Source organism: Corynebacterium sp. Marseille-P4321, from assembly GCF_903645305.1.
Lineage (GTDB): Bacteria > Actinomycetota > Actinomycetes > Mycobacteriales > Mycobacteriaceae > Corynebacterium.
On sequence record NZ_CAHJXO010000004.1, the window covers coordinates 1 to 56,953 of the forward strand.

Below are 56,953 nucleotides of genomic sequence, written 5' to 3' on the forward strand. Positions count from 1 at the left end.
CGGCACCACACCGAGGATTTACGGCTCAGAGGACAGATATAAGCCCAGCAAGCATATATTTCCAGCAACGCTAGAGGTCAGGACACATAAATCGCTGATTCTAGACACACATTTTGTCGTTTAACCCACTGACGGGCCTGGCGTTCGCAGACACACATTTTGTCGTTTAACTCGGGGGTTGTGCCAGCGTTAACCACTCGCAAGGGGTGTCTTGGGCGTTCGCACCCGGTGCGGTCAGCTTTGGCACAACAGCAAGCCGGCGAGGCGGGCCGGCAAGCGAGACAGGCGGGGGAAGGCGGCCACAAGGAGAGAGCCACCAAACCCCAAGGTCAAAGCCGAAAAAGGCAAAGCAAAGACCCGGCACCGTGTGTCCTCGGTGCCGGGCCGCTGCTTCGAATTTCTCCACCACCGAGCATAAACGAATCCTGATGAAATGCATAGTTGAACACCAAATTGTGACGCATTTCATCGGAAATGGTCGTGGAAAATAGGGGAGGTGGGGCACGGGGGCGTCGATAAGCAATTGCCCCGACGAGCCCGGTGCTAGTTTTATCCCCATGGCAACCGTGACCTTCGACAACGCGACCCGCATCTACCCCGGCGCGGACGCACCCAGCGTGAACCGGCTCAACCTGGAGATCGCCGACGGCGAGTTTCTCGTGCTGGTGGGGCCGTCCGGCTCCGGGAAATCCACCGCGCTGCGCATGCTCGCGGGGCTGGAGGAGACGAACGGGGGGCGCATCCTGATCGGGGATCGCGACGTGACAGGCGAGGACCCGAAGGAACGCGACATCGCCATGGTGTTCCAGAACTACGCGCTGTACCCGCACATGACCGTGCGTGAGAACATGGGCTTCGCGCTGAAGCTGGCGAAGAAGCCCAAAGCGGAGATCAACGAGCGCGTCGAGGAAGCTGCCGCCACCCTCGACCTCACGGAGTACCTCGACCGCAAGCCGAAGGCGCTCTCCGGCGGGCAGCGCCAGCGCGTGGCAATGGGGCGCGCGATTGTGCGCGAGCCGCAGGTGTTCCTCATGGACGAGCCGCTGTCGAACCTGGACGCCAAACTGCGCGTGCAAACCCGCACCCAGATCGCCAACCTGCAGCGTCGCATGGGCGTGACCACGCTTTACGTCACGCACGACCAGACTGAGGCGCTGACCATGGGCGACCGCATCGCCGTCCTGGATCGCGGCGTGTTGCAGCAGGTGGGCACCCCGCGCGAGCTGTACGAACGCCCCGAGAACGTGTTCGTCGCAGGGTTCATTGGCTCGCCCGCCATGAATATCGCCACGTTCGACGTGGACGGCCGCGTCGCGCGCCTCGGCCCCGTATCGGTCGAGCTGCCGAGCGCGGTGGTGCCTGACGGGCCGCAGGTCACGCTTGGTTTCCGCCCCGAGGGGCTTTCGCTTATCGACGGCTCCGCTGCCCACGCCATCCCCCTCACCGTCGAATTCGTTGAGGAGCTGGGCTCCGATTCCTACGTCTACGGCACAATCACCGGCCTGGAGGGCCAGCAGGTTGTGGTGCGCGTGCCACCCCTTTCCGGCCTGCACGAGGGCGACACCGTGCACGTGGCCGTCGACGACGGCGCGCTGCACGCGTTCTCCGCAGAGACGGGGGAGCGGTTGTAGTGCACGAACGAGGGGGTGGGATGTGAAGAAGCAGACTCGTGACACGGTAATTCAATACCTGGGGACAGCTCGGTTTGCACCCTATTTGAACGCGGCAGGCGGTAACCAGAAAACTGCTCTTCATCTCTATAGCTGGGGAGCTGATTTGGCTTCGGCCATTCAAACCACATTGTGGATGACCGAGGTCGTATTACGGAACGCAATGGACAGGCAACTGCAGGTCTGGAACGAGCGTGAAACCGGTAACGTGAGCTGGCTACTTGAACCTCCCGCTTCACCGCTACGGTCACTTACTGCAGGTAAGCGAACTCAAGCTATCGATCGTGCGGAGCGAGCGCTCGCAAAGCGCTCGCCGGCGCACCCTCGCTTTGAAGAGCCTCTAACGCACGATGACATTTTGTCTAATGCCACTTTCGCGATGTGGAAGGATCTTCTCCCTAATCACCTGCCAGAGGCAAACCCATCTAACCAGGACAATCAAAACAGGCTCCCAATGTGGGACGAGTGTTTGCACCTTGCATTTCCCGCGGTCGAGGACCCGGAAGGTGAGCGCACGTTTTGGAGGGTGTTTCACATCCACGGTCTGCGCAACCGCGTCTCGCACATGGACAGCTTGCTGAACGTCGACGTAGCGGACATTATCGGTGATGCTTTTGATCTTGTCGGCTCAATAGATCCTGCCTTGCGCAATTGGATCTCGGGAACAAGCCGTGTGTCATACGTACTCAGCCGAAGGCCAGAGATTTAAAAGAAGCGGGCCCTCAGGCGCATTCGTCCTGAGGACCCGCTTCGCTCATAGCAAGGGACCTTGTCCTTACCTTGTATCGCCTACCGTACACGACTTGGACAAATTCATCCCAAAGTAAGTGCTTAGAACGAGCTGGAGCCGCCCGAGCCGGAGAAGCCGGAGCTGAACGTCGTATCCACGCTCGACGACGAGGTGGCCTGCTGGTGCGCCTCGACGTTCGAGTCGTGCCACGAGCTCATGTAGATGTACGGCGTAAGCCCGGGGTAGTAGTAGACGGGGTCGGTGATGGTGGGCTCGCGCAGCGGCTCGTACTGCTTGACGTCGCTGAACTCGCGGCGGCGGACCTCGTCGAGGAGCTGGCGGTAGTCCTGCAGCACGCGGACGAACTCGTCGAGGAACCCGGGCGCGGTTGTGTTGTGGTCGAGCCACTCGATGCGCCCCTCAAGCTCCTCCAGGTCGCGCTTGAGCTCGGCGTCCCCGACTTGGCGGCGGGCCTCCTTCACGTCGCCGCGGATATCGGTCAGCAGGGCCCGGCGCGTCGCGGCGTCGCCCTGCTCCACGCGGAAAAGGCGGTTGATGTTGTCCTCGGCGTGGCCCGCGTCGTCAAGCGTCTGCGCCGCGGCGGCGAGCTCTTTGCCGTTCTTCAACGCCTGCCGGTCGGTGCCCACCTCGAGGCGCTGCGTCGCGTCGTGCAGCGCGAGGAAGCGGTCGCGCACCTCCTCCCACTGGCCGCGCAGCTCGGCGTTCGCGAAGGCCGAGGAGACGGAGTTGGCGCGGATATCCAGCTCGTCGAGGCGCTGGCTCAGCCCGGTGTACTCGCTGGCCAGCGCCGCGTGGTTCGCCCGGGCACGGGCAATTGCTTTGCGACGCTCCTGTCGGGTCGCGACCGCAATAGCACTACTTGCGCCGCCGACGAAGGTGCCGCCCAACGCCCCGAGGGCAGCGGTGCCCCGGCGGTCGGACTCCCAGTCGTCGTTGTAGTGCTCGGTGTCCTCGATGCTGGTAGCCGTGTTCGCGGCGGCGAACAGGCCGGCGGGGATGTTGTCGTTTTGCAGGCCCGGCTTCATCGCGTCGAGCGCCGGGGTCAGGCGCTCGCCCTCGCGCAGCAGGAGCTGGTCGGCGACGTCCTCGCCCGAGAAGATGAAGTTCTTGCGGGCCTCCATGTCGGCGCCGACAATGAGCACGCCGTCCGCGAACTTGTCGTTGCCGATCTCGTCCGGGTGGTTGTCGCGGAGGTAATTCTCCACAGTGTCGTTGACCTTCTCACGGCCGTCCGCAAGCACGATGAAGTGGATGCGGTTTACGGTGCTGGGGCGGTCGAGCCGGGCGACGTCGCGAAGCAATCGCTCCTCGTCCTCGGGTGTGAGCAAGTCGGCGGGATCCGAGATCTCCACCTCCGCCGCCTCCGCACGCTGCTCCACGACGATGGGCGCCGGCTCGTCCACCGCCGCGTACGCCGCCACACCGCCGCCGAGCGCGAGGAGTGCCGTGATGCCTGCCGCTGCCGCAATATCTTTACCCAGACTCATGGCCGCCATCGTAGAACCTAGAAGCTGGAGCTACCCCCGGCGGCGGAGAAGCCCGAGGAAGCTGAGGCTGAGGCGGCGCTGGCGGCCTCCACGTTCGCGGTGTGCCACGAGCTCACGTTGGCGTAGGTGTAGGTGTTCAGGTACCAGAAGTCCGCGTCGTACACCGCGGGCTCACGCCACTTCTCGCGCTCCTTCGTCTTGCCCAGCTTCTTGGAGCGGATGTGGTCGAGCACGCCGCGGTAGTCCTCGAGCAGACGCAGGAAGTCGTCCACGAACGCGGGGGAGGAGGGCTCGGCGCGCAGGGCGGCGGCGCGGGCGTCGAGCTGCTCGAGCTCTGCGCGGATGCCTTCGTTGCCTTTTTCGCGGGCTTCTTCGCTGGCGTCGGCGAGGTCTTCGCGCATCCGGTCGAGGTCGGCCCGGCGCGCTTCGACATCGCCCTGTTCCACGTGAAACATTCTGTCGATGTTGTCCTCCGCGTGAGAGACGTGACGCACCGATTCGGCGGCCTTCTCCAGGCGGATGCGGTTGTCGCGCATCACCTTTTCGTCCTCCGGGTCCAGCTCGCCGATGCCGCCGGGACCGTGCACCGCGTCGTTGAGCGCGAGGAAACGGTCGCGCACCTCGGCCCAGTCGCGGCGCAGCTGCGCGTCGGCGAAGTCGGAAGAGAGCGAGTGGGCGCGCACGTCCACCTCGTCTAGGCGCTGGGCCAGGCGGAGGTACTCGCCGGTGATCAGCGCGTGGTCCTCGCGGGCTTGCTCGAGTTTCTTCCGGCGGTCGTCGCGGGCGATAAGCACTCCGGCGCCGACGAGAACGCCGCCACCGAAGCCGATGCCGGCGCCCGCGACGCCCATGCCGATCTTCTCGGCCTTCATTTCGTCGTAGCGCCACTGCGCCACGCCCTCCGGGTCCAACGCCACCTGTGCCGACTTCAGCAGGCCCGCGGGGATGTCGCCGGCTTTCACGTCTTCTTTCATCGCGTCGAGGATCTTCTCCAGGCGGCCCTCGTTGGCGATGCCGAGCTGCTCGCCCACGTCGTCGCCGCCGTACGCGAACGCCTTGCGCGGGTCGAGGCCGACACCGATGATCACCACGCCGTCGCGGGGCTTGCCGTTTTCTCCCAACGCGTCGTCGATGAGCTCTGGGGCGTGGTCGCGCAGGTAGTTCTCGACGTCGTCGAGCGGTTCTTCGTGATTGTTCGCGAACACGAGGTACTGGATGTCGGTGACGGTGGAGGGGGTAGGGATGTCACCTGTGGCGTCGATAAGCAACTGCTCCTGCTCCGCCGTGAGCAACTCCTGCGGGTCGCCAACTGCGACCGGCGGGGCGGCCTGCGTGACCGAAACCTGCTCGTACACCGGCGCCGGCTGGGTGGCGTACCCGAGGCCGCCGCCACCGAGTGCGAGCAGCGCGCTGACACCCCAGACGGCGGCCCATTGCCTGTTCGTTGCCATCTGACCTCCTAAAACGGGCGGGTGATGAGGCGCGCGTAGATAGAGGCCGCGGCGTCCTCCGCGAGAGCGGATTGCAGCTGCGCCGGGCTGGCGGCGCTGAGCACGAAGCCGCGCCACGCGTCCATGTGTAGTGACGTGCATTCCTCGCAATGGCCGCCGCCCTGGGCCTCGGCGTTACGCACCCAGAGCGGGCCGACCTTTTCTGCGTCGTGCACCACGTCCACCGGAGTGAGGGCCGGGTCGTGCGCGACGGGCTCGGCGCCCGTGCGGAACTTGGCGTACAGAGCGCTTGCGTCGTCGAGCGTGTCCGGGTCCGAGAGGTAGATGGGCTCGGCGATGGTGAGCGCGCGGGCTTCGGGGATTGCTTGGGTTGGCAGCTCCGGGCCCACATCCAACACAGTGGGGTAGTGGCCGGGCTCGTTCGGCTCGTCGAGGTAGAAAGCGGCGGTGGCGGCTTCGTCGGTCGCGTTGCCGGGGCCGCCTTCGATCAGCGCGCGCACTACAAATAGTTGCAGTTCGCCGTGGCGCGGGATGCCTTCATAGGCAGCTTCACAGCGCAGCTGCCAGAGGTGGAAGTCGTCGCTCGCGGGGTGCGCCTGGGGCGAGGCGGCGAGGATCTCCACGGGAGCCGCTGCGATGCGCTCACTGTAGAGGCGGTACGCGGCATCCGCCTCCTCAGGCAGCGCGGCGAAGTAGGTGGTGAAGACGTGGGCCATGGGCCCCAAAATACTCCAGTCATCGCTACCGGGTTTGCGATGTTTCACGTGAAACACTCGGCGTCATTTCCAACTTCCCGGAGCCGGACTTCGCTTCGATGAGGTCATCATCGTTCCCCTGGCGATTCAAACGCTGCATGATTGCATCCATGCGCTCAGTCATGCGCTCAGTCTGCGTCACTTTCGTTCAGTGACACTCAAAATCCGTTCACTGACGTAGGTTCTTGACTCTCTCGTGTTGAGTGACGGCGATTTTCGGCTCACTTTCGTTCAGTGACGACGACTTTCCGTTCAGTGACGTTCACTGACGAAAGCGGCGTTTCACGTGAAACATCGTGTTTAGCGGGAGTTAGAACGGCTCACTGCTGAGACGGGAGAGCACCACCACGCCTCCGTCGATGCGCTCTACCGCCCTAGGATCATCGCACCTCGGATCACCGCACGTGAGAAAGTAGCCCGCCCAGGGTGTCTTGCCGGGGGAGAAGTAGCCGTCTCCGCGGTCGGTGACGTTGAGGGTGGCGTCGCGCACCCAAAGCTCGCCGACCAGATCAGCGTTCTGCACGGTGTCGAGCGGCTCCAGCGCGGGACTGTAGGCCACAACGTGAGACGACCCCAGAAGCGATTCGTAGAGTTCGTGCGCTACGTCCGCGTACTCGCCCTGCCCGAGGTACACCGCGGTGATGAAAGTGAGCGGCCCGGTGATGGGGTCGCGCGGAATGAGGCCGTCGATGCCATCGATGAACGCGGGGAAGCGAGTCGGGTCGTTCAGCCCCTCGAAGAAGAAATCATCCACAGCATCGTCGCGGTCACGGCCGCCGAAGTCCACCAGCGCGTTGAGTTCGTAGAGCTGCATCGCTTCAGGCTCGTGCAACCCCGCGTATGCGGCCTCGCAGCGTAGGTTCCACAACTGGAACGGATCGCAAAGCGGCTTCGGCTTTTCCGACAGCGCCAGGACCTCTGCAGCGGCGGCGCCCGCCCGTTTCCGATGCAACGCCTGCGCCTCGGCCAGATCGTCGGCGTGGGCGACAAACTGGGTGCTCACAATCTCGTAGGGCATGGCCACCAATGTAGTCCCGGGCATGCAAAAAGGCCGCCCCGCAAAAAGGGCGGCCTTTTGAAGCAGACGCAGCGAACTCTACGCGGTCACGGCGGGAGCTTCGTCGTCAAGCTTCTCGCCCTTGATCTTGCCCGCAGCGAACTTGTTCACGATGAGCGCGATCGCGCCGTCGCCGGTGACGTTGGCGGCGGTGCCGAACGAGTCGACCACGATGTAGGACGCGATCATGAGTGAAACCATGGACTCGTCGAAGCCGAGGTTCGCCTGCAGCAGGCCGACGGCCGCCATGATGGCCCCACCCGGCACGCCCGGCGCGGCGATCATCATGATGCCCAGCAGCAAGATGAAGCCGATGATCTGGCCGGAGGTAACGTCCAGGCTAGCCATGTACACGATGGAGAGCGCGTACAGGGTGATCTTCTGCATCGAGCCAGACAGGTGGATGGTGGCGCACAGCGGCACGACGAAGCCCGCGACGTCCTCGTCGACCTTGTTCTTCAGGGTGGAGCCGTAAGTGACCGGAATGGTCGCGGCGGACGACGAGGTACCCAGCGCGGTGAAGTACGCCGGCAGCATGTTCTTCAGCGCGGTGAACGGGTTCACGCCCGCCACCACACCAGCCACCAGGTACTGCAGCAGCACGATGATGATGGTCATCACGATCGAGAGCACGAGCACCACACCCATAGCGGCCATGGTGTCGCCGAAGTTCTCGTTCATGCCCAGGTTGAGGAAGGTGCCGAAGATGAACAGCGGCAGCAGCGGGATGACGAAGGTGGTGACCACCTTCAGCACCACGTCGTTCAGTTCCTCGAGCACGTTGTACAGGTTGTCCGATTTCACCGCGGTCATTGCCAGGCCCAGCACGAAAGCGAGCAGCAGCGCCGACATCACCTCAAACGGGGCAGGCATGTCCACCTCGAAGAAGGGGGCGAGGCCGCCTTCGGAGGGGTCGTCCACACCAGTGACCAAAGAGCGGCCCGCAAGCAGCGACGGGTACAGCGCGCTCGACACCGCCCAGGCGATCAGGCCGGAGATGACGGTGGAGCCGTACGCAATACCGGCGGTGATGCCCAGCCACTTGCCTGCGCCGCGGCCCAGGCCCGCGATCGCCGGGGCGATGAGCGAGAAGATGAGCACGGGCACGAAGAACCCGAGGAAGTTGGAGAACAGGCCGTTGAACGTGACAAACACGCGCGCCAGCCAGTCAGGGAAAAACATGCTGCAGACGAAGCCCAGGATGATCGCCACAACCACCCAGAAGAGCAATGACTTCAAAAGTTTCGATCTCATTGTTTGTGCACCTTGTGTGAAGCGTTGACACGGCAAGCTGGACGTTTGACCAGCTGTAGTTCTTAGGGTATCGCCCCGGTTACCCTGGGACGGAATCGTGACCTGCGTCGCCCTCGCCAACCACCCCCGGTTGGGTTTTGTGCCCTGTGCAGGGCTGCTTTAGGATTTTTGCGGTTGAATAAAATCCGCCGCGCCAGCGCGAGAAAGAGGGAGTCCCACCATGCGCGACCCAAACTCGTACCGGAAGCACTCCGGAAACACCGCATACCTGCGCACGCTGCCGGACTTCTCCGACCTGTCCGCCCGCGGGCTCGCGCTCGACCTGCTGGAGAAGATCCCGGCGGGCGAGGACCTCACGCTGCTCGCAGTGGGGCGCGTGCAGTCGCTGCCCGCCGTCATGGCGGTCACGGATGCGAGCATGCTGCTTGCGGTGCCGCAGGGCTTGGGTTCCGGGGTGCACGTCTACCAGCTCGATGCGCACCCGTTCGAGCTGGAGAAGTCCGGCATCCTCAAGCGCGCCACGTTCGACCCGTCGGGCGAGGCGTTCATGTTCGACTTCAAGTCTGAGCGGGACTTCAAGACGTTCCTCGACCTGACCGGGAGTGAGCCGGTGGGGGAGGTTGACGTCGATAAGCAAAATGCCCCTCGCCCCACCAAGGATTCCCGCGAGCGCGAAATCCTCGATGTGATCAACCAAGATTCCGTGCCCGCGAACTTCGCGGCGCCGGTGCGCTACGCGGCGTCGAAGATTAAGGACGATGAGACGATCATCGCCGCCGCCACCGCGAAATACCACGAGCCGTGCGTGCTTGTGCTGACGAACAAGGGCATCCGCATCGTGGAGCGCGAGGGCACCACGCACCGCCTTTCGCTGGAGATCCGCTACGAGGCGATCGACCGCGTGGACAAGGTCAGCGGCAACAGCCTGCGCATTTGGCAGGGCTCGAGGCACACAATGCTTAACGACGTCAACGACGCCGACCTGGTACGAAACGCCATCGAGCGGATGCGCACCACCCCGCCGGCGCCTGCCGCCGGCTCTGTGGGTGAGCTGGCGAAGCTGGCCGAGCTCTACTCCGCGGGCTTCCTCACCGCCGAGGAGTTCGCGGCGGCGAAGCGCAACATTCTGAATATGTAGGTCACGCTCTAAGCTTGGTAGCCATGAGTCCGTTTGCAACCATGAGCACCCTGAACATCGTCTTCGGCATCCTGTTCGCGGTGGCCGCGCTTGTGCTGGTCATCCCCGGCGCGATGGCCACCGCCGGAAAGCTGCCGGGCAACAAGTTCATCGGCCTGCACACCCCGGCGGTGCGCAAGAACGAGTCGGTGTGGGTGCAGGCCCACAAGGTGGCCGGGCCGTTTTTCATCCTCGCAGGCGTGGCGCTGGCGTTCGGCGCGGCGTTCGCGTTCATCGCGTCCGGCTGGGTGTGGCTGTTCCCGGTGGTTGCCGTCGTCGCCGCCGTGGTGGCGCTTTCCCTGGCGGGCAACTTCGGCGCCCGCGCCGCAGTGATGGTGGAGCGCGCCCAGGAGGAGGTTAGCGCGGAGGCACCCGCGGAGCCGAAGCCGGAAGTGAACTTGGACGCTTTGCGACGAGCCGCTGGCCGCGCCGACGAGCAAAAATAAATCTGTTGCGCGCGCACCTGTCGCGCGCTAGGTTTAACACCATGCATTGCAACGAACACTTTTCATGGTGGTGGCGCGCGTAGACGGCGTGCCACGTTGCAATTTTCTTCAACCACCGGCCCGCCGGCTTGTAAAACCCAAGCGCCGCGGGCCGAATTCATGCCAGTACCCTCGGTGCAGAACACTTGGAAAAGGAAGCACCGAATGAGCCGAACGAGCACAGCCCCACCCACCATCACGCGCCGCGAGGTGCGCTACCACGAGGACGTGTCCAGCCTCTTCGCCCACCTCGGCGGTTTGGAGCAGGACGACACCGTACTGCTGGAGTCGGCGGACATCACTACGCGCTCCGGGTTGCACTCGGTGGCGGTGCTGCGTTCCTCGCTGCGCGTTACGTGCGACGGCGACACCGTCACGGTTGCGCCGTTGACGCCGTCGGGGGAGGTGCTGGCGCAGCGGTTGCGCGGCCAGCTCGCTGAGTACGAGACGGCGCCGCACACCTACACCTTTCCCGCGTCCACGGCGCAGGACGAGCGCGAGCGCCTCACCAGCCCCAGCTCCGTCGAGGTGCTGCGCGCGCTGACCACCCGGGCGGACTACGGGGACGCGGACTTCCCGCTGCTGGCCGGCGGCTTCGCCTTCGACTACCTGGACACCTTCGAGCAACTCCCCGCGGTGACGGAAGGCCCGAACACGTACCCCGACTACCAGTTCGTGCTGGCAGAGGTGGTGCTGCGGGTCAGCCACGAGACGCAGACGGCGTACCTCGCGGGCGTCGATGCGGCCGGCAGCGGCATCGAGCTCGACGGGCTTGCGCAGCTTATCGACGAGGCGCGCCCCACCTACCGCGCCGCCGCCGAAAACGGCGGCGTGCTCAAGGTCGAAGCGGATGTGACCGACGAGGGGTTCCGGGGCAACGTCGATAAGCTCAAAAGCTCCATCAACAACGGCGACATCTACCAAGTGGTGCCCGCGCGCAGCTTTACCTGCGAATGCGGCGACGCGTTCGCGGCGTACCGGGCGCTGCGCGAGACGAACCCCTCGCCGTACATGTTCTACCTGCGCGGGGAGGGCTACGAGCTGTTCGGGGCGTCGCCAGAATCCAACCTGAAGTTCGACGCGGAGACCCGCCAGGTGGAGCTGTACCCGATCGCCGGCACGCGCCCGCGCGGCCTGAACGCGGACGGCAGCGTGAACCACGAGCTGGACACGCGCATGGAGCTGCAGCTGCGCACCGACGCCAAGGAGGTCGCGGAGCACACCATGCTGGTGGACCTGGCGCGCAACGACATGGCGCGCGTGGCCAAGCCGAGCACGCGCAGGGTGCGCGACCTGCTGCAGGTGGACCGCTATTCGCGCGTGATGCACCTGGTCAGCCGGGTCACGGCGACTCTTGCAGACGACCTGGACGCCCTCGACGCGTACCGCGCGTGCATGAACATGGGCACCCTTACCGGCGCCCCGAAGCTGCGCGCCACTGAGCTGCTGCGCGGCGTGGAGGGCACCCGGCGCGGCTCCTACGGCGGGGCGGTGGGCTACCTGCGAGGCGACGGCACGTTTGATACCTGCATCGTGATCCGCTCCGCGTTCGTGGCCGGGGGCGAGGCGACGGTGCAGGCGGGCGCGGGCGTGGTGCGCGATTCCATCCCGCAGGCCGAGGCGGACGAGACGTTGCACAAGGCGTACGCGGTGCTGCAGGCCATCGCGGGCGGACGAAAACTGGAGGTGGAAAAGTGATTGTGCTGCTGGATAACCAGGATTCCTTCGTGTACAACCTGGTCGACGCGCTCAGCGGCTATGACACCACCGTGTACCGCAACACGGTGAGCGCGGATACGGTGCTGGGCGCGGACCCGGAGCTCATCGTGCTTTCGCCCGGCCCGGGTTACCCGGCGGAGGCGGGCTGCATGATGGAGGTCATCGAGCGCGCCCAGGGACGCATCCCGATTCTGGGCATTTGCCTGGGCTACCAGGCGCTCGTGGAGCACTTCGGCGGCCGCGTGCGCCCCTGCGGGCCGGAACACGGCACGTCGCGCACCATGCAGCTCACCGATTTTGGGCTTGAGCTTTTCGACGGCCTCACGGTCGGCGGCGCACCCGGCGAACCAGGCCGGGACGTGCCCGTGGCGCGCTACCACTCGCTCGGTGCGACGCAGGCCCCGGAGGGCATCGTGCCGCTCGCGTGGGCCGACACCGAGGCCGGGCCCGTGATCATGGCGGCCGAGACCGCCGACGGCATGTCCATTGGCCTGCAGTTTCACCCCGAATCTATCCTTACCCCTGGCGGTCCGGTGATCCTGGACCGCTGCGTGAACCAGCTGACTCAGAACACGAAAGGCGCCCGCCGTGGCTAGCGAATCTTCCCTGGATACCTTCCGCTCATTCATCAACACGCAAGCGCCGAACCTAGAGCAGGCGGTGGAGGCGTTCACCCCGCTGACGGTTGGCGATTACGACGACGTGCACATCGCGGCACTCTTGGCCACCATCCGCACCCGCGGCGAGACCTTCGAAGATATCGCGGGCGCCGCGCAGGCGTTCCTCGCGGCCGGCCGCCCGTTCCCGGTAACTGGCGAGGGCCTGATGGACACCGCGGGCACCGGCGGCGACGGCGCGAACACGATCAACATCACCACCGCGGCGTCCCTGGTCGCTGCGGCCGGCGGAGTGAAGATGATTAAGTGCGGCAACCGCTCCGTGTCGTCGAAATCCGGCTCCGCGGACGTGCTGGAGGCGCTGAACATCCCGCTCGATCTGGATCCGGAGCGCGCCGTGCGCCAGTTCGAGCACTCCAACTTCACGTTCCTGTTCGCCCCGGCGTACAACCCGGCGATCGCGTTCGTGCAGCCGGTGCGAAAGGCGCTGGGCGTGCCGACGCTGTTCAATACGATGGGCCCGCTGCTTTCGCCTGCGCGCCCGGAGTTCCAGGTGATGGGCATCGCGAACCCGGCGCAGGGCCAGATGATCGCGGAAACCATGCGTGAGCTGGGGCGTAGCCGCGCGCTGGTGGTGCACGGTGCTGGCACCGACGAGATCGCGGTGCACGGCGAGACCCTGGTGTGGGAGCTGCGCGACGGCGAGATCACGCACTACACCGTCACCCCGGAGGAGCTCGGTGTCGGCCGCCACTCGCTCGAGGACCTGCGCGGCGGCGACGGCGAGGAGAACGCCGCGGCGATGCGCGCGACGTTCGCGGGGGAGGGGCCGCAGGCGCACTTCGACGCCATCGCCGCATCTGCGGGCGCGATGTTCTACCTCTACGGCGAGGAGTCGCTCGCGGCGGGCGTGGAGCGCGCGAAGCAGTTGCTTATCGACGGCTCCGTGCACACCTGGCTCAAGCAGCACGAGGAGAGCGATTACAGTGCCTAAACTTCCAACTGTGCTGGAGGGGATCGTCGAGGGACGAAAACGTCACGTTGACGAAATTCGACAACGCGTGGCCCACGCGGATTTCGACACGTTACCTAAATCGAATCGGTCGCTGTACGACTCTCTGCGCGCGCCCGGCACCGGTTTCATCATGGAGTGCAAGTCCTACTCGCCCTCGCTCGGCCTGATCCGCGACCACTACGAGCCGGGTTCAATCGCGAGTGTGTACTCCCGCTACGCCGCGGGCATCTCGGTGCTGTGCGAGCCGGACCGCTTCGGGGGAGACTACGACCACCTGGCCACCGTCGCCGCCGTGACCCACCTGCCGGTGCTGTGCAAGGACTTCATCATCGACGAGGTTCAGGTCTACGCCGCCCGCTACTTCGGCGCGGATGCCGTCCTGCTCATGCTTTCCGTCTTGAGCGACGAGGAGTATGCGCACCTCTCAGCACTCGCCGACACGTTGGGCATGGACGTGCTCACCGAGGTGATCGACGAAGAGGAGGCGGAGCGCGCGGTGAAACTCGGCGCGAAGATCTTCGGCGTGAACCACCGCAATCTGCACGACCTCTCCATCGACCTCACCCGCTCCGCCAAACTAGCGCGCCTCGCGCCGAAGGACGCGGTGGTGGTCTCGGAGTCCGGCATCCGCGACGTGCAGACGGTGCGCGAGCTCGGCGGCCACTCGGACGCCTTCCTGGTCGGCTCGCAGCTCACGGGCCAGCCGGACATCGACCTGGCTTGCCGCATGCTGGTTTACGGGCCGAACAAGGTGTGTGGTCTCACCTCCGTGAGCGCAGCCCAAGCGGCGAAGGCGTGCGGCGCGGTGTACGGCGGCCTTATCTTCGAGGAGGCGAGCCCGCGCAATGTTTCACGTGAAACATCGGCAGACATCATCGCCCACGAGCCGGGCCTGCGCTACGTCGCGGTCTCGCGTCGCACCGCGGGCTACGGGGAGCTCCTGCAGAAGGGCGTCCACGCGGTGCAGGTGCACGCCCCGTACCAGGGCAGCCTGGACGCGGAGCGCGAGCTCATCGAGCGGGTGCGCGGCGAGGTGGGGGAGCGCGCCGAGGTGTGGCGTGCAGTCTCCATGACTGCCCCGGAAGGCCCTGAGGTGGCGGTTGGGGTAGCGGAGCTCGTCGATAAGCTTGTGCTCGATGCGAACGACGGCGGCTCCGGCGAACAGTTCGACTGGACCCGCATCCCCGACGACGTGAAAACCAAGTCGCTTCTCGCCGGCGGAATCGGGCCCGACAACGTGGCCGGCGCCCTTGCCACCGGATGCGCCGGGGTGGACCTGAACTCCGGCGTGGAGCACGACGGGCGCAAAGACGCGGGCAAACTCCGCGCGGCATTCGACACCATTGGCAACTACCACTTCGACTAAGGACACCCCATGACTGCATACTCCGACGGCGGACGCACCATCCTGCCCGCCTACTACGGCGAATTCGGCGGCCAATTCGTGCCCGAATCGCTGCTGCCCGCCCTCGACCAACTCGAGCGCGCGTTTGTCGACGCATTCGCTGACGACAAGTTCATGTCCGAGTACCGCCGCCTCCTGCGCGACTACCTCGGCCGACCCACCCCGCTCACCGAGTGCCGGAACCTGCCGCGCACCGGCAAGGGCCGCATCTTCATGAAGCGCGAGGACCTCGTCCACGGCGGTGCGCACAAGACGAACCAGGTGATCGGCCAGGCGCTTCTGGCGAAGCAGATGGGCAAGACGCGCATCATCGCCGAGACCGGCGCCGGCCAGCACGGCACCGCGACCGCTCTCGCGTGCGCGCTGCTGGGCCTGGACTGCGTGGTGTACATGGGCGTGAAAGACATGGAGCGCCAGCAGCCGAACGTGTACCGAATGAGGCTGATGGGCGCCGAGGTGGTGGGCGTGGACTCCGGCTCCGGCACGCTCAAGGACGCGGTGAACGAGGCGCTGCGCGACTGGACCGCAACGTTCCACGAGTCGCACTACCTGCTCGGCACCGCCGCGGGCCCGCACCCGTTCCCGAAGATTGTGAAAGAGTTCCACCGCGTGATCTCCACTGAGGCGCGCGCCCAGATGCTCGAGCAGGTCGGCACGCTTCCCGACGCCGTGGTCGCCTGCGTGGGCGGCGGCTCCAACGCCATAGGCATGTTCGCGGACTTCATTGACGACGAAGGCGTGGAACTCATCGGCACCGAACCCGGGGGAGAGGGCTTCGGCGTGGGCAAACACGGCGCCGCAATCGCCGCCGGCACCGTGGGCATCCTGCACGGCACGAAGTCCTACCTCATGCGTGACGAAGACGGGCAGGTGGAGGAGTCCTACTCCATCTCCGCCGGCCTGGACTACCCGGCCGTCGGCCCCGAGCACGCACACCTGGCCAAGTCCGGGCGTGCGCAGTATGTGCCCGTGACCGACAAGGAGGCGCTCGAGGCGTTCCAGCTGCTCTCGCTCTACGAGGGCATCATCCCCGCACTCGAGTCCTCCCACGCCTTCGCGTACGCCTTGAAGCGCGCGGAGGAGGCGACGGAGCCGGTGAACATCCTCGTCTCCCTGTCCGGCCGCGGCGACAAGGACGTCGCCCACGTGCAAGAAACCCTGGCGCAACACCCCGATTGGAGAATCTCATGAGCCGCTACGAATCGACATTTAGCCGTCTTGCTGAGCGCGGTGAGGGAGCCTTCGTCCCGTTTTTGATGCTGGGCGACCCGAACCCGGACGCCATCCTTGAGATCGTCGACGCCGTGGTCGAGGGCGGGGCAGACGCCCTCGAGCTCGGTGTCCCGTTCTCCGACCCGGTCGCCGACGGCCCGACCATCCAGGCGGCGCACATCCGCGCGCTGGATTCCGGCGCCACGGTGGAGCGCTCCCTTGAGCAGCTCCGCACGATCCGGGAGCGCTACCCGGACCTGCCGATCGGCATGCTCATCTACGCCAACGTCGCCTACGTGCGCGGGCTCGAGCGCTTCTACACAGAGTTCGCCGAGGCCGGCGCCGATAGCATTTTGCTTCCCGACGTCCCCGTGCGCGAGGGCGGCCCCTTCTCCGAAGCAGCGACCGCGGCGGGCATCGACCCGATTTACATCGCCCCGGCGAAGGCGCGTGCGGAGGTGCTCGAGGGCGTCGCTAAGCACTCGCGCGGCTACATCTACGCAATCTCGCGCGACGGCGTCACTGGCGGGGAGCGCGAGGCCTCCGTCGACGGCCTGCGCCAGGTTGTGGATAACGTCAACTCCTACGGCGGCGCTCCGGTGCTCCTCGGCTTCGGTATCTCCTCGCCCCAGCACGTGCGTGACGCGATCGCGGCCGGTGCGACGGGCGCGATCACCGGCTCGGCGATTACGAAGATCATCGAGCGCTACACCACCGGCGAGCACCCGAACCCGCGTACGGTGACGGATATGGATTCGTTGAAAGCCGAACTCACCGCCTTCGTCCGCGACATGAAGGAGGCCACCCGATGACCTGCAACCGCCGCGTGTTCATGCTCGGCACCGCCACCACCTTCGCCGGGGCGTTCCTCGCCGCCTGCGGTGAACCACCGAGCGAGGACGTGGCCAAGACCGAGGTGCCCGTCGGTTCCGCCGTGATCCTGGACCGTTTCATCATCGCGCAGCCCACAGCGGGGGAGTACGTTGCCTACTCGGCCACCTGCCCCCACCAGGGATCCAAAATTACGCAGGTGCTTGACGACGGCACCGTCCGCTGCACCAACCACGGCTCCGTATTCGACATCGCCACCGGCGAAGCGATTTCCGGCCCCACCACCAACCCGCTCGTGGAGGCGACGCTGACCGAAAGCGGCGAGCAGCTCACCGTCGAAAGCTAGCCGTAGACTGGGCCGCATGCCCAAGCTGAAAATCGACCCACTGCTCGTCGGCATTTTCGCCGCCGCGGTCCTGGCGTTTATCGTGCCGGCCCGCGGCGGCTTTGCTGATGGGTTCGACATCGCTGTAAAACTCGCCATCGCGGCCCTGTTCTTCCTCTATGGCGCGCGCCTTTCCACGCAGGAGGCGCTGCGCGGCCTGACGAACTGGCGCCTACACCTGGTCATCCTGGGGTTCACGTTCCTCGCGTACCCGCTCATCGGTCTCCTCGCGCGCCCCACCACCGCATTCATTTCTCCGGAGCTCTACCAGGGCCTGCTGTTTATGACGCTCGTGCCGTCGACCGTGCAGTCCTCCGTCGCGCTGACCGGTATCGCGCGCGGTAATGTTCCGGGCGCGGTGGTCGCGGCTTCGGTGTCGTCGCTAGTAGGCGTGCTTGTCACCCCGCTGCTCGTGATGCTGCTCATGGGCGCAGGCGACGGCGTGCAGATCGACGCGTCCGTCTTCGGCGACATCGCGCTGCAGCTCCTCCTGCCGTTCGTCCTCGGCCAGGTGGCACACAACCTCGCTCCAAAGGTGGCGGAGCTTGCCAAATCCAAGGCCACCAAGATCGTCGACCGCGGCTCCATCTGGATGGTGGTCTACGCCGCGTTTTCCAAGGGCGTCGTCTCCGGCGTGTGGTCGAACATCTCCGTGTGGGAGCTGGTGTTCCTCATCGTCTTCGCGCTTGTGCTCGTGGTGGCGATGCTCTGGCTCACCGGCGCCATCCCCCGCGCGCTCGGCTTCCCGCGGGAGGACACCGTCGCCGTGCAGATGTGCGGAACCCAGAAGTCCCTGGCCACCGGCCTGCCCATGGCTTCGGTGATCTTCGGCGGTGGAGCACTGGGCGTCATCATCATCCCGCTGATGATCTACCACATGGTCCAGCTCGTCGTCTGCTCCGCGTACGCCTCGCGCCTGGCCACTGAGTAGGGTGTTTCACGTGAAACATTTCATCCGCATCCATTACCAAGTGCCCGAACTCGGCGGCGAGCTGCTCAACATCGCCGAGCTCGAGGAGATCTCCACCCGCGAGTGCACCATGGTCCGCATGATCGAACTCGACCCCGCCGAGCGCATCACCGGCATCTACGTCGACGGCCACGTCATCGGCCAGGCCAACCCCCCGATGGCCACGGTCCCGCACCCCGACACCTACGACGCCCTTGAGGGCATCACCGCCACCCGCCTCGCGGAGAGCGAGTTCGAGGCGCTTTGGGCAGAGGCCCAGGCAAAATTCATGTAGGGGAACGACCCTACAACACCACGTTCACCAAAACCATGTACAGCACGGTCCCGGTGAGAATCGACAGGTCAGCGCGCCCCCGCCACCGGTGCACCAGCAAAGTCAGCACCAGCGAAACCAGCGCGGCGGCCATCCTGCGCCAGTCGCCCGCGTAACCGGACATCGAGTAGACCACCAGCACCGTCATCACGCCGACGGGCATAAGCACCGCCAGGAAGTCGACCAGGGGGCTGCCTTTCAGCGTATTCAGGAACGCGAAGGGGAGTGCGCGCAGCATGAATGTCACAAGGCCGGCAGGGATGAGGACCGCAAGCACCATGCCGAGGGGGACGCCTTCTGGAAGACCCATGGTTACTTCGCCTTCCACGTGAGGGCGTCGTCAAGCTTTGGAGCCCAGAAACGCGCGACGATGATGCCGAAGTACGCCACCAGCGCCACGATCACCATCTGCGCCGGGAACAGCACGGCCGCGACGATCGCGATGCCACCTGCGAGCAGCGGGCCGGAGAAGTCCGGGTTCGCGCGGAATGCATCGAAGGCGAGGACCGCGAAGAGCGCGACGAGCGCGAAGTCCATGCCCTCTAGCTCGGGCGGGATAATCTGGCCCACGAGCGCTCCCACGATGCCGGAGAGCACCCACGAGAGCTGGATGAATCCCTCGATGGTCAGCACCCGCGCGCCCGTCACGGGCCCTTTGATGGTGGAGGCGACGGCGTAGGCCTCGTCGGTCAGCGCGTACGTGCTGTACACCTTCGGCACGACGCCGCGCACCACGTGGCGCGGGAAGGTCAGCCCGTAGAAAATGTGCCGAAAATTCACCATGAACGCCGTCACCGCGGACGCAAACGGGCCGACGCCGGTGAGCATCATCTCGATGGTGAGGAACTCCATCGAGCCGGCGAGAATCACCGTCGACACGATCGGCGTCCACCACCAGGCGAAACCGGCTTGCGTCATGAGCAGGCCGAACGCGAGCCCAAGCGGGACGAGCCCGACGGCGACCACCCAGGAATCCCGGAGCCCCAGCCGCACTCCTTGCGATGTTTCACGTGAAACGGCCACTAATTGTCCTCAACATCCGCGGGGAAGGTGGCGAAGAGGGGCAGGGGCATTGCTTGACGACGCATCACGTCCCCCCACAAATCCGCCCCCGCCGGAGCCACCACGTCCGAAGGCAGCGCGGGTGCGACGAACCAGTCGCCGCGCGCGATCTCGTCGTCAAGCTGCCCCGGCTCCCACTGCGCGTAACCGCCGAAGATGCGCATGCCCTCCAGCTCGCCGGCTACCTCCGAGGGGTGTGCCTGGAGGTTCACCAACACGAGGCGGTTGGCCAGGCGCGTGAAGTTCGGGTGACCCTCGAGCTCCACGTGGGTACCGGTCACTCCGAGACCCACCGCCGATTCCGGGCTCACCGGCCCGCCGATGTGCAGCGCCTGCGGTTTCGCGGCGAGCTCCGCCCACTCGGGAATGATGTTGGCCAACGCCACCTCGGAACGCTTGTTCAGCACTACGCCCAGGGTGTGGTCGTGGTCGTGCTCAATGACCAGCACCACGGTCCGCGCAAAGTCGGGGGAGTACATACCGGGCGCGGCGACGAGCAGCATCCCGGGTTCCGGCTCCACCCGCTCGAGGGCGTTGAAGAGCCGATCCGCGTAGAAGTACTCAGGCATTGTCACCCTCCTGTTGCTGTTGCCCTTGCTGTTCAGCCCACCACGCCTGCAGCTGCGCGACGGCTTCGTCGTGGTCCAACTCGCCGCGCTCCAAGCGCAGCTCCTTCATATACTTCCAGGCCTTGCCCACCTCAGGGCCCGGTTTCAAGTCCAGGATGCGCATGATCTCGTTGCCGTCCAAGTCCGGGCGCACCCGGGCGAGGTCTTCCTTCTCCGCGATCTCGGCGATACGTTCCTCAAGGTGGTCGTAGGTGCGCTGCAGGCGCGCGGCTTTCTTCGCGTTGCGCGTCGTCGAGTCGGCGCGCACCAGCTTGTGCAGCTTCGGCAGCAGGTCGCCAGCGTCGGTGACGTAACGGCGCACCGCGGAATCCGTCCACTGCCCCTCGCCGAACCCGTGGAAACGCATGTGCAGAAACACGAGCTGGCCCACGTCCTGGATCACGTGCTTCGGGTACTTCAGCGCCTTCAGACGCTTGCGTGCCATCTTCGCCCCCACCACCTCGTGATGGTGGAACGTCACCCCGCCGCCCTCCTTCGGCGCGCGGGTGGCCGGCTTGCCGATGTCGTGCAGCAGCGCCGCCCACCGCAACTTCAAATCCGGCCCCTCGTCCGGGTTCTCCAGCTCAGTGGCCTGGCGCAACACCGTCAGCGAGTGCGTGTACACATCCTTGTGCTGCATGTGTTCGTCGCGTTCCAGCTTGAGCGCCGGCACCTCCGGCAGGATGTACTCCGCCAGCCCGGTGCGCACCAGCAGGTCGATGCCCTCCCACGGCCGCGCGCCCAGCATGAGCTTGTCCAGCTCCGCCTGCACGCGCTCCTTCGTGATGCGCTCAATCTCGCCCGCCATCTCACGCATCGCGTCGAACACCCGCGGCGCCACCGTGAACCCAAGCTGGGAGACGAACCGGGCGGCGCGCAGCATGCGCAGCGGGTCGTCGCGGAACGACACTTCCGGCGCCTGTGGAGTATCCAGCCGCTGGTGCACCACGTCGTCCAACCCGTTTACGGGGTCGTGGAACTGCGGTGCCAATGAACCGTCGATAAGCAAAAGCTCCACTGCCATCGCGTTACAGGCGAAATCGCGCCGCACCAGGTCGCCCTCGAGCGTGTCGCCGAAGGTGACCTCGGGGTTTCGCGTGACGCCGTCGTAAAGATCGGCGCGGAACGTGGTGATTTCCACCGTCTCGCCGTGGCGGATCGCTGACACCGTGCCGAACTCGATGCCGGTGTCCCACACCTTCTCGCCCCAGATTTCCAGGATTTCCTGAATCGTTTCGGGGCGCGCGGAGGTAGTGAAGTCGAGGTCGTGCACAGGCCGGCCGAGCATCGCGTCGCGCACCGAGCCACCCACGATGTGCAGCGATTCGCCGCGCTCAGCGAACAGTTCCGCAAGGGGAGTGAGCAGGGGCGCATGCTTATCGACGACACCCTGCGCCCGCACCATCAAACCCGCAGGCGCAAGCGGATCGTCCGGGTCCGGCAGATCGAACAGTGGGGGATACGTTTCGGGAGTTGTCACCCAGCTCACGATACTCGGGTGCCCTACGCGGCCTCTTCAACGCGGGCCATGATGTCGGCGCAAAGTCGTTTCGCGATGTCCCACTCAACGAACGAGGAGGGTTTGAAGGACTTCTCGTGGAACGGGTTCGGCTCCGGGTTGTACTCCTCCGGGTCGGGGAACGGCGGCTCCTCCAAGTCCGGTTCCGGGGGCAGCGGTTCCTGGTAAAGCATTTCGGGGCGGAACTCGAAGACCATGTTGTATTCGTTCTCGAGCTCGCGGATCCGGGTTTCCGCGCGTGCGAGGTCCTGGTCCGTCTCGAATTCGTCGAGAATCGCGTGCCCTTTCGCGTTGAATTCCGCCGCGCGGTCACGGTTCGCGCACACGTTGGCCAGGCTGGAGCGCCACCGCGGGGTGGTGGGCGTGATTTGGTCGTAAAGCAGGCCGGTCGGCTCGACGATCAGGTACGTGCCGTCGCCGAAACACCAGACAATGTCGCCCGTGTGCGGGTCGGGGAAGTAAAACGCAAGCCGATCGGTCTTCCGGTTGTGGTGGTGCTGGCAGAGCGGGAAGAGGTTGTCCGCGGTTGTCGGCCCGCCATCCTCGTAAGGAATGCGGTGGTCGAGCTGGCAGTGCTCGGACGGCATCTGGCAGCCGGGGTAAATGCAGGTGCGATGCTTTGCGACGACTGCCGCCCTCATCTGCTCACTCGGCACATACCCCGCCAGCGTCTGCTCGGCTGCTTCGTCCAAGTCCACAATCTTGGTTGGTGTGCCTGCGAGCCAGCGCTCGATCTCGGCGGTGGTTTCCGGGTCGGTCCAGCCGTGGCCGGGGATGTACACCGCGTCACCCTCCACGCGGTCTTTCGGGGCGTAAATGTGCATAGTCACGTTCCCGGGGGCTGCGATCTCGCCGATGAGCAGCTTCACCGCCGCATCCGCCATAGTGATGCCGTGCTCGCGCGCGGCGCTGCGCAGCGACTCGCGCACGAGTTTGGAGGTGGCCGCGTTGGTGCTCAGGTCGATCTGGGAGCGCAACACACCGTCGGCGTGAAACTCGTTGAACGCGAGGACGTTACCGGCCGGCGTGCTGCGCTTCTCCTTTTTCTTCTTGTCGTACGCCCGCGACGGGTCGATCTTCTTGATCAGCTCACGGATCCGCTTCGTCACCGTGTTCTGCTTCGGCAGCGCCTGGTTGTTGCGCTTTGGGGTGAAGATATCCACCAGCAAGTCGTCGAAGAGATCGTAGACGTCCTGTTCGGCGTCGGGGCCGAGCTCGGCTAGCTCCACGTCGATAGCAACCAAATGCTCCATATTCAGCAAGCGAGTGTGGCGCTGCAGGCTGCGCAGGCGGGGCAACCGCTGCAGGCGGGTGAACGCGAGAAGCGCTTTGCGCACGAACGATACTGGCCAGCCCGTCGCAAACTGCATGCGATCAACCACCATGTCGAAGTCTTCCTCGTCGACCCCGGGTTCGGCATACGGCCAGAACATTTCCCAGTACGCATCGCGGACCGCTTGTGCCGCGGCGCTTTCCCCATCGGACTCGAGCTGCGTGCGGAAGCTCTTCTCCTGTAGTGCTGTGGCCATGAACCCCTCCATGTGTTGAATGTGCCACCGATATTAGTCGAACACGTTTTTGTTTGTCAAGAGTTTTATTAGGTTTATTGGTACTTTTTTAGTTCGTGTGTTCGTGGCCAAACGGGCTGAGCCATTCCGTCTGCGCGCACTATACAAAACGACCCAGACATAAAAACGCGTGTGTTCGAACGATGTTCGAACGCGCTGGAAACGCCGGGATAAGTACCACATCGCCTGCCGCGGCGGATAGCATGAAACGAATGAGTGAGAACACGCGGCCTGTTCCGGGCCCCTCCGCAGCCCGGGATGATTCCCAGGGCGGGTCCGGCGGGGGCGGGCAGCGTTCGCGCAAAGGCGGCCAAGGCAGGAAACGACGCCGGCGCCGCGGGTCGGGCCAGGGCGGCAACAACCGAGCCCACAACGGCCAGAGCCAGAACCAGAACCAGAGCCAGCACCAGAGCCAGCACCAGAGCCAGCACCAGAGCCAAAGTCAGGGCCACAACCAGAACGGCCAGAGCCAAGACCAGAACCAAAGCCAAAACAAGAACAAAGACAACAACCAGGGCCAAAACAAGAACAGCAAGAACAACAAGCACAGGAACAACCGAAACAAGAACAGGAACCGCAACCGGAATAACAACCGGAACCGGAACCGCTCGAACAACCGCAATAACCAGCGACGCCGGCCGCAGTACGAGCGGGAGCACGACTCGAACATCCCGACCCGCGACGAGACTTCCGCCGGCGGCCTAGTGGTCTCTGGCATGGCGGAGGCCGTGGGCAAGGACGGCAAGGTGGATATGAGCCGCATTTACGTGGCGCTCATTGGCCGTCTGGACCGGCGGGGCCGTTTGCTGTGGTCGATGCCGAAGGGTCACGTGGAGGACGGCGAGCACCAGTGGGTCACGGCCGAGCGTGAGGTGTGGGAGGAAACCGGCATCACGGGCGAGGCGTTCGACACGCTCGGGGTGATCGATTACTGGTTTGTCTCTGACGGGGTGCGCATTCATAAGACGGTGCACCACAACCTGCTGCGCTACGTCGACGGCGTGTTCAACGACGAAGACCCGGAGGTCACAGAAGTGACCTGGGTGCCCATGAGCGAGCTGATGGAGCACCTCGCGTACGCCGACGAGCGCAAGCTTGCCCGCATCGCCTGCGACCGCATGCCCGATCTGGCCAGGAAGGAAGCTGACGCCGGAAGGGCCACCCCGCGATGAGCCGCGCGATCGGGATCGCCGCCTCCGCGTTGCTCCTGGCCGCGCCGGCTGTGCCCGTCAGCCCCGACAACCCTGAGGTGGCGGAGGAATGGGTCAACCCCGCGGTGCGTCCCGGCGAGCAGGAGGTTGCGAAGGTCGAGCTGGTTGAGGCGCCCCGGGCGATCTCGGCGCACGACCCGTTGCGCATCAAGTTGCGGGTGACCAACCTTTCGGATGACACGCTGTCCGGTCTCGCGGTCATCCCTCGTCGCGCGCCCGCTGTGGGCTCGGTTGGCGAGCAGCGCGTCGCCGCGGTGGCGGGCATTGGGGAGTATCAGGTGATGGGGGAGGGGGTGAGCGTCGATAAGCAATTGCCCCCTGGCGAGTCCACCGAGCTTGAGCTGCAGTTTGGCGCGGGCGAGCTCGCGGTGGGCATCGGCACGTACCCGATGGGCATGCAGCTTATCGACGCCTCCGGTGCGACCCTCGACACCGATCGCTTCCACCTTTCCGTCCGCGGCACGCGCGACAACATCCGGCCAGCCGACCTGACTGCGCTGTACCCCGTGGCCGCGCCCGTTGACATCGTCCCCGGCGAGACTGGCGAGGCGCCCGAGGACCCGCCACTGGTGCTGAAATCCGAGCAACTGGCCGGCGAACTCGCCCCCGACGGGCGGCTGAGCAAGCTCGTTGACACCTACATCGAGGCCGCGCGCGAACCCGCCGTCGGCTACGCCACCTGCATGGCGCTCGACCCGGCGCTGGTGGACACCGTGGAGCGCATGACGCGCGGCTACACCGTGGCCGATGAGCGCGCCGCCGTGGTGGAGGAGCCGAAGCGGCTGCGCGACTCGTGGGGCTCGGAAAACGTCACCCGCGGGGTGGCGGGCACGGGCGCGGAAGACGCCAAAGCGTGGCTGGACAAGGTGCGCCAGATCTCCGCCACGGGCTGCACGATCGCGCTGCCGTGGGCGAACGCGGACCTCGGCGCCGTGGCCCGCACCGGCGACACCTGGCTCATGCGCGAGGCCGTGGAGCGCGGCCCCTTCGTCCTGCAGCGCGTCCTGGGGGCCACAGGAACCTTGAACGCCGTGGTGCCGGGCACCGGATACGTGGAGGACGGCACGGCGACGTCGCTGGGCTGGGCCGACCACTCCCGCTCCACAGTGGGTGAGCAGGGCATGCAGGCTGCCTGGGAACGCTCCCCGGTTGAGCAGGCGCCGGCAGGCGCGGACCAGAGTGCGCTGGAGCGCTCCGTGTTCACCGAGACCTCCGCAGCACCCGCTCCCGCGGAGCCGGTGCGCGTACTCGCCGCGCCTGTGGACGGCTTCGGCTGGATCGCGCCCGGAGTGATGGCGGTGGGCTACCAAGACTCGCTGGCGTCCGTGCTGGCGGCCACGGGGGAGCACCCGGAGACCATCGGCACCTCGAACCCGACGCTGCGCTTCGACTACACGCAGGATTCCAAAGCGGCGCGCGATATCTCCGCCGCTTCCGCGGTGCGCCTCGCGGTGCAGTCGCAGTGGGTGTCGGAGGACCAGGAAGAGACAGCGGAGAACGAGCAGGACCCGATCCTCGTGGTCCCGCCCGCCACCTGGGACGCGGACACCGCCGCCGCCGTACTGGGCACGGTTGCGGAGCTGGTCACTGGCGGCGCCGCCCGCGCGATGTCCCTCGGCGAGTACCTCACCCCGAAAGGCCCGGTTGCGCGCGCGAGCGCCTCCACGCCCTACCCGGACCCGGCGGCGTACACGGACGCGGAGTTGCTGCAGGTTACGCAACAGGCGGCGTTCACCAACGACATCGCGGCGCTCATGGTGCCCGACCCCGCCATCGCGCTGACCCGCTACGGCTTCACACTGCCGCTGCGCCGCGATCTGCTCACCGCACTGTCGGTGGGTAATCGCAGGGCATTATCGCTTTACGACGCCTCCGTGGCCACCACCAGCGACCGTCTCGCCGGCTCCCGCGACACACTCAACGAGCTGCGCGCCGCCGTGACACTCATCCCGCCGGGCAACGTGTACACGCGAACGTCGCCATCAAGCCCCCTGCTCATCGTCGCCCAGAACGGCCTACCGTTGCCTGTGGAGGCGGCGATTCGCTACACCGGCACCGACGGCGCCCGCCTGCACCTGCCGGGCACGCTGAAGATCCCGGCGCGCGGATCCGTGACCGTCCAAATGACGGCCGACCTCCCCGAGGAAGGCCGCGGCACCGACCTGGAACTCTTCCTCGCCGGTGGCAACGGCCAGCCGATCTCGCAGCCGGTGGGCATCACGGTTCGCACCTCCGCGCTCGCCGTCAACGGGTGGGTGCTCGCTGGCGGACTCGGCGCCGCCGGGCTGCTGTTCTTCCTGCTCGTGGGCCTGAGCCGCCGCCGGCGCGCCGGGCCACGCTCCACCGACCCGCCGATCAGGCCTGCCCGCACCAGCCATACAGCAACCCACCAACGTGAACGGAGCACCACGTGACAGAGCCGAACCTCAGGCGCCGCATCGTCGCCCCGGCCCCGCCCGCGCCGGTTCCGGAAAAACGCGAATCGAAGCCGGAGCCGCAGGATTCCGCAACCCCGGACAAGTCGCTGCTCACCACCAGCCCCAAGGGTGAAACCATCGCGGTAACCGCGCCCGTTTCCGACGGCACTGGGGGCACTGGGGGCTCGGGGGGCACAGAGGTGGTTCGCGCGACCGGCTCCATGGCGTTGGCCACGCTGATTTCGCGCATCACCGGGTTCATCCGCACCGTGCTCATCGGCGCGGCGCTCGGCGAGGTGGTGGCGTCCGCGTTCAACACCGCGAACACTCTGCCGAACCTGATCACGGAGATCGTCCTGGGCTCGGTGCTCACCGCGCTTGTGGTACCCGTGCTCGTGCGCGCGGAGAAGGAAGACCCGGACCGGGGTGCGGCGTTCATCCGCCGCCTGTTCACGCTCACGCTGACGCTGATGACGGTGGTCACCGTCGTCGCCGTGCTCGCAGCGCCGTGGCTGGCGGAGATGATGATCGACGAGGACTCGAAGGTCAACCTCGTCCAAACCACGTCGTTTGCCTACCTGCTTCTGCCGCAGATCTTCTTCTACGGCATGTTCTCGCTGTTCATGGCAATCCTGAACACGAAGGAACACTTCCGGCCCGGCGCGTGGGCTCCGGTGGCGAACAACCTGGTTTCCATCGCGGTGCTCATTGCGTACATGGCGTTGCCGGGGGCGTTGAACCCGGCGGCGCCGACGTCGATAAGCAATCCGCATGTGCTGCTCCTCGGCGTGGGCACCACCATGGGTGTGGTGGTGCAATGCCTCATCATGCTCCCCGCGCTGAGGAAGCTGGGCATCGACCTGAAGCCGCTGTGGGGCATCGACGAGCGGCTGAAGCAGTTCGGCGGGATGGCGGTGGCGATCATCACGTACGTGGCGATCAGCCAGCTCGGCTACATCGTGACCACCCGCATCGCGGCGAACGCGGACGCGGCCGCGCCCATCATCTACCAGCAGCACTGGATGCTGCTGCAAATGCCGTACGGCATCATCGGCGTCACCCTGCTCACCGCGATCATGCCGCGACTGAGCCGCAACGCAGCCGACGGCGACGACGAAGCCGTGGTCCACGACCTCACCATGGGCACGAAGCTGACGTTCATCGCCCTGATTCCCATCATCATCTTCATGGTGGCGATCGGCCCCGACATCGGCCACGCCCTGTTCGCCTACGGCTCCTTCTCCGACGAAGCCGCGCGCACCCTGGGCCTGACCGTCTCCGCCGCCGCCTTCACGCTCATCCCGTACGCGCTGGTCATGCTGCACCTGCGCGTGTTCTACGCCCGCGAGGAGGCGTGGACGCCGACGTTCATCATCGCCGGCATCACCGTGACGAAGGTGGTGCTCTCCGCGCTCGCACCCACAATCGCGCAGGAACCGCAGCACGTCGTGGTGCTGCTGGGCGCGGCCAACGGCTTCGGTTTCGTGGCCGGCGCGCTCATCGGCGCGTTCCTGCTGCGCCGCAAGCTGGGCACCCTGCAGGCCCGCTCGGTGCTGCACACCTCCGTGTGGGCCGCCGTGGCCGCGCTCGTGGGCGTCGCGGTAGTGCTCGTCGTGCGCTGGCTGGTGCCGGCGCCCACGAGCGCGCTCGGTTCCTTGCTGATGGTCGCGCTGCTCGGCGTGGTGTTCCTCGCCGTGACCGGCCTGGTGCTTTCGCGCTCGAAGCTGCCCGAGGTGCAGAACCTCGGCGCGGCCCTGCAGCGCATCCCGGGCATGGGCCGCTTCATCAAGGCGGACGAGGACAAGGCGCTCGAGGTGGGCGAGGTGGACCCGCGCGACGTCTCCGCCCAGTTCCTCGGCGCCGACACGTTCAACGCCTCCCCGGTACCGCCGCCCATGTCGGCCGGTGTGGTGCGCGGGCCGCGTCTCGTGCCCGGCGCGAGCGTGTCCGACGGCCGCTTCCGCCTCATCCGCGAGCACGGCGCCACCTCCGGCGCGCGCTTCTGGCAGGCCCGCGAGGTGGCCACCGGGCGCCAGGTTGCGCTCACCTTCGTGGACACCAACGGCGCCGCCCCGATGGCGCCGGCCACCCCGCGCGAGGCCGCCATCCAGGCCGCGGGCGTGGCGCGCCGCACGAAGAAGCTGGCCCGGATGCAGCTGCCCGCGGTGGCGGACAACGTGGAGGTGCTGTCGTACCGCTCCGGCGCGCTCGTGGTGGCGGACTGGGTCGAGGGTTCCTCCGTGCAGGCGGTGACGGGTTCGGAGCAGACGTTGCACACGGAAGCCGTCGCAAATGCGCTCGCGCCCCTCGCCGAAGCACTGGCTGCCGCGCACGAGGCGGGCACCCCGCTCGGGCTGGATAACCGTCAGCGCCTGCGCATCGACCGCGAGGGCTACGTGCGCCTCGCGTTCCCGGCGGTGCTGCAGGACGCCTCGCTGCAGCTGGACGCGGAGTCCTTCGCGGGCGGCCTGAAGCAGTTCACCAGCAACGTCAGCTCGGACGCGCTGGCGGAGCTCACCGCCACCGTCGCCGAGCGCACCGAGGCCGGCGAGATGACCCCGCAAGATTACCGCGACGTGGAGGCCCGCCTGCGCGAGGTGGCCAACCTGCCTGAACACGTGGAGCCCATCGAGCCGGTTGTGGACGAGCCGGAGGAGGAACCCCAGGCCATCCGCGGCGGTTTCGGCGCGCGCCGCTACGGCCCGGTAACTATCGGCCTGCTCACCGCGGTGGCGGTGGCGGCGATGGTCGGCGTCGGCGTGCTGACTACCTACCTCGTGGACTTCGTCTCGGGCGACGACCCTGCGCCCACCGAGCCCCAGGCCACCACCACCGAAGCCCCGCGCCCCGCGGTGATCATCGGCCCGCTGCGCGGCGGCGAGGCGGTGGACGGCGACCGCTCCACCACCTGGGAAGCGCCGCGCCCCGCGCGCCTCGTGCTTGAGCCCGAGGATGGGTCCAGGTTCACGGTGGAGCAATTGCTTATCGACGCCCCCTCGGACACCGGCACCTACCAGCTCTACGGGATCCCCGCGGATTACGAGGGCCCGCTGGAGCCGGCCCATCTGCCACTGCTCGCCGAGGGCAAGTTCAACACCCGGCAGGTCTCCGCGGACATTCCGGCCCGCAGACTGCTCCGCGGCGCCGTCCTCGAGCTGCCGGCCGGGGCGGAGGAGCCGGAGGACGTCACCATCGCCGAAGTTTCTCTGGTGGGGCACACTCGCGAACGCTAAGCAAGGAGAATTTGTCCATTAAAGTGCGCACGCCCGGTCTTCCCTTTGGGGGCCGGGCGTTGCACACTGGTGCGCAACAACGTTTGGGGCCTTTCGGGGGGAGACACCATGCAGCACCGCACCGACCGCCAGCTGGTGGCGGACTACCTTGCCGGCGACGGCCGCGCGTTCACGCAGATAGTAAAGCGCCACTGGCAGCGCCTGTACTTCGTGGCCCGCAACTACGCCCGCGACGAACACGACGCCCAAGACATCGTGCAGGACGCCTTCTTCAAAGCCGCGCGCAACATGCACACCTACCGGGGTGATGCGAAGCTGTCCACGTGGCTGCACCGCATGTGCATCAATGCGGCGATCGACCACCAGCGCCGCGTGGTGCGCGCCTGCCCGCCGGTGAGCTTGGACGATGACGAGACGGTGACCGCGGACGCGAACAAGTACCTCTCCTACAACCCGCTGGAGAACGCGGAGCGCGTCATCGCGATGCGCCAGGCCCTCGCGGTGTTGCCGACGGCGCAACGCAAGGCGCTTTGGCTTATCGACGTCGCAGGGATGACCGTCGAGCACGCCGCCGACGAGCTTGGCGTGAAACCCGGCACGGTGAAGTCGCGGCGCTACAGGGCACGAGAGGCGGTGGCGGCCGCGATTGGGGAACGGGCGGCGGTAGACTCACGTCCATGACAAACCCCGGCCTTATTACTCTGAACACCCAGCCCGAGGCATCCGCGCAGTCCACGGGCAGCGACGAAGTGCACGACCTGATCATCATCGGCTCCGGCCCGGCCGGTTACACCGCCGCTCTTTACGCCGCCCGCGCCGAGCTAAAGCCCCTGGTGTTTGAGGGCTACGAGTACGGCGGCGAGCTGATGAACACCACCGAGGTGGAGAACTTCCCCGGCTTCGAGGACGGGATCATGGGCCCGGAGTTGATGATGAACATGCGCGCCCAGGCCGAGAAGTTCGGCGCCGACCTGCGCTCCGAGCTAGTGGATTCGGTTGATTTCTCCGGCGAGGTGAAGAAGGTCGTGGTGGACGACGAGGAGTTTCAGGCCCGCGCTGTCATCCTGGCCACGGGTGCCGCGCACCGCCACCTGGGCATCCCGGGTGAGGCGGAGCTCACCGGACGCGGCGTGTCCACCTGCGCAACCTGCGACGGTTTCTTCTTCAAAGACCAGCACATCGCGGTGGTGGGCGGCGGCGACTCCGCGATGGAGGAGGCGACGTTTTTGACGAAGTTCGGCTCCAAAGTCTCGCTGATTCACCGCTCGGAGAACTTCCGCGCCTCCAAGATCATGCTGGCGCGCGCCCAGGAGAACGAGAAGATTGAGTTTGTCACCAACACCATCGTTGAATCGGTGTTGGAGCAGGACGGCAAGGTCGGCGGGCTGAACGTGCTCAACGTGGATACTGGCGAGAAGTCCGTGCTCGACGCCACCGCGATGTTCGTGGCAATCGGGCACGACCCGCGTTCGGGCTTCCTGGAAGACCAGGTGGCCACTGACGAGGGTGGCTACGTGCTGGTGCGGGAGCCGTCGACAGCAACCAGCGTGGCGGGCGTGTTCGCGTGCGGCGACTTGGTGGACAAGACGTACCGTCAGGCGATCTCGGCGGCGGGCTCGGGTTGCCGCGCGGCGCTGGACGCACAGCACTATCTCGAAGCGCTGTAGAATAGCGCCCATGAATGCACCTGTAGACGTCACCCAGGCCACCTTTAAATCCGAGGTCGTCGAGTCGGACATTCCGGTCCTCGTCGACTTTTGGGCTGAATGGTGCGGCCCCTGCAAGAAGCTCGGCCCCGTGCTGGACGAGATTGCGGCGGAGTACGACGGCAAGGTGAAGGTGGCCAAGGTCAACGTGGACAACGAGCGCACGCTCGGCGCGATGTTCCAGGTCATGTCCATCCCCACGGTGCTGCTGTTCAACGGCGGCGAGAAGGTCGACGAGTTTGTTGGTCTGCGCCCGAAGGGTGAGATCGTGCGCAAGATCGAGTCGCAGCTCTAAAGCTTTTCCCTACTCCCGAAAACACGTGAAAGGATCCCTGTGCACAACACATTCCGCGTAGGCGACTCGAGCCCACGGGTCGCCGAGGTTCGGATGTCGCTTGCGCGCCTGGGTCTCCTCGACGGCTACGGGGGCCAGCTCGGATCCGCCGAGTTCTCCCAGAGCGAAATGCTTTTCGACGAGGCCCTCGCCGACGCCCTCAAGGCATTCCAGCAGTCCCGCGGCGTAATGCCCACTGGCACTATCGACGAGCTCACGCTGCGTGAGCTGCGCGAAGCCTCTTACACCCTCGGCGCCCGAGTGCTGAGCTACCAGCCCGGCAGCGAGATGGTGGGCGACGATGTCGCGCAGCTGCAATCCCAGCTGCACGAACTGGGCTTCTACTCCCACCGCATGGATGGCCGCTTCGGTCCTCGCACCCACGATGCGTTGGTGAATTACCAGCTCAACTCCGGGTTGGAGGACGACGGGGTGTGCGGGCCTGACACGCTGTACGCGCTGTCGCTTTTGGGACGACGCATCACTGGCGGTTCCGCCCACGCCATTCGTGAGCGTGAGACCGTGCGCCAGGCTGGCCCGAACCTCGCCGGCAAGCGCGTGGTGATCGACCCGGATCTTGGCGGGGCCGACTCGGGCATGACGGTCAACGGGCCGTACGGGCCGATTACTGAAGAGGAAATCCTGTGGGATCTCGCGCAGCGCATCGAGGGCCGCATGGTGGCTACGGGTATGGAGACCATCCTCTCGCGCCCGCGCGGCGACAACCCGTCGATTAAGGAACGCGCTGACCTGGCGAACAGTTTCAAGGCTGACCTGGTGGTTTCGCTGCGTCTCGACGCGTACCGCAACGAGAAGGCCAACGGCGTGGCCACGTTCTACTTCGGCTCGGAGCACGGCAACTCCTCGCTGACGGGTGAAACCCTTTCGGGCTACATCCAGCGCGAGATCGCCGCGCGCACGGACCTGCAGAACTGCCGCAACCACGCCCGCACCTGGGACATGCTGCGTATGACGCGCATGCCAACGGTTGAGGTGGTGGCGGGGTATCTGACCAACCCGGACGATGTCGCGGTGCTCACGGACCCGAACCAGCGCGACGCCATTGCCGAAGCGGTCGTGGTGGCGGTTAAGCGCCTGTACCTGCTGGACCACGATAACCGCCCGACCGGCACCTACAGCTTCACCGACCTGTTGCGCGAGGAAATGGCCTAAGCCGTTTACGCTGGCAGGTAGCGGGTGGTGCGCGTGGAACCGACGCGGCGCACCCGGCCTGCCTCGGTGAGCTTCTTCAGTGCGCGGTAGGCCTGCTGCGTGCTCAAACCGGTCGCGGTAGCGACGTCGCTGCGCGAGACCCCGTCGCCAAGCTGCACCGCGTCCAGTGCGAGGCGCTCGTTTTCCCCGAGCCGTTCCCGTAGCGTGGCCGAAACGCCCTGCTCGTGGGAACCGGTGTAATCCACGTCCAACCCACGCAGCCCCTCGCCAGCGCCAGCGGTAATCCCGGTGCGCGCGAGCGCCGTGGTGAGGTAGAGCGAGCGCGGCCCGCGCGCCATCCCGCCCGGGCTGGTCACGTTGGTGCGGGTCTGCTCCAATCGCACGTAAACGGCCCCCGGCAGGGTGTAGTCGCGGTGCATGAGTGCGTTGAGTACCAGCGGGAGGGCTTCGAGGCCTGCGAGGCCTTCCACCATCGGAGCGAGCGGGCTCGCACTGCGGTGCGTCGCTGCAGGTCCACGGCGATCCACCACCACAAGCTGGTGGTACGGCAGGTGACGGGCGATCGCCTCCGGGGTGCCGAAGAGCGCGATTGCGCCGAGTTTCACCGGCTCGGCGGAATCGTCGTGGAAGCCGAGGGAGCGGACCAAGGCGTCGTCGGAAAGCTGTGCAAGCTCGTCGTCCCCGCCGAAGCGCGCCACGAGCCTGCGGTAAGAGCTGATCGCGTCCGGGTCGATGTCGGCGTCGCTCGCGCCGGTGGCGGGGGCGAGCGCCCAGTCGATGCCGTTCGCGTCGCGGTAGCGGGTGAACAGGTACGACGGGTCCATGCCAGCGCATTCGGGCACGCCCTTCGCGTTGAGCCGGCGGGTGCGGTACACACCCCAACGGGTGGCCACGGGGCTCGGTTGGGCCTCGACGGTGAGCGCCACGACGACGCGGCCGTCGAGTTCGGCAACGGACACCTCAGCGGCGAGCGCGGGGGAGGTGTTGCGGCGGATGGTCATCGCAAGCGCCGCCGGGTCCGTGCGGTCACCGTGGAAGGGGTGGCAGCCGCTGATTGCACCGTTCGCATCAACGCCGATGAGCAGGGTGCCGCCTGCACCGTTGGCCATGCATGCCATCAATTCGATCACGGCGCGCTCGTTGATGTAGGCCGCAGAGACGCGCCTGGCGAAGGCCGTGGTCAGGCCCTCGCCAGCATCGATTAGTTGGCGCATCTCATCAGCGTGCATGGATGCGATATTACATCACTGTAATTCGATCGATTGAATCATTCGCCCTGGATGAGGCCCATGATGCGTTCGAAGTCATCCTTATCGCCGAACTCGACGACGATCTTGCCCTTGCGCTTGCCCATAGTCACCGATACCTTCGTGTCCCACGCGTCCGCGAGCGAATCAGCTGCCTGGGTGAAGTACTCGGGCTGGGGGAGAGGCTGGCGCTTCTGCTTCTGCGGCATCTTCCCGCCCGCGTTGATGAGGGTGACGGCTTCTTCGGTCGCTCGGACAGAAAGGCCCTCGGCGACGATGCGGTCGGCGAGTTGTTCCTGGGCCTCCGCGGAGCCGTCGTCAAGCTTGATGCCCAACAACGCGCGCGCGTGCCCCGCGGAGAGCACTCCGGCGGCGACGCGGCGCTGCACCGGCACCGGCAGGTTGAGCAGGCGTATCGCGTTCGTGATCACGGGGCGCGAGCGCCCGAGACGGTCCGCGAGCTGCTCCTGGGTCACGCCAAACTCCTCGAGCAACTGCTGGTACGCGGCGGCCTCTTCGAGCGGGTTGAGCTGGACGCGGTGGATGTTCTCCAAAAGCGCGTCGCGCAGCATGTCCTCGTCGGAAGTGTCGCGCACGATCGCCGGGATCTGCTTCAGCCCGGCCTTCGAGGCGGCGCGCCAGCGGCGCTCGCCCATGATCAGCTCGAAGCCGTCGCGGGTGTCGCGCACCACAATGGGCTGTAGCAACCCGAATTCGCGGATGGAGTGCACCAGTTCCGCGAGATCGTCCTCGTCGAAAACCTGGCGCGGCTGCTTCGGGTTCGGGATGATCTCGCCGAGCGGGATCTCCTGGTAGCGCGCGCCGCCAACCGGCACCGGTTGCATAACTTCCTCGCGGCTCGCATTCACCGTCGGGGCACCGGCAATCGCGCGCTTCTTCTCCCCGAAGATCACGTCGGAGGCGTCGCCGCCGATGGCGCCCGTCTTGCCGGTTTTGTCCATCTCCGCCGGCGCGGAAGGAATCAGCGCCGCCAGGCCGCGGCCCAAGCCGCCTTTTCGTTCTTGTGCCATGGTTTTACTCCTCTTCCTCAAGCTGGGCGTACACCGCGGGGCTCACGCCGATCGGGCCGGTGCTGGGGTGCGGCTGGTAATCGCCGCGGGTGGCAAGCTCCTTCGCCGCGTCGAAGTAGGCGAGCGCCCCGCGCGAACTTGGGTCGTAATCCACCACCGTCTGGCCGTAGCCGGGCGCCTCCGAGACCTTCACCGAACGCGGGATGACGTTTTTCAGCACCACCTCGCCGAACTGGCCGCGCACCTCGTCCGCGACCTCGGAGGCCAAGCGGGTGCGCGCGTCATACATAGTGAGCAGAACCGCGGAGATGTGCAGGTTGTGGTTTAAGTACTCGCGGATCATGCCGATGTTGTTCAGCAGCTGGCCCACGCCCTCGAGCGCGTAGTACTCGCACTGGATGGGAATCATCACCTCGTCCACCGCCGTCATCGCGTTGATGGTCAAAAGGCCGAGCGACGGCGGGCAGTCGATGAACACGTAGTCGAAGCCGTGCTCGCGCAAGAAACCCTTGCGGATGGCGTCGTGCAGCCGGTACTCGCGGCGCACCATTGACACCAGCTCGATTTCCGCGCCGGCCAGGTCGATGGTCGCGGGAATGCAGTACAGGTTCGGGTTGTCCGGGTTGGGCTGCAGCGCCTCCTCCGGCGTGGTTTCCCCGATGAGCACCTCATAGCTGGACAGGGTGCCGGAGGAATGCTCCGCGGACAGTGCGGTCGACGCGTTGCCCTGCGGGTCCAAGTCGATCACCAAGACCTTCAGGCCTTGGCGCGCCAGCGACGCAGCCATGTTCACGCTCGTGGTGGTCTTACCCACGCCGCCCTTCTGGTTCGCGACGGTGATCACGCGCGGCTGCTCGGGCCGCGGCAACGGGTCTCGCGGCGTCGACATCTGGGGTGCGCGGTGTGCGGCGGCCATGACAGGAGTGTCCTCGTAGTCCACTTAGTTCCCCTTCTTCTTCCGCGTGACAACAATCAACGTCGTTGGCTGGTCCAGCAGGCCGGTGCCTACCTGGATGATCTCAGGGTCCACGCCGCCTGCCTTCTCAATGTCCTTCGCGTCGCGCTGAAGCTCCTCGCCGACGGATTCCCCCTTCATGGCGATCATCTTGCCGCCGCCCTGCACCAGTGGCAGCGACCACCCGGCGAGCTTGCCCAGCGGGGCCACCGCGCGGGAGGTCACAGCGTCGAAGTGCGCCTTCGGCTGATCCTCGGCACGCCCGCGCACCACGGTGACGTTGGTCAGCCCCAACTCATCCACCACCTCCTGCAGGTAGGTGGAGCGCTTCAGCAACGGCTCCACCAGAGTGATGGTGAGGTCCGGCCGCGCAATAGCCAGCGGAATACCCGGCAGCCCCGCGCCCGAGCCAATGTCGGCCACCTTCCAGCCCTCGCCGAACGCCTCCGCAATCACGGCACAGTTCAGGATGTGGCGCTCCCAGAGCCGGTCCACCTCTTTCGGGCCAATGAAGCCACGCTGGGCGGCGGTGGTGGCAAGCGACTCGTGGTACGCCTCGGCCAACGCGACGCGGTCGCCGAAGATACGGTCAAGCAATTCCGACACGGCTGTGCACTCCTTGCGGGGAAGTTGCGGGAAGTAAACGCTGGACATAAACGATGTGCCAGACACTTTAGTCGGGCCGCAGACGCGGGTGTGAGTTCGTCAGCGCAAGCCGACGTCGATAAGCAAAAAGCTCCGGGCGATTACCCGGAGCCTTGCTCTACTTCTTGTCTTGCTTGCGCTGCTTCTTCGAGCGCTTGTCCACCTTGCGCGCGCCCGGCTTCGGGGCGGTGGTGCGCTTCATCTCCACCTTGCGGGCCTCTTCCTCAGCCTCTTCCTTATCCATCTTGTCGAACAGGATGCGGGTCTGGAAGAACGTCCACACGTTGTTGGTCAGCATGTAGAACAGCAAACCGATGTGCCACAGCGCACCGGAGAAGACAATCATCGCCGGCATGAACCAGAGCATCATCTTGTTCATCATGCCCATCTGGGCCTCCATCATCGCCGCGGACTCGCCCTGCGGCGCGGCCACCTTGCCTGCCTCACGGCGGGCCTGCTGTCGGCCGATGGACATCTTCGCGTTGAAGTGGGTGAACACCGCACAGATGAGCACCAGCGGCAGGCAGACCGCGATGATGCGGCCCTTCGTCAGCTCGTCAGTGTTGGTAAACGCTGCAAACGCCTGCTCCGGCATCGACATGTACGCCGAAAGCGGCACGCCGAAGAAGTCAGCGTCCAGGAAGGACTGCACGTCCTCCGGCCCGAACGCGTAGTTGGCGATCTGGCGATTCTCCTCAACACTCAAACCCGGCTGGTTCGGCCCGGCGGTGCGGTTGAACGAGCGCAGCACGTGGAACAGGCCCAGGAAGATGGGCATCTGCACCAGCGGCACGATGCACGATGCGAACGGGTTGGTGCCCATCTCCTTGTACAGCTTCTGAGTTTCCTCAGCCATCTTCTGCTGGTCGTTCTTGTACTTCTCGCGGATCGCCTGCATCCGCGGCTGCATCTCCTGCATCTTGCGCATGGAGCGCATCTGGTTGACCATCGGCTTGATCAGGAAGACACGAACCGTGCAGGTCAGCAGGACAATAGCCAGGATCCAGGAGATGCCGGAGCTCTTGTCAAAGATGAAGCCGACAACCTCGTGCCAAAACTTCAGCACCCAAGAAATCGGCCAATAAATGAAATTCAGCACTTTCCGGTGTTACTCCTCTTTGATACTCCCAGGAACGGGGTCGTATCCGCCGGGGTGCCACGGCCCGCATTTGCACAAACGGGCGGCGGCCATCGCACCGCCGCGCACCGCCCCGTGCCGGGACACGGCTTCAAGGGCGTAGGCGCTGCACACCGGCAAGAAACGACACGTCCCGCCCATCTTAAGGGGCGAAAGATATTTTTGGTAACCGCGCACGAGGGCCACCAGCAGCTTCGCCGCCGGTCCGCGGGGCGCGGGAATTTCGCCGCCGGCGAAGTTGTAGTAGCTCATTGCAGTTTGCGCAGGGCTTTTTCCAGCGCGTGCGCGTAGTCGCGCTCCAGCTCGGCGCTGGTTGCGGTCGCGGAATTCGGCAGTGCTCGCAGGACAACATCGTGTTGGGGCAAGAGCTTATCGACGCTTGCCAGTGCCACCGCCCGCAACTTCCGCGACACCGCGTGCCGCGTGACGGCGTTTCCCACCTGCTTGGACACCACAAGCCCGAAGCGCGGCCCACCGGTGACCACCAGGTCCTCGCGGCGGCGGACATGGACCATTAACGTACGAGACCCCGCCCGCACACCCTGCTTCATCGCCGCTTTGAAGTCGGCGGAGGCAGTGAGTTTGTGCGGACGGGGTAACACTGGGGGTTACGCGGTGAGCTTCGCGCGGCCCTTCTTGCGGCGCTGGGACACGATCGCGCGACCGGCACGGGTCTGCATGCGGGCGCGGAAGCCGTGCTTGCGAGCGCGGCGGCGGTTGTTCGGCTGGTAAGTCCGCTTGGACACGGTTGACTCCTTGAGGCGTCGTTGAGCCGCCCACCCGGGACAATGGCTGCTCCAAATGAATGAAACGTCAATCGGTGGGCGCAAATCGCCGGCTCGCCATCTGGCGTTCCCGGGGTCCGGCGCGTCGGTGCTCCCACAAGCACGTAGGCGACCGATTCGGCCGCAGACGTGAAAACGATCACCAGAGTACGCCACATCGTGGGCCGGGAACAAATCACCCCAAGGGTGCCCCCGGAATTACAAGTGTGTGTTTTTGCGCAGGTGGCGGGGCGAATCGCCGGGGTATCCTGCGGGTGAGCTGTGAACCCGTTCCGCGATACCTGGACAGCCGTTCGAAAATATGCGTTATCCACAATCTTTTCAACCCCGGACTGTTCGACACCCCAGCATGCGGCGGGTAACAATATTGCGACACCACAATCACACAGGCGCTGTCACCACAGGTCTGTGGATAACTGTGAAGTTCTGGTTGAGACTTTTAGTTAGGGGTTGCCATACCCGCAGCTAAGAAACTATTTTTCTGGATTTTCACGTTATCCACAACGAGACGGCGTCCTGTGGATAACACCCCACAAATTTGTTATCCACATCTGTGGATAACATTGTGGAACAGCAGGTAACCGCCCGGCGGCTTGTGGAGCGGGCGGTGGAAATTTTTGTAATTCTTCGACTCAACGGCAAAGGATGCGCAGCGGTGGCGGACCAACAACTCGAAGCACTCTGGCACGCCGTAGTGGAGGAGTTGCTCAACCTCTCCGAGCAGCCAATGTCCACCGTGCCCACGTTGACCCCGCAGCAGCGCGCCTACCTGCGTTTGCTCAAGCCGGTCGTGCTTGTCGACGGCTACGCGCTCATCTCCGCACCCCACGCGGCGGCCAAGAACGTCATTGAGGAATCCCTCGCGCCGCACCTCACGACGCTGCTGAGCACCCACACCGGAACACCGGTTGCGCTCGCCGTCTCGGTCGCCGCACCAGTGGAACCGGAACCCGAGCCGGAACCGGACCCAACACCGACCTCCTGGGCGGCAACCCAATCGATGAGCGCGTCTTCACCGGCAGGCGAACAGATCCCCATGGGGCTCGACGAACTTGCCCAGATGCACGCCGCGCAGGTGGAAGGTAGACGTCGAGAAGCAATTGCCCACCCCACCGTCGCTGCCGCCGACCGCAGGATTCCGCGCGAAACCCCCGCGCACGACCCGGACCGCGAAGCGAGCCTGAACCCGAAGTACACCTTCGAAAACTTCGTCATCGGCTCGTCCAACCGCTTCGCCAACGGCGCCGCCGTGGCGGTGGCCGAAAACCCGGCGAAGGCCTACAACCCGCTGTTCATCTGGGGCGGCTCCGGCCTGGGCAAGACCCACTTGCTGCACGCCGCCGGCAACTACGCGAAAGTGCTGCAGCCGGGGCTTCGCATCAAATATGTGAGCTCGGAGGAATTCACCAACGACTACATCAATTCCGTGCGCGACGACCGGCAGGAATCCTTCAAGCGGCGCTACCGCAACCTAGACATCCTGATGGTCGACGACATCCAGTTCCTCGAAGGCAAGGAAGGTACCCAGGAGGAGTTCTTCCACACCTTCAACGCACTGCACCAGGCTAACAAGCAGATCATCTTGTCCTCCGACCGTCCACCGAAGCAGCTGACCACCCTCGAGGACCGACTGCGCACTCGCTTCGAAGGCGGGCTGATTACCGACGTTCAGCCGCCGGACCTGGAAACGCGCATCGCGATCCTGATGAAGAAGGCCGCGGCCGACGGCACCCAGGTGGACCACGAGGTGCTCGAAGTCATCGCCTCGCAGTTCCAATCCTCCATCCGCGAGCTCGAGGGCGCCCTGATTAGGGTCTCCGCGTACTCTTCGCTGATCAACGAGCCGATCACCATGGACATCGCCCAGGTGGCGCTGCGCGACATCCTGCCGGATGAAGGCGACGTGAACATCACTGCCGACACCATCAAGGAAGCCGCAGCCGAATACTTCGAGGTTTCCGCCGACCAGCTCATCGGCGCCGGCAAGACCCGCCAGGTAGCGCACGCCCGCCAGATCGCGATGTACCTGTGCCGCGAGCTCACCGAATTGTCGCTGCCCAAGATCGGCGACGAATTCGGCGGCAAGGACCACACCACCGTGATGTACGCAGACCGGAAGATCCGTAAAGAAATGACGGAAAACCGCGCGACCTACGACGAGATCCAAGAGCTCACGCAGATTGTGAAGAACCGCGCCCGGGCGCGTTAGTGTGGGTCAGTTTCTCGCCGCCGTTCCCTTGTGGGGCGGCGGTTTTTCTCTATCCACAGGCCTATCCACACCTGTGTAATTACGGCGATGTAATTAGATGATTTCCACCACAGTGTGCACTGAATCACACTCTTGAGCTCTGGGGACAACCCGAGGCTTTTGTGTGGATGACCGGTGGAAAGATCGCGCGGCGATGTGTAATTTTCGGAGAGCGGAAAAGTTATCCACAACGGCTTCGACTTATCCACAGGTTTTCCACATCCCGAATCACATCCGGAATTCCCGGCACCACCGGCACCGATGGGCCCCAATCCACAGATCCCACAGCCCCTACTGTTGTTCCCAGAACAATTACTTGTAATTCTTCAAGGAGAAACAGAGGTTGTGCGATTCGCCGCGCCCGGGTCGAATGACAAAGAATCTGCGCCCCGCCTAGAGTGGTTGAGACACTTGCAAGAACCACACGATCGAGGAGTAGTGCGCCGCCATGGTTGACAGCATCGCTGACAGCACCGTGTCATTCCGCGTTCACAAAGACGAGCTTTCGGACGCGGCGGCGTGGGTGGCACGCAGCCTGCCCACGAAAAACACCCAGCCGGTCCTGCGCGCTGTGGTGATCACCGCGGATGACAACGGTTTGGAATTCGCGGGCTTCGACTACGAGGTTTCCTCCCGCGTGCGCATCGGCGCCGAGGTGAGCGACCCGGGCCGCGTCGCCGTGGCTGGCAAGCTGCTCTCGGACATCGTGGCCACCATGCCCGGCGGCGATATCGAGGTGACCACGGATGCGAAGGTGATGACACTCAAGGCACGCTCCGCACGATTCGAGCTGCCGCTGATCCCGCTGGACGATTACCCGCAGCTGCCGGAGCTTCCGCAGGTTACCGGCCGGATTTCCCCGGCTGCGCTCACCGGTGCTGTGACCCAGGTGGCGGCCGCTGCCGGCCGCGACGACACGCTGCCGATGCTTACCGGCATCCACGTGGAGATCGACGGCCCGCACGTCACCCTTACCGCCACCGACCGCTTCCGCCTCGCGCAGCGCCACCTGGAATGGGAGCCGGCGAGCGAGAACGTGAAGGCCGACCTGCTCGTCCCGGCGAAGACGCTGTTGGACAACGCGCGCACCTTGGACACCAGCATCGAGGAGCCGGTGGAGATCGCCGTGGGCGGCGAGGACAACATCGGCGGCGACGGCTTGTTCGGTCTGCACACCGGTAACCGCGAAACCACCACCCGCATGCTGGACGCGGACTTCCCGAACGTGGCGCCGCTGTTGCCGAAGCAGCACACTTCCATGGCAAGCGTGGAGGTCGCCCCGCTGATCGAGGCGATCCGCCGCGTGAGCCTGGTGGCCGACCGCAACGCCCAGCTGCGCCTTCGCTTCGAGCCGGGGCAGCTCACCCTGTACTCCTCCGGCGCGGATTCCGGCGCCGCAGAGGAAGTCATCGAGGCCGCGTTCACCGGCGCCGACGAACTGCTCATCGCGTTCAACGCGGGCTACTTGCGCGACGGCCTGTCCGTGATTGGCACCGATCGCGTGGTCTTCGGCTTCACCGAGGCGTCCCGCCCGGCAATTATGATCCCGCAGCCGGAAGAGCTGCCGGAGGCGGGCGCGGACGGCGCGTTCCCCACCCCGGAGACCTTCTTCACCTACCTGCTCATGCCGGTGCGCCTGCCCGGCTAAACCCAAAACGCCCGAGATGTACGTCCGCGAGCTGGATCTTCGTGATTTCCGCTCCTGGCCCGAGCTCAACGTCTCGCTCGAGCCGGGAGTGACAGTTTTCGCGGGACGAAACGGCTACGGCAAGACGAACATTGTCGAGGCGGTGCACTACTCCTCGAAGCTGTCCAGCCACCGCGTCTCCACGGACGCGCCCCTTATCGCCGCGGGCAAGGACAACGCGCGGGTCTCGCTCACCACGGTCAACGAGGGACGCGAACTCACCACGCACCTGCTGCTCAAAGCACGCGGGGCGAACCAGGCCCAGATCAACCGCACGCGCTTGAAGTCGGCCCGCGAGCTCATCGGCGTGCTGCGCACCGTGATGTTCTCGCCCGAGGACCTACGCCTGATCAACGGCGAGCCGGCGGAGCGTCGCAAATTTCTCGACGATCTCGCGGGCCTTCGCATGCCGCGCCTCGCCGGCGCGCGCGCGGAGTACGACAAGGTGCTGCGCCAGCGCAACGCCCTGCTCCGCAACTCCAACATGGTGCTGCGCCGCGGCTACCAGGACGAATCCGGCGCCGCGGCGCTGAGCACACTCGACGTGTGGGACGGTCAGCTCGCGGCCCACGGTGCGCAGGTCATCGCGGGCAGATTGCAGCTTATCGACGAGCTGTCGCCCCACATCACCTCCTCCTACGCCTCCGTCGCCCCCGAATCCCGTCCAGCTTCCACGACCTACACCTCAACCCTGGGCAGCGAGGTGCTGGACAGCCGCGACCCGCAGGTATTCGAAGCCGCGATGCTCGCCGAGCTCGGCCGGCGCCGCAAAGAGGAAATCGACCGGGGCACCACTTTGGTCGGCCCACACCGCGATGACCTCGTGCTCTCGCTCGGCGATCAGCCTGCGAAAGGGTACGCCTCCCACGGCGAGACCTGGTCGTACGCGCTCGCGCTCCACCTCGCCGAATACCAGCTGCTCAAGGAGGACGGCAGCGACCCGGTACTCATCCTCGACGACGTCTTCGCAGAGCTCGACGCGAAGCGCCGCGAACGCCTGGTCCACGTCGCGGAAGACGCAGAACAGGTGCTCATTACCGCCGCGGTCGGCGACGATCTGCCCGGCAACCTCGACGGTGCCGTAAGTGCTCGCCACACCGTGGTCATGGAAGACGGGGTGAGTCGCCTTGAGTGACCTAGTACGCCAGACCTTCGACACGCTGCGGGCCACGGCGAAAAAGCGGGGTGGGAAGTTGCCGGACGTGGGGAAAAAGAAGACGTCGATAAGCATTACGCGAAACATCCCCGCCACCGTGCCCGGACTGAAACTCGAAGCGGAGCAGAAGCGGCACGTGCGCGGTATCCCCACCGGCGCCGACGGTCGGGCCCTGCCCCGCAGCTACAAAGTGTCCAGCTTCGGCGCGCTGCTGGGCAAAGAGGTCCGGCAACGCGACTGGACCGAGAAGATGGCGCACGGCTGGATCATGGGGCACTGGCCCGAACTCGTCGGCACCAAGATCGCGCAGCACACCACCGTGGAGATGATCAAAGACGGCGAGGTGTTCATCACCTGCGACACCACCGCCTGGGCTACGCAGATGAAGTACATGCAACGCGAGGTGCTCTCCGCGATCGCCGCAAAGGTGGGGCCGGACGTGGTGACGAAGCTGCACATCTACGGCCCGAAAACGAAGAGCTGGCGCTACGGCCCGCTGCACGTGAAGGGCCGCGGTCCGCGCGACACGTACGGCTAGGCGGGGCGGTTGTTTCTAATCTGTGTAATTCTGGAATTTGCGTTTACCCACCGGGCAGCTTCCGGGTTTACCCAGTGACATACTTGCTGAATAGCAACTTGACATTTGTCGAGGTACTCGTGTTCGTAGTCCAAGTCATGGCTGATCACAGGTTCGTGGTGAGCACACCGATTACGGAGTTCGTAGACAGTTTCTAGGGTGCGGCGAAAAAGTTCTCGATCAACGGGTTCCTGCAGGGAAGCATGAAGTTTTGGCCAGATTGTTGTGGTGTAGGTGGGAGTGAAGAGGAAATACCAAAAATCAAAACTCAGCTCGGCAATAACGCGCCCAGGTTCGGTGATCCGCTTTGACTGTCCCGTTCGTTTCACAGCTTTATTAATTGAACGGAGAGCTGGGTTTGTGAACGGAATGCGATCTGAAGTGAACCATGTTTCCCCATATGCGGGTTTACTTGTCGTCCCCGTGAGGGACCTATCAACCCAATTTCGAAGAAGAACTTCGGTGTGTTGAATGTCCTCAAGAAAAGCTTTTGTCAGCCACGTGTTCCACAGATACAACGCGTTGGGGTCCGAATGGTTGTTGAAGCGGTGCATTCGGGGAGAAGAGAACCACTCACTGAGTTGGTGGAAGGTAGCGTTTTCGTTGACCTGACCAGATGTAGTCACTATGATTTCCCCTTGAAAGCCCCGGAACGATCCCTGCGCCAGCATATCGCCGGGGTTATTGAATTTCCGGGTTAAACGACAAAATGTGTGTCTGACTCCGGCGTGTCGCGGGGTTAGATGTGGCCTTTTCGGATGCCGATTGAGTGTGTGTAGTTGGTGTCGATAGCGTTGTCGTAGAGGGCTGGTCGTCGAAGTTTCGTGGTCGGCTTGGTTCTCGTTGTGGGTCAGGGTGGATACTTTGGCGAGTTGGTCCTGGCCCCAGTTGGACTGCCTGGCGATCTCAACAGGATCGTCAGGCAGTTCCGTTTTCAGATACAGCCACCACTCCAGCATCCGACGCTGATGCTCCCCGGATCTGCCGCGGTGGGTGCGGGCCAGCAGTTTCAGTTGGGCGTTGATGCCGCCTTCCAGGCTGTTGGTGGTCGATTTGATCCGGCTGACATCGAGCACACTGTCGGGTGGGTCGAGGTAGACGAACAGCAGTTGGTTGCGCCAGAGGTGGTTGAGACTGTTGTAGGCCTTGCGCACGTTGGCGTGTGTCCACTCGCGTGTCCACGCGCCGGTTTTCGGGTCTTTGGTCAGCGTCTTTTGATCCATCCAGTCGCGGTAGACGTTTCCGAACTCATGTAGTTGCACACCCCATTGAGCTGCTTGATCCAAGGTGGTGATTTTGGTGAGGTTGAGCGCGAGTTGGTAGATCGCTCGTCCTGCTTCGGTGCGCGGTCGTGATGTGGTGTAGCGGCGCACGACGCGTTGGGCGTGAACGAGACAGCGTTGGATTTTGGTTGTGGGCCAACATTTCTTGATGGCGCTGGCTGCGCCTTGTCCGCCGTCGATGACAGCGATTAAGGGTGCGGGGATGCGCTCGAGGAGTTGTTGGTAGGCGTGGGTGGTTTCGTGTTTGCACCAGTGCCAGGCGATGACGTGATCCAATGTGGCGGCCACGATGAGGCACCCGCTGGCGGTGTAGGTGCCGTCGATGAAGATCTGGTCGTAGATACGCCCGTCGTGTCCGATGGTGGGATCAGGCACGTCGATAAGCCAGAACGGTTCAAACCTGCGTTGTAGGGTGCGCGGGCGGTAGCCGAGTTTATCGGCAGTGGTTTCCAAGCTTTCACCACTGGTGACGTGGGCGATGAAGGCATCAAAAGCGGTCTTGTTTGAGATGTCTGGGCGTCGTTTTGTGGTGGAGGCGCCGCAGGTTTTGCAGCGCCACCTCGCCCGGTGTGCTGTGGTGCGTCCGTTACGTTTCATTTCGCCGCCGCACACGCTGCAGCGGGGTCGGTTCTTTGGCATTGGTTAATGCCACCACCGGCCCGTAGCACATCACCGGCACCACACCGAGGATTTACGGCTCAGAGGACAGATATAAGCCCAGCAAGCATATATTTCCAGCAACGCTAGAGGTCAGGACACATAAATCGCTGATTCTAGACACACATTTTGTCGTTTAACCCGAATTTCCTGCCTCCAAGTTTCGAGCACTGGGGCCGCGGCCCGCGGGACACCTACGGCTAGGCGGGGCGATTGTGTTGTGCCAACGGTAACCACCCGACGGGTGCCGTCCTGGGGTTTTCGCGCGGAGGAGGTGAGTTTTGGCAGGGAGTGTCAGGAAGTTTGTGTGTGAGGCTCTGATCCAGAGGGAGTTTCACCGATAATGACTACGGTGTCACCGAAGAAAAACCATGACCCGACCAGGGTCAACGAGATCAGCGAGAAGCTGATGGATAATCCCGAGCTCGCCAAGCTCATCGGCGAGTTATCGACCTCCGCAGACGATGCCAGCGACCTGGTACGAGGATTGCTGCAGGCATCGATTAACGCTGGCCTGCAGGCAGAGATGGACAACCACCTCGGCTACCAGCACTCGGATCGCAAAGCGAAAGCTGAGTCCGGGGAGGATACGAACCACCGAAACGGGTCGTACACCAAAACCGTCGATTCCGGTTACGGCCCAATTGAGGTCACGATGCCGCGTGATCGCGCGGGCACGTTCACCCCGCAGATGGTGCCGAAAGGCTCACGCCGTTTGACCGAGCTCGACGACATGATCATCTCGCTCTACGCCGGTGGGATGACTGTGCGTGACATCCAGCACCACCTCGCCACCACCCTTGGGGTGGAGATGAGCCCGGATACGATCAGCACGATCACCGACGCGGTGTTAGACGAGGTAATGATCTGGCAGAACCGTCAACTCGACGAGTTCTACCCGGTGATTTTCCTCGACGCGCTGCGCGTGAAGATCCGCGACGGACACCGGGTGATCAACAAGGCCTGCTACATGGCGGTCGGGGTGGATATGGACGGCATCAAGCACATCCTGGGGTTGTGGATCGCCGACAATGAAGGCGCGAGCTTTTGGGCTTCCGTCTGCGCGGATCTTGCTAACCGCGGGGTGCAAGATGTCTTCATCGTCTGCTGCGACGGGCTTAAGGGCCTGCCGGAAGCGGTAGAAGCGACCTGGCCTGGATCGATGGTGCAGACCTGCATCGTGCACCTGATCCGAGCGGCCAACAGGTGGGTGTCCTACGCGGATCGCCGCCAAGTCTCAGCTGCCCTGCGAGACGTCTATACTGCGCCGAATGAAGACACCGCCTCTGCAGCCCTGGAGGCGTTCGCCGACTCCGCTTTGGGGCGCAAGTACCCACAGTCGGTGAAGGTCTGGCGCGATGCGTGGGAGCGCTTCATCCCGTTCTTGCAGTTCCCGCCAGCTGCGAGGCGGGTGCTCTACACCACGAACTCGATCGAGTCGCTAAACGCCGAGCTTCGCAAAGCAACCCGTAACCGGGGACAGTTTCCAAGTGATGCCGCGGCGCTGAAGACGCTGTGGTTGATGATCTGCAATATCGAGGACAAGCGTGCCGCCCAACGTGCACGGAAGGCGAAGCGGGCAACGGAATGCAACGGCTATATTGAAGGAGCGAAAGCCACCGGCTGGAAAGAAGCCATCAACCAGCTAGCCGTGGCGTACCCTGACCGGTTCGCGGACTACTTGTAAACCAAGCCCCGCACACAAACAATCGGACACTCTCTTTTGGCACAGGCCATAGCGAGGTGGTCCGAGCCTGACGTTCCGTGGACAAAGATAACGAGATCTGTCCAAACCCGCTCTAAAAGCCCAGGAGGCGGACAAACGTTGCAAGATCCGTCCGAGCAGCGGTGGTCAGCCCCGCGGAGGTCAAATCTGGCACAGCGAAGTACAGCGAAACACAGAGACACCCGGGTAACACCCATCCAAGACCCCAACCGCGAAATCGGCGCGAGAAACGCCTTCTCGCGCGTTCACCGCTGCCAGGAATATCCCCCTCTAGGTGTAAGATGAGACGGGTTAATCGGGCGCGTGGAGCAACCGCGGGCCCACAGTGAGACGGAGGAACGTCAAAACAGTGGCTGAGAACCAACCCAATTACGACGCGTCATCGATCACCATCCTTGAGGGCCTGGAGGCGGTGCGCAAGCGCCCGGGCATGTACATCGGCTCGACGGGCGTGCGCGGCCTGCACCACCTGGTGTGGGAGGTTGTGGACAACTCCGTCGACGAGGCGATGGCGGGTTACGCCGACCGCGTCGACGTCACGTTGCTTGCCGACGGGGGCGTGGAGGTAGTGGACAACGGCCGCGGTATTCCGGTGGAGATGCACCCGTCCGGTGCGCCGACGGTGCAGGTTGTGATGACGCAGTTGCACGCCGGCGGCAAGTTCGATTCGGAGTCCTACGCGGTTTCCGGCGGCCTGCACGGTGTGGGTATTTCGGTGGTGAACGCGCTGTCCACCCGCGTTGAGGCGGACATTAAGCGCGACGGCAAGCACTGGTACCAGCGTTTCGAGAACGCCATTCCGGAGCCGCTGGAGGAAGGCGGCAACGCGCGCGGCACAGGCACGGCGATCCGTTTTTGGCCGGACCCGGAGATCTTCGAAACCGTCGAGTTCAACTACGACACCATCGCGCGCCGCCTGCAGGAGATGGCGTTCCTGAACAAGGGCCTCACCATCACGCTCAAGGATGAGCGGGTGAGCGATGAGGAGCTTGAACTCGAGGCCATCGCGGAGGAGGGTGACACTGCAGCGCTTGTCGACGGTGACTCGTTCGACGACGACACGATCACCCAGGCCGCGTCCGAGGTGGACGAGGATGGCGGCGAGGTCGCCCCGGACAAGAAGCGCAAGCGCGAGAAGAAGGTCACCTACCACTACCCGGAGGGCCTGATCGACTACGTCGAGTACCTGAACAAGTCGAAGACGGCGATCCACCCGACGATCATCGGTTTCGAGCAGAAGGGCGACGGCCTGGAGGCGGAGATCGCGATGCAGTGGAACGGCTCCTACAAGGAGTCGGTGCACACCTTCGCCAACACCATCAATACGCACGAGGGCGGTACCCACGAGGAGGGCTTCCGTGCCGCGCTGACGACGTTGATGAACCGTTACGCCCGCGAGCACAAGCTGATCAAGGACAAGGACCCGAACCTCACCGGCGATGACTGCCGTGAGGGTCTCGCGGCCGTGGTGTCCGTGCGCGTGGCCGACCCGCAGTTCGAGGGCCAGACGAAAACCAAGCTGGGCAACACCGAGGTCAAGGGCTTCGTGCAGCGCGCGGTGAACGAGAACCTCTCCGACTGGTTCGACGCGAACCCGGCGGAGGCGAAGGCCATCATTAACAAGGCTGCGGCGTCCTCGCAGGCACGCCAGGCGGCGCGCAAAGCCCGCGACTTGGTTCGCCGCAAGTCGGCCACGGACCTCGGGGGGCTTCCCGGTAAGTTGGCGGACTGCCGTTCCAAGGATCCGTCGAAAAGCGAGCTGTTCATCGTGGAGGGCGACTCGGCCGGCGGCTCCGCGAAGGGCGGGCGCGACTCGATGTACCAGGCGATTCTGCCGCTGCGCGGCAAGATCCTGAACGTGGAGAAGGCGCGCATGGACCGCGTGCTGAAGAACGCCGAGGTGCAGGCGATTATCACGGCGCTCGGCACGGGCATCAACGAAGAGTTCGACATTGCGAAGCTGCGCTACCACAAGATCGTGCTGATGGCCGACGCGGATGTGGACGGCCAGCACATCGCAACGCTGCTGCTCACGCTGCTGTTCCGCTTCATGCCGGAGCTGGTGGAGGAAGGCCACGTGTACCTGGCTAACCCGCCGTTGTACAAGCTGAAGTGGGGTAAGGGCGAGCCGGGCTACGCCTTTTCGGACGCGGAGCGCGACGCGCTGCTGGCGCAGGGGCTGGAGGAAGGCCGCAAGATCAACACCGACGACGGCATCCAGCGCTACAAGGGTCTCGGCGAGATGAACCCGAAGGAGCTGTGGGAGACCACGCTCGACCCGGACACCCGAATCCTGCGCCGCGTGAAGATCGAGGATGCGCAGCGCGCCGACGAGCTGTTCAGCATTCTGATGGGCGACGACGTGGCCGCGCGCCGCTCGTTTATCACCCGCCGTGCGAAGGACGTGCGCTTCCTTGACGTCTAGTCTCGCCCGCGTCCGCGAGGTCGGGCCGCTGGTGCAGTGCATCACGAACACCGTGGTGCAGAACTTCACCGCGAACGCCCTGCTGGCGATGGGTGCGGCGCCCGCGATGACGGACATCGTGGGCGAGGCCGGCATTTTCGCAGGCATCGCCGACGCATTACTGATCAACCTTGGCACCCCGACGCCGGAGCAGCGCGCGGCCGCGGTGGAGGCTGCGCGCGCGGCGAACGAGGCGTCCACGCCGTGGGTGCTCGACCCCGTTGCGGTTGGCGCGCTTCCGCTGCGCACGGAGCTCGCGCGCGAGTTGGTGGCGCTGGGCCCCACGGCGATCCGAGGCAACGCCTCCGAGATCGCGGTGCTGGCCGGCTCCGGCGCGGGCGGGCGCGGCATGGAGGCCTCCGAGGACATCGACGCCGCCGCCGCGGTCGCGCTCGCGTGCGAATCCGGGGCGATTGTCGCGGTTTCCGGCCCGCAGGACCTGATCACCGACGGGCGCCGCGTACTGCGGGTGGACAACGGCGACGCGCTGTTGACCAAGGTCACAGGCGGCGGATGCACACTCGGCGCGGTGGTCGCAGCGTTCCTGTCGGTGGAGCGCTCGCCGGAATCCGTGGCCCAGGCCCACGCGTATTACGGCGCGGCCGCAGAGGTCGCGGCAGAGGGTGCGCAAGGCCCGGCGTCGTTCGCAGTTGCGCTTATCGACGCACTCTCGTCCGACCTTCCCGCCACCCTCCTACGCATCCGCGAGGAGCCGCTGCCGTGAGCCTGCGGCGCGGCATCTACCTAGTCACCGACAGGGCGCTGTGTGGTTCCCGCGGCGTGGTGGAGACGGTGCGCCTCGCCGTGGACGGCGGGGTGACCACGGTGCAGCTGCGCGACAAAGAGGCGGACCTCGACGGCCAGTTGCGCCAGCTTGAGGCATTGGCGGAGGTCATCGATGGGCGCGCGGACCTCATTGTCAATGATCGGGTGGACGCGGCCGTTGAGGCGCGCCGCCGCGGCCTGCCAGTCGCCGGCGTGCACGTGGGCCAGGGCGACACGAGCGTTTCGGTCGCGCGCGCTGAGCTCGGCCCGGACGCGCTGATTGGGTTGTCGGCGGAGCGCCCGGAGCATTTCATTGCTATCGACGAGCTGCCGCCCCACACCGTGGACTACGCAGGCATCGGCACCATCCGCGCCACGGCGACGAAAGCGGATGCGCCGGACGCGCTCGGCGTGGAGGGGTTCGGCGAACTCGCCCGGGCGACCCAGCTTCGCACCTGCGCCATTGGTGGCATCCGCGCGGAAGACGTGCCGGCGCTGCGGCGTGCGGGCGCGGATGCGATTGCTGTGGTCTCCGCGATCTGCGCCGCCAACGACCCAGAAGCCGCGGCCCTCGAGATGGTGCAGCTGTGGGGGCTGGGGGAGCGCGGTTAGCCCGCGTAGCCCGGCGCTTCCTTGGCTGCGACTAGGAGATCAGGCCAGCAAGCACGGAGGAGCCGAGGCCAGCTGCGGCCAGCGCGAGGTCAAGGACACCTGCGAATGCGGTGAGTCCGATGCTGATCAGCAGGTAAGCAGCACCGATCTTCAGCGCGTTCTCGGTGTCCTTGAAGTTCAGCGGGGTCAGGCCCACGAAAAAATTCGTCACATCGCGTGGGATCTGGATCTGAGAGGACGGGTACGGAGCAACGATCTGAGCGTTAGCGACCGCCGGCGCACCGGTGGCGATCATGGAAGCGGTGGCCACAGCGGCAACAGTCTTACGGACCTTCATTGGGGTTCCCCTTTAAGTACAGCGGAAGAAAATGAGTTGGTTGATTGAACCGACTCAAGATTAAGTCACAGTACGGGCTTTTGCATAGTTTTTTACGAATAAATTCGGCTGGCTGCCAGAGTGGCAGACGCGAATAAGAAAACGGCCCTGTCGAGGGTGCTCGACAGGGCCGTAATCGGGTTGCAGCTCTTCCCCGCAGTACCGCTAAACCACTTAAGTCACACGGGTCACTGCAACCACAACGGCAACAACCGTATCACGGGTTGTGTGGGGGTGCCACGTTAGGGGAGGAGGGTCATGGCTTGGCGCAGGAGATCGTCGATAAGCTTCTGCACCTCCTCCGCAGGGAAGATGCGGTTGCCCGCCGACGAACCCACCACGTGGGTGAGGCCAAGCTGCACGGCGGCCTGGTCCACCGCGGCACGCACCGGAGGCACGAAATCCACGATGGCCTGCACCGCAGCCGCCGTAGCGAGCGCCGCGATGGCCAGCGAGATCGGCGCCGAACCTGTGTAGGAACCCTCAAACGGGCGCTTCGGCGGGACCTCGTGCTGCGGCAACGGGTCGTAGTAGTTCGGCTTCGAAGACAACGAGCTGCTCGACTGCGCGCTCGCGGGGGTGGCGGCCGCCCCGGCAAGAAGCGCCGCGGCGGTGAAGGTGGCGGCAACGGCCTTGGATTTGCTCATGGCTCTCACTCTAAACCGTCGCCACCTGACCGCGCCGATGAGACGGGCTAGATGATGCCCATGTCGCGCAACATCGGCATGAGCACCGGCGCCGCCGCGGCGACCAGGCCCGCGATTGCCGTGAACACACCAAGGACGATGACCAGGATACCCAGCGAAGTCGGCGTGCCATCTTCGGAGGACAGCTCCGCGGTGGCGCCCTTCGAGGAGCCCTCGGAGGAGGTGCTGGAGCCGTCCTTGGTTGGCTCTTGGGTCTTGGTCTCCGTTGGCTGGGTCGGTTTGGTGGGTTGGGTTGGGGTGCTTTCGGTGCTCCCTGCGCTCTCCGTGCGGACCTTCACGGTGCGCTTCTGCGTGGAGCCGTCCGCGAACGTGATGGTGATCGCGAGGTCAGACGACGCCTTGCCCTTCATGTCAGGTGCAGCGGAGACCTTCAACATGCCAGTGTTCTCGTTCACCGAAACATCGAGGCCATTAATGCTCAGCTCCGGTGCAGAAACCTTCGCGCCCTCGAGCAGGCCCTCCGGTGCGATCTCCTTGGTCTCGCCGGCCTTCACGGTGACGGTTTCCGGGTAGCGGACGTTCGCCTTGTCCGCGATGCGGTCCTTCGGATCCGCGTTGTTGCCAGCAGGGACGGTATAGGTGACCAGGGCTGTCTCACTAGAGCCATCCGGGTAAGTTACCTTCACCGAGATAGGGATGAGAGTCCCCGGGTTCGTGCCCTCCGGTGCGTTCACCGTGACGGTGCCGGTGTTCTTGTCCACCTCGGCCGACCAGCCTGCCGGCAGCTTTCCGACGAGCTCATACGTCGTGCCCTCCGGCCCCTTCTTCGAAGGTGCGAGCTCACCGTCACTATTCGGCGAGGTGGGGTAGGTGACCTCGTACTTGTTCCTATCAGCGTCCTTTCCGTCGGTCACGGTGATCGTCGTAGGGCGCTTGAACTTTTGGCCATTGGGCATTGCCGCCGTAATGTTCACCGTCGCCTCACCACGTGGCGCATCTTGCGGAACCTTGACGGTGATGACGCCGGTGTTCTCGTCGATTGTGACGTCCCAGCCATTCACGTTCTGGACCGCGTATTTGGCGCCCTCGACCGTTTCGCCCTCGGGGACGATCTGCTTCGTCTCGCCCGGGCGCACTTCGACAGACTTCCACTGGTAGCTGAACACACGTTGCTGCGGGGTAGTGGTGGTGGTCGGCGACGGTTCCGCAGTGACAGACGTAGCAGGGGTGGTGGATTCTTCCGTGCTCTCTACCGGGGTGGTCTCCTCGGACGTCGCCTCGGTGGTTGTTGGCTGTTCGGAGGTCGCCTCGGTGGTGGTCAACGGTGCGGTGGTGGTTGGCTCGTCCGACGTTGCCTCGGTGGTGGTCGGCGTCGGTTCCGCAATGTCGGACGTCGGGGTCGCGCTAGTCGTAGGCGTCGCCGAGGTCGTCTCCTTGGCCTTGATCTGAACGGTGAACTTCACCTTCTCCGCGGTGCCATCGGGGTACCTCACCGTCACCGGGATTGTGGCTGTTCCCCCAGCCAGATCAGCTGCCGGGGTGATGGTCACCTTGCCGGTCGCCTCATCCGCGGCGATCGTCAGCTCGTCAGTTGGGTTCGGAACGAAGAACTGGGTGCCTTCAGGCAGTTCGGGCGATGCCTCGGGAGTTGCCGTTACGGATTCGCCGGCGGTGACGGTGAGGTCGGCGTAGGTGACCGTGATGGCGTCGACAAGCTTCTGCTCCGGCTCCGTGGTGGTGAACTTCATTGGATACGCCTGCGTCGAACCGTCGGGGTAGGTCGCGCGCACCGTCAGGTTCGCACTGAGCCCGCCAGGCGAGTTCTTCGGGGCCTGCGCGGTCACAGCGCCAGTTTGCTTATCGACGTCTAAAGTCCACCCCTCCGGCAACTCCGATTCAGACGTGAACTCCGTTCCCTCCGGCACATTCTCAAGCGTCGGCGTGGAAGTTCCCGCCTTGTCCGCGGGCGTGGTGATGTCCGGGTACGACACGGCGGCCTGCTCCCGCTGCCACTTTCCGGATTCCACGATGGTGAACGTGGCCTGCTTCGTTTCCTGCGAACCGTCCGGGTAGGTCACCTCCACGAATACACGGATCGTCCCGCCTTCTGTGAGTGGTTTTTTGGTGGTGAACTGGACTTCGCCGGAGGTCTCGTCGACGGTGACCTCGTAAAGTTCAGCGTTCTCTTCCAGGGTTGCCTTCGATGCCTCCGCGATGGCGAACGTGGTGCCCTGCGGGACCGCGGCCTTCTGCGCGCTAGTAGCTGGTTCGAAGCCGCCGACCTCCGCGTCCTCCCAGGCAGGCTCGTACTTCGAGTAGTCGCGGTCCGCGTACGGCGTAGTGTTGCCGTTTTTGTCGGAGACGGTAATTCTGGCGGTGATGTACTCCAGCGTGCCGTCCGGGTAGGTCACCTTCACCGTGGCGGAGCTATTGGAGCCTGGGCCCAGTTTGGAATCCGGTGTCACGGAGAGGTTGCCGGAGGCGTCGATAGCCAACTTGTACCTCTCGGGCGTGGCGACAAGCGTGAACGTGGTGCCCTCTGGCACGTTCCCGGCGAGCTCGGCGGTGGCCGAACCGTCCTGCTTGACCACCAGATCCGGGTAGGCGGGGGAGTAGGTCTTGGCGTCGCCGCCCTCGGTGACCTTGACCGAGAAGTTGTAAGTACCCGCCAGCGCCTTGGTCTTAGCTTCAACATCGACCGTGTACACATCCACCGGGACAGTTAACGACGCCCCCGGGTTCACATTGGCCGGCGCTTTCAGGGTCACGGCGCCGGTCTTCTCATCGGTGGTGAATTCGAAACCGCGTGCGTTGCGCGGGCCGGCGAACTCTAGATTGCCCTCCGGGGTGCCGGTGGGGGTGACGGTAATCGTTTCACCTGCGCCGACCTCGACATCTTCCCAGGTCAGGCCCGCGACCGGGGCCTGTGCCGCGGTGGCGGTTTCGGTGTTCTGGGCGCCTGCCTGCGGGACGGCGATACCCGCTCCCACAAGCGCAGTGGTCGTGGCCAGCGCCGCGATGTACCTGTTCAGCTTCATGAGTGCTCCTGTGTTGCGTGTTTTGTTGAACAATCCGAAGCCTAGCCGAAACTTTTGCTCAGGGAAGGACAAGGTTTGGAAGTCAGGTTTTGCCGGGCGCTGCACGAATCGGGATCTTCGACCCGAAAAGGCCCCTGATTGCTTCGGCGGTGGCGAGGGAACTCGGTTTGCGTCTGGAGGAGCAGATCCCCGTGTTCGATGGGGACCGGCTTGTGACCACCTTCGACGCTGGCCTTCCAGAGGAGAAGATCGGTTACATGTTTGACGGCACCCACCACTGGGGCAAGGCACAGCGGGTGAAGCCCTGGGCTGGGTGCCGTTGCGGTTCGCCGACCAGTGCCTGAACCAGCTTCCCGAGTACACGCGGCTCGCGTTGGAGCATCGCAAGTTGCAGAAATCGGGGAAAACTCGCCGAAATCGGCCGAAAATCGCCTGAAATCCCGATTTCTGCAACGGGGGAACCGGGGCTACCCACCCTCGGCCCAGCGCCGGTACACCTCCGCGGCGACGCCGGCGAAAGATTGGTTGGCG

The 56,953-nt window shown here is 64.9% G+C and carries 53 protein-coding genes and 1 pseudogene (1 of these 54 cut by a window edge); 29 read left to right on the top strand and 25 right to left on the bottom strand.

What is annotated here, in order from left to right; genetic code table 11:
* The first annotated feature begins 557 nt into the window (after positions 1–557).
* Both HWX32_RS10845 and HWX32_RS10850 read left to right on the top strand, forming a co-directional pair.
* Positions 558–1,631, top strand: coding sequence for an ABC transporter ATP-binding protein (locus tag HWX32_RS10845; protein WP_175935883.1), 1,074 nt, complete (start codon positions 558–560; stop codon positions 1,629–1,631).
* A 22-nt stretch (positions 1,632–1,653) separates the two neighbouring features.
* The gene (locus HWX32_RS10850) at positions 1,654–2,379 is read left to right on the top strand and encodes a hypothetical protein (protein WP_175935884.1); all 726 of its coding nucleotides are present in this window, start codon (positions 1,654–1,656) and stop codon (positions 2,377–2,379) included.
* 122 nt (positions 2,380–2,501) lie between these two features.
* On the opposite strand, the gene HWX32_RS10855 is transcribed toward HWX32_RS10850, so the two are convergent.
* The 6 genes from HWX32_RS10855 to HWX32_RS10880 all read right to left on the bottom strand — a co-directional run bounded on the left by HWX32_RS10855 (position 2,502) and on the right by HWX32_RS10880 (position 8,425).
* Positions 2,502–3,908 (bottom strand): DUF5129 domain-containing protein, encoded by a 1,407-nt coding sequence (locus HWX32_RS10855; protein WP_175935885.1) that lies wholly within the window; start codon positions 3,906–3,908, stop codon positions 2,502–2,504.
* Positions 3,909–3,925: 17 nt separating this feature from the next.
* Positions 3,926–5,359 (bottom strand): DUF5129 domain-containing protein, encoded by a 1,434-nt coding sequence (locus HWX32_RS10860; RefSeq protein ID WP_175935886.1) that lies wholly within the window; start codon positions 5,357–5,359, stop codon positions 3,926–3,928.
* Between the two features lie 8 nt (positions 5,360–5,367).
* On the bottom strand, positions 5,368–6,075 hold the full coding sequence (locus HWX32_RS10865; protein WP_175935887.1) for a hypothetical protein: 708 nt from the start codon (positions 6,073–6,075) through the stop codon (positions 5,368–5,370).
* 25 nt (positions 6,076–6,100) lie between these two features.
* On the bottom strand, positions 6,101–6,238 hold the full coding sequence (locus tag HWX32_RS10870; RefSeq protein ID WP_175935888.1) for a hypothetical protein: 138 nt from the start codon (positions 6,236–6,238) through the stop codon (positions 6,101–6,103).
* Positions 6,239–6,424: 186 nt separating this feature from the next.
* The gene (locus HWX32_RS10875; protein ID WP_175935889.1) at positions 6,425–7,132 is read right to left on the bottom strand and encodes a hypothetical protein; all 708 of its coding nucleotides are present in this window, start codon (positions 7,130–7,132) and stop codon (positions 6,425–6,427) included.
* Positions 7,133–7,210: 78 nt separating this feature from the next.
* Complete coding sequence (locus HWX32_RS10880) at positions 7,211–8,425, bottom strand: dicarboxylate/amino acid:cation symporter (protein WP_075469499.1); 1,215 nt, start codon at positions 8,423–8,425, stop codon at positions 7,211–7,213.
* Positions 8,426–8,645: 220 nt separating this feature from the next.
* Between HWX32_RS10880 and HWX32_RS10885 the strand changes: the two genes are divergently transcribed.
* The 11 genes from HWX32_RS10885 to HWX32_RS10935 all read left to right on the top strand — a co-directional run bounded on the left by HWX32_RS10885 (position 8,646) and on the right by HWX32_RS10935 (position 18,515).
* On the top strand, positions 8,646–9,563 hold the full coding sequence (locus HWX32_RS10885; RefSeq protein WP_075469498.1) for an SHOCT domain-containing protein: 918 nt from the start codon (positions 8,646–8,648) through the stop codon (positions 9,561–9,563).
* 23 nt (positions 9,564–9,586) lie between these two features.
* Positions 9,587–10,048, top strand: coding sequence for an SdpI family protein (locus HWX32_RS10890; protein WP_254868414.1), 462 nt, complete (start codon positions 9,587–9,589; stop codon positions 10,046–10,048).
* Positions 10,049–10,252: 204 nt separating this feature from the next.
* A complete protein-coding gene (locus HWX32_RS10895) occupies positions 10,253–11,785 on the top strand; it encodes an anthranilate synthase component 1 (RefSeq protein WP_175935890.1) in 1,533 nt (510 codons plus the stop codon).
* Positions 11,785–12,402 (top strand): gamma-glutamyl-gamma-aminobutyrate hydrolase family protein, encoded by a 618-nt coding sequence (locus tag HWX32_RS10900; protein ID WP_303049157.1) that lies wholly within the window; start codon positions 11,785–11,787, stop codon positions 12,400–12,402. The genes HWX32_RS10895 and HWX32_RS10900 overlap by 1 nt, the downstream gene beginning before the upstream one ends.
* A complete protein-coding gene (gene trpD / locus HWX32_RS10905; RefSeq protein WP_175935892.1) occupies positions 12,395–13,417 on the top strand; it encodes an anthranilate phosphoribosyltransferase in 1,023 nt (340 codons plus the stop codon). The genes HWX32_RS10900 and trpD overlap by 8 nt, the downstream gene beginning before the upstream one ends.
* Positions 13,404–14,804 carry a bifunctional indole-3-glycerol-phosphate synthase TrpC/phosphoribosylanthranilate isomerase TrpF gene (gene trpCF / locus HWX32_RS10910; RefSeq protein ID WP_175935919.1) on the top strand — a complete coding sequence of 467 codons (1,401 nt, stop codon included), beginning with the start codon at positions 13,404–13,406 and terminating at the stop codon, positions 14,802–14,804. The genes trpD and trpCF overlap by 14 nt, the downstream gene beginning before the upstream one ends.
* A 9-nt stretch (positions 14,805–14,813) precedes the next feature.
* Positions 14,814–16,034, top strand: coding sequence for a tryptophan synthase subunit beta (trpB, locus tag HWX32_RS10915; RefSeq protein WP_175935893.1), 1,221 nt, complete (start codon positions 14,814–14,816; stop codon positions 16,032–16,034).
* A complete protein-coding gene (trpA, locus tag HWX32_RS10920) occupies positions 16,031–16,867 on the top strand; it encodes a tryptophan synthase subunit alpha (RefSeq protein WP_075469493.1) in 837 nt (278 codons plus the stop codon). The genes trpB and trpA overlap by 4 nt, the downstream gene beginning before the upstream one ends.
* The gene (locus tag HWX32_RS10925) at positions 16,864–17,232 is read left to right on the top strand and encodes a Rieske (2Fe-2S) protein (RefSeq protein WP_075469492.1); all 369 of its coding nucleotides are present in this window, start codon (positions 16,864–16,866) and stop codon (positions 17,230–17,232) included. Before trpA ends, HWX32_RS10925 begins: the two co-directional genes overlap by 4 nt.
* A 16-nt stretch (positions 17,233–17,248) precedes the next feature.
* Positions 17,249–18,202 (top strand): bile acid:sodium symporter family protein, encoded by a 954-nt coding sequence (locus HWX32_RS10930; protein ID WP_175935894.1) that lies wholly within the window; start codon positions 17,249–17,251, stop codon positions 18,200–18,202.
* A 10-nt stretch (positions 18,203–18,212) separates the two neighbouring features.
* Positions 18,213–18,515 (top strand): hypothetical protein, encoded by a 303-nt coding sequence (locus tag HWX32_RS10935; RefSeq protein WP_242648346.1) that lies wholly within the window; start codon positions 18,213–18,215, stop codon positions 18,513–18,515.
* A 10-nt stretch (positions 18,516–18,525) separates the two neighbouring features.
* On the opposite strand, the gene HWX32_RS10940 is transcribed toward HWX32_RS10935, so the two are convergent.
* From HWX32_RS10940 to HWX32_RS10960, 5 genes are all read right to left on the bottom strand, one after another.
* Entirely contained in the window at positions 18,526–18,864 is a 339-nt protein-coding gene (locus HWX32_RS10940) for a branched-chain amino acid transporter permease (protein WP_175935895.1), read from the bottom strand.
* 2 nt (positions 18,865–18,866) lie between these two features.
* Positions 18,867–19,547, bottom strand: coding sequence for an AzlC family ABC transporter permease (locus HWX32_RS10945; RefSeq protein WP_175935896.1), 681 nt, complete (start codon positions 19,545–19,547; stop codon positions 18,867–18,869).
* Between the two features lie 29 nt (positions 19,548–19,576).
* Positions 19,577–20,185: a YqgE/AlgH family protein gene (locus HWX32_RS10950; RefSeq protein ID WP_175935897.1), complete on the bottom strand. Its 609-nt coding sequence runs from the start codon at positions 20,183–20,185 to the stop codon at positions 19,577–19,579.
* Positions 20,178–21,629, bottom strand: a complete 1,452-nt coding sequence (locus tag HWX32_RS10955; protein ID WP_175935920.1) for a CCA tRNA nucleotidyltransferase — start codon at positions 21,627–21,629, stop codon at positions 20,178–20,180. Before HWX32_RS10955 ends, HWX32_RS10950 begins: the two co-directional genes overlap by 8 nt.
* Before the next feature lie 98 nt (positions 21,630–21,727).
* Positions 21,728–23,272, bottom strand: a complete 1,545-nt coding sequence (locus HWX32_RS10960) for an HNH endonuclease signature motif containing protein (protein WP_175935898.1) — start codon at positions 23,270–23,272, stop codon at positions 21,728–21,730.
* 251 nt (positions 23,273–23,523) lie between these two features.
* On the opposite strand from HWX32_RS10960, the gene HWX32_RS10965 reads away from it, so the two are divergent.
* From HWX32_RS10965 to HWX32_RS10995, 7 genes are all read left to right on the top strand, one after another.
* Complete coding sequence (locus HWX32_RS10965) at positions 23,524–24,483, top strand: NUDIX hydrolase (protein WP_175935899.1); 960 nt, start codon at positions 23,524–23,526, stop codon at positions 24,481–24,483.
* Positions 24,480–26,936, top strand: a complete 2,457-nt coding sequence (locus tag HWX32_RS10970) for a hypothetical protein (RefSeq protein WP_175935900.1) — start codon at positions 24,480–24,482, stop codon at positions 26,934–26,936. The genes HWX32_RS10965 and HWX32_RS10970 overlap by 4 nt, the downstream gene beginning before the upstream one ends.
* Positions 26,933–30,172, top strand: a complete 3,240-nt coding sequence (gene murJ / locus HWX32_RS10975) for a murein biosynthesis integral membrane protein MurJ (protein WP_175935901.1) — start codon at positions 26,933–26,935, stop codon at positions 30,170–30,172. Before HWX32_RS10970 ends, murJ begins: the two co-directional genes overlap by 4 nt.
* 108 nt (positions 30,173–30,280) lie before the next feature.
* The gene (locus HWX32_RS10980; protein WP_075469481.1) at positions 30,281–30,853 is read left to right on the top strand and encodes an RNA polymerase sigma factor; all 573 of its coding nucleotides are present in this window, start codon (positions 30,281–30,283) and stop codon (positions 30,851–30,853) included.
* Positions 30,850–31,839 carry a thioredoxin-disulfide reductase gene (trxB, locus tag HWX32_RS10985; protein WP_082259974.1) on the top strand — a complete coding sequence of 330 codons (990 nt, stop codon included), beginning with the start codon at positions 30,850–30,852 and terminating at the stop codon, positions 31,837–31,839. The genes HWX32_RS10980 and trxB overlap by 4 nt, the downstream gene beginning before the upstream one ends.
* 10 nt (positions 31,840–31,849) lie before the next feature.
* Entirely contained in the window at positions 31,850–32,173 is a 324-nt protein-coding gene (gene trxA / locus HWX32_RS10990; RefSeq protein ID WP_075469480.1) for a thioredoxin, read from the top strand.
* Between the two features lie 39 nt (positions 32,174–32,212).
* A complete protein-coding gene (locus HWX32_RS10995; protein WP_075469479.1) occupies positions 32,213–33,385 on the top strand; it encodes an N-acetylmuramoyl-L-alanine amidase in 1,173 nt (390 codons plus the stop codon).
* A 5-nt stretch (positions 33,386–33,390) separates the two neighbouring features.
* On the opposite strand, the gene HWX32_RS11000 is transcribed toward HWX32_RS10995, so the two are convergent.
* The 8 genes from HWX32_RS11000 to rpmH all read right to left on the bottom strand — a co-directional run bounded on the left by HWX32_RS11000 (position 33,391) and on the right by rpmH (position 39,147).
* Positions 33,391–34,614, bottom strand: coding sequence for an RNA-binding domain-containing protein (locus tag HWX32_RS11000; protein ID WP_175935902.1), 1,224 nt, complete (start codon positions 34,612–34,614; stop codon positions 33,391–33,393).
* Positions 34,615–34,652: 38 nt separating this feature from the next.
* Positions 34,653–35,663 (bottom strand): ParB/RepB/Spo0J family partition protein, encoded by a 1,011-nt coding sequence (locus HWX32_RS11005; RefSeq protein ID WP_175935903.1) that lies wholly within the window; start codon positions 35,661–35,663, stop codon positions 34,653–34,655.
* Positions 35,664–35,667: 4 nt separating this feature from the next.
* Positions 35,668–36,579: a ParA family protein gene (locus HWX32_RS11010; RefSeq protein WP_175935921.1), complete on the bottom strand. Its 912-nt coding sequence runs from the start codon at positions 36,577–36,579 to the stop codon at positions 35,668–35,670.
* A gap of 24 nt (positions 36,580–36,603) precedes the next feature.
* Entirely contained in the window at positions 36,604–37,224 is a 621-nt protein-coding gene (gene rsmG / locus HWX32_RS11015; RefSeq protein WP_075469475.1) for a 16S rRNA (guanine(527)-N(7))-methyltransferase RsmG, read from the bottom strand.
* Positions 37,225–37,381: 157 nt separating this feature from the next.
* On the bottom strand, positions 37,382–38,362 hold the full coding sequence (yidC, locus tag HWX32_RS11020) for a membrane protein insertase YidC (protein WP_175935904.1): 981 nt from the start codon (positions 38,360–38,362) through the stop codon (positions 37,382–37,384).
* A gap of 9 nt (positions 38,363–38,371) precedes the next feature.
* On the bottom strand, positions 38,372–38,653 hold the full coding sequence (gene yidD / locus HWX32_RS11025) for a membrane protein insertion efficiency factor YidD (protein WP_175935905.1): 282 nt from the start codon (positions 38,651–38,653) through the stop codon (positions 38,372–38,374).
* Positions 38,650–39,003 (bottom strand): ribonuclease P protein component, encoded by a 354-nt coding sequence (gene rnpA, locus HWX32_RS11030; protein WP_175935906.1) that lies wholly within the window; start codon positions 39,001–39,003, stop codon positions 38,650–38,652. The genes yidD and rnpA overlap by 4 nt, the downstream gene beginning before the upstream one ends.
* A 6-nt stretch (positions 39,004–39,009) precedes the next feature.
* Positions 39,010–39,147, bottom strand: coding sequence for a 50S ribosomal protein L34 (rpmH, locus tag HWX32_RS11035; RefSeq protein ID WP_075469472.1), 138 nt, complete (start codon positions 39,145–39,147; stop codon positions 39,010–39,012).
* A 694-nt stretch (positions 39,148–39,841) separates the two neighbouring features.
* Here rpmH and dnaA point away from each other — a divergent pair.
* The 4 genes from dnaA to HWX32_RS11055 all read left to right on the top strand — a co-directional run bounded on the left by dnaA (position 39,842) and on the right by HWX32_RS11055 (position 44,815).
* Positions 39,842–41,395, top strand: coding sequence for a chromosomal replication initiator protein DnaA (gene dnaA, locus HWX32_RS11040; protein ID WP_175935907.1), 1,554 nt, complete (start codon positions 39,842–39,844; stop codon positions 41,393–41,395).
* 487 nt (positions 41,396–41,882) lie between these two features.
* Positions 41,883–43,082, top strand: coding sequence for a DNA polymerase III subunit beta (dnaN, locus tag HWX32_RS11045; protein WP_175935908.1), 1,200 nt, complete (start codon positions 41,883–41,885; stop codon positions 43,080–43,082).
* A gap of 16 nt (positions 43,083–43,098) precedes the next feature.
* Entirely contained in the window at positions 43,099–44,256 is a 1,158-nt protein-coding gene (gene recF / locus HWX32_RS11050) for a DNA replication/repair protein RecF (RefSeq protein ID WP_175935909.1), read from the top strand.
* Positions 44,249–44,815 (top strand): DciA family protein, encoded by a 567-nt coding sequence (locus HWX32_RS11055; RefSeq protein ID WP_175935910.1) that lies wholly within the window; start codon positions 44,249–44,251, stop codon positions 44,813–44,815. Before recF ends, HWX32_RS11055 begins: the two co-directional genes overlap by 8 nt.
* On the opposite strand, the gene HWX32_RS11060 is transcribed toward HWX32_RS11055, so the two are convergent.
* Both HWX32_RS11060 and HWX32_RS11065 read right to left on the bottom strand, forming a co-directional pair.
* On the bottom strand, positions 44,812–45,480 hold the full coding sequence (locus HWX32_RS11060) for an Abi family protein (protein ID WP_254868417.1): 669 nt from the start codon (positions 45,478–45,480) through the stop codon (positions 44,812–44,814). The genes HWX32_RS11055 and HWX32_RS11060 overlap by 4 nt on opposite strands.
* 113 nt (positions 45,481–45,593) lie before the next feature.
* Positions 45,594–46,776 (bottom strand): annotated as a pseudogene (locus HWX32_RS11065) (IS1249 family transposase).
* A 361-nt stretch (positions 46,777–47,137) separates the two neighbouring features.
* Between HWX32_RS11065 and HWX32_RS11070 the strand changes: the two are divergent.
* The 4 genes from HWX32_RS11070 to thiE all read left to right on the top strand — a co-directional run bounded on the left by HWX32_RS11070 (position 47,138) and on the right by thiE (position 52,361).
* Positions 47,138–48,481: an IS256 family transposase gene (locus tag HWX32_RS11070; RefSeq protein WP_175934395.1), complete on the top strand. Its 1,344-nt coding sequence runs from the start codon at positions 47,138–47,140 to the stop codon at positions 48,479–48,481.
* Positions 48,482–48,869: 388 nt separating this feature from the next.
* Positions 48,870–50,945 carry a DNA topoisomerase (ATP-hydrolyzing) subunit B gene (gyrB, locus tag HWX32_RS11075; RefSeq protein ID WP_175935912.1) on the top strand — a complete coding sequence of 692 codons (2,076 nt, stop codon included), beginning with the start codon at positions 48,870–48,872 and terminating at the stop codon, positions 50,943–50,945.
* Positions 50,935–51,708, top strand: a complete 774-nt coding sequence (thiM, locus tag HWX32_RS11080) for a hydroxyethylthiazole kinase (RefSeq protein ID WP_217702911.1) — start codon at positions 50,935–50,937, stop codon at positions 51,706–51,708. Before gyrB ends, thiM begins: the two co-directional genes overlap by 11 nt.
* The gene (gene thiE, locus HWX32_RS11085; RefSeq protein ID WP_217702912.1) at positions 51,705–52,361 is read left to right on the top strand and encodes a thiamine phosphate synthase; all 657 of its coding nucleotides are present in this window, start codon (positions 51,705–51,707) and stop codon (positions 52,359–52,361) included. The genes thiM and thiE overlap by 4 nt, the downstream gene beginning before the upstream one ends.
* Positions 52,362–52,392: 31 nt before the next feature.
* On the opposite strand, the gene HWX32_RS11090 is transcribed toward thiE, so the two are convergent.
* The 3 genes from HWX32_RS11090 to HWX32_RS11100 all read right to left on the bottom strand — a co-directional run bounded on the left by HWX32_RS11090 (position 52,393) and on the right by HWX32_RS11100 (position 56,422).
* The gene (locus tag HWX32_RS11090) at positions 52,393–52,698 is read right to left on the bottom strand and encodes a hypothetical protein (protein ID WP_175935914.1); all 306 of its coding nucleotides are present in this window, start codon (positions 52,696–52,698) and stop codon (positions 52,393–52,395) included.
* A 281-nt stretch (positions 52,699–52,979) separates the two neighbouring features.
* Positions 52,980–53,384: a hypothetical protein gene (locus tag HWX32_RS11095; RefSeq protein WP_075469464.1), complete on the bottom strand. Its 405-nt coding sequence runs from the start codon at positions 53,382–53,384 to the stop codon at positions 52,980–52,982.
* 47 nt (positions 53,385–53,431) lie between these two features.
* Positions 53,432–56,422: a Rib/alpha-like domain-containing protein gene (locus HWX32_RS11100; protein ID WP_175935915.1), complete on the bottom strand. Its 2,991-nt coding sequence runs from the start codon at positions 56,420–56,422 to the stop codon at positions 53,432–53,434.
* 167 nt (positions 56,423–56,589) lie between these two features.
* On the opposite strand from HWX32_RS11100, the gene HWX32_RS11105 reads away from it, so the two are divergent.
* Positions 56,590–56,766, top strand: coding sequence for a hypothetical protein (locus HWX32_RS11105; RefSeq protein WP_175935916.1), 177 nt, complete (start codon positions 56,590–56,592; stop codon positions 56,764–56,766).
* 123 nt (positions 56,767–56,889) lie between these two features.
* On the opposite strand, the gene HWX32_RS11110 is transcribed toward HWX32_RS11105, so the two are convergent.
* On the bottom strand, positions 56,890–56,953 hold the 3' portion of the coding sequence (locus tag HWX32_RS11110; RefSeq protein WP_075469461.1) for a TetR family transcriptional regulator. The gene runs 206 nt beyond the window's last position; the window shows 64 of its 270 coding nt (coding positions 207–270); its start codon lies off the right edge, out of view; the stop codon is at positions 56,890–56,892.

Bases quoted from the DNA above. Each gene is read 5' to 3' on its own strand.
- HWX32_RS10845 (WP_175935883.1), top strand. From the start codon at position 558: ATGGCAACCGTGACCTTCGACAACGCGACCCGCATCTACCCCGGCGCG.
- HWX32_RS10855 (WP_175935885.1), bottom strand. From the start codon at position 3,908: ATGAGTCTGGGTAAAGATATTGCGGCAGCGGCAGGCATCACGGCACTC.
- HWX32_RS10860 (WP_175935886.1), bottom strand. From the start codon at position 5,359: ATGGCAACGAACAGGCAATGGGCCGCCGTCTGGGGTGTCAGCGCGCTG.
- HWX32_RS10865 (WP_175935887.1), bottom strand. From the start codon at position 6,075: ATGGCCCACGTCTTCACCACCTACTTCGCCGCGCTGCCTGAGGAGGCG.
- HWX32_RS10870 (WP_175935888.1), bottom strand. From the start codon at position 6,238: ATGACTGAGCGCATGGATGCAATCATGCAGCGTTTGAATCGCCAGGGG.
- HWX32_RS10875 (WP_175935889.1), bottom strand. From the start codon at position 7,132: ATGCCCTACGAGATTGTGAGCACCCAGTTTGTCGCCCACGCCGACGAT.
- HWX32_RS10880 (WP_075469499.1), bottom strand. From the start codon at position 8,425: ATGAGATCGAAACTTTTGAAGTCATTGCTCTTCTGGGTGGTTGTGGCG.
- HWX32_RS10885 (WP_075469498.1), top strand. From the start codon at position 8,646: ATGCGCGACCCAAACTCGTACCGGAAGCACTCCGGAAACACCGCATAC.
- HWX32_RS10890 (WP_254868414.1), top strand. From the start codon at position 9,587: ATGAGTCCGTTTGCAACCATGAGCACCCTGAACATCGTCTTCGGCATC.
- HWX32_RS10895 (WP_175935890.1), top strand. From the start codon at position 10,253: ATGAGCCGAACGAGCACAGCCCCACCCACCATCACGCGCCGCGAGGTG.
- trpB (WP_175935893.1), top strand. From the start codon at position 14,814: ATGACTGCATACTCCGACGGCGGACGCACCATCCTGCCCGCCTACTAC.
- trpA (WP_075469493.1), top strand. From the start codon at position 16,031: ATGAGCCGCTACGAATCGACATTTAGCCGTCTTGCTGAGCGCGGTGAG.
- HWX32_RS10925 (WP_075469492.1), top strand. From the start codon at position 16,864: ATGACCTGCAACCGCCGCGTGTTCATGCTCGGCACCGCCACCACCTTC.
- HWX32_RS10930 (WP_175935894.1), top strand. From the start codon at position 17,249: ATGCCCAAGCTGAAAATCGACCCACTGCTCGTCGGCATTTTCGCCGCC.
- HWX32_RS10940 (WP_175935895.1), bottom strand. From the start codon at position 18,864: ATGGGTCTTCCAGAAGGCGTCCCCCTCGGCATGGTGCTTGCGGTCCTC.
- HWX32_RS10950 (WP_175935897.1), bottom strand. From the start codon at position 20,185: ATGCCTGAGTACTTCTACGCGGATCGGCTCTTCAACGCCCTCGAGCGG.
- HWX32_RS10955 (WP_175935920.1), bottom strand. From the start codon at position 21,629: ATGGTGCGGGCGCAGGGTGTCGTCGATAAGCATGCGCCCCTGCTCACT.
- HWX32_RS10960 (WP_175935898.1), bottom strand. From the start codon at position 23,272: ATGGCCACAGCACTACAGGAGAAGAGCTTCCGCACGCAGCTCGAGTCC.
- HWX32_RS10965 (WP_175935899.1), top strand. From the start codon at position 23,524: ATGAGTGAGAACACGCGGCCTGTTCCGGGCCCCTCCGCAGCCCGGGAT.
- HWX32_RS10970 (WP_175935900.1), top strand. From the start codon at position 24,480: ATGAGCCGCGCGATCGGGATCGCCGCCTCCGCGTTGCTCCTGGCCGCG.
- HWX32_RS10980 (WP_075469481.1), top strand. From the start codon at position 30,281: ATGCAGCACCGCACCGACCGCCAGCTGGTGGCGGACTACCTTGCCGGC.
- trxB (WP_082259974.1), top strand. From the start codon at position 30,850: ATGACAAACCCCGGCCTTATTACTCTGAACACCCAGCCCGAGGCATCC.
- trxA (WP_075469480.1), top strand. From the start codon at position 31,850: ATGAATGCACCTGTAGACGTCACCCAGGCCACCTTTAAATCCGAGGTC.
- HWX32_RS11000 (WP_175935902.1), bottom strand. From the start codon at position 34,614: ATGCACGCTGATGAGATGCGCCAACTAATCGATGCTGGCGAGGGCCTG.
- HWX32_RS11005 (WP_175935903.1), bottom strand. From the start codon at position 35,663: ATGGCACAAGAACGAAAAGGCGGCTTGGGCCGCGGCCTGGCGGCGCTG.
- HWX32_RS11010 (WP_175935921.1), bottom strand. From the start codon at position 36,579: ATGGCCGCCGCACACCGCGCACCCCAGATGTCGACGCCGCGAGACCCG.
- yidD (WP_175935905.1), bottom strand. From the start codon at position 38,653: ATGAGCTACTACAACTTCGCCGGCGGCGAAATTCCCGCGCCCCGCGGA.
- dnaN (WP_175935908.1), top strand. From the start codon at position 41,883: ATGGTTGACAGCATCGCTGACAGCACCGTGTCATTCCGCGTTCACAAA.
- recF (WP_175935909.1), top strand. From the start codon at position 43,099: ATGTACGTCCGCGAGCTGGATCTTCGTGATTTCCGCTCCTGGCCCGAG.
- HWX32_RS11070 (WP_175934395.1), top strand. From the start codon at position 47,138: ATGACTACGGTGTCACCGAAGAAAAACCATGACCCGACCAGGGTCAAC.
- HWX32_RS11090 (WP_175935914.1), bottom strand. From the start codon at position 52,698: ATGAAGGTCCGTAAGACTGTTGCCGCTGTGGCCACCGCTTCCATGATC.
- HWX32_RS11095 (WP_075469464.1), bottom strand. From the start codon at position 53,384: ATGAGCAAATCCAAGGCCGTTGCCGCCACCTTCACCGCCGCGGCGCTT.
- HWX32_RS11100 (WP_175935915.1), bottom strand. From the start codon at position 56,422: ATGAAGCTGAACAGGTACATCGCGGCGCTGGCCACGACCACTGCGCTT.